The 54127-nt window shown below is 59.8% G+C and carries 60 protein-coding genes, 4 tRNA genes and 2 pseudogenes (2 of these 66 only partly in view); 25 read left to right on the forward strand and 41 right to left on the reverse strand.

The features are described from left to right. Window positions 1-612: the 5' portion of an RraA family protein gene (locus tag K3F44_RS09290; protein WP_101320390.1), read on the reverse strand. The gene continues 93 nt to the left of window position 1, outside the view; the window shows 612 of its 705 coding nt (coding positions 1-612); its start codon is at window positions 610-612; its stop codon lies beyond the left edge, outside the window. Window positions 613-624: 12 nt separating this feature from the next. Next, entirely contained in the window at window positions 625-1551 is a 927-nt protein-coding gene (locus K3F44_RS09295; protein WP_220633869.1) for an NAD(P)-dependent oxidoreductase, read from the reverse strand. A 170-nt stretch (window positions 1552-1721) separates the two neighbouring features. Between K3F44_RS09295 and K3F44_RS09300 the strand changes: the two genes are divergently transcribed. Continuing rightward, on the forward strand, window positions 1722-3680 hold the full coding sequence (locus K3F44_RS09300) for a sigma 54-interacting transcriptional regulator (protein WP_220633870.1): 1959 nt from the start codon (window positions 1722-1724) through the stop codon (window positions 3678-3680). Window positions 3681-4652: 972 nt separating this feature from the next. Continuing rightward, window positions 4653-4907, forward strand: a pseudogene (locus K3F44_RS09305) (site-specific integrase); the annotation flags it as partial. A gap of 83 nt (window positions 4908-4990) precedes the next feature. Here the strand turns inward: K3F44_RS09305 and K3F44_RS09310 are convergent. The 9 genes from K3F44_RS09310 to thrS all read right to left on the reverse strand — a co-directional run bounded on the left by K3F44_RS09310 (window position 4991) and on the right by thrS (window position 12461). Continuing rightward, window positions 4991-5067: transfer RNA gene (locus tag K3F44_RS09310), tRNA-Pro, on the reverse strand. 98 nt (window positions 5068-5165) lie between these two features. Further along, window positions 5166-5522 carry a MerR family transcriptional regulator gene (locus K3F44_RS09315; RefSeq protein WP_220633871.1) on the reverse strand — a complete coding sequence of 119 codons (357 nt, stop codon included), beginning with the start codon at window positions 5520-5522 and terminating at the stop codon, window positions 5166-5168. Continuing rightward, window positions 5503-5805, reverse strand: coding sequence for an integration host factor subunit alpha (gene ihfA, locus K3F44_RS09320; protein ID WP_002553164.1), 303 nt, complete (start codon window positions 5803-5805; stop codon window positions 5503-5505). The genes K3F44_RS09315 and ihfA overlap by 20 nt, the downstream gene beginning before the upstream one ends. Before the next feature lie 4 nt (window positions 5806-5809). Next, window positions 5810-8191 (reverse strand): phenylalanine--tRNA ligase subunit beta, encoded by a 2382-nt coding sequence (gene pheT / locus K3F44_RS09325; protein WP_220633872.1) that lies wholly within the window; start codon window positions 8189-8191, stop codon window positions 5810-5812. 31 nt (window positions 8192-8222) lie between these two features. Next, window positions 8223-9239: a phenylalanine--tRNA ligase subunit alpha gene (pheS, locus tag K3F44_RS09330; RefSeq protein WP_101320618.1), complete on the reverse strand. Its 1017-nt coding sequence runs from the start codon at window positions 9237-9239 to the stop codon at window positions 8223-8225. A 109-nt stretch (window positions 9240-9348) separates the two neighbouring features. Beyond that, entirely contained in the window at window positions 9349-9705 is a 357-nt protein-coding gene (gene rplT / locus K3F44_RS09335) for a 50S ribosomal protein L20 (RefSeq protein ID WP_043860801.1), read from the reverse strand. Window positions 9706-9732: 27 nt separating this feature from the next. After that, on the reverse strand, window positions 9733-9927 hold the full coding sequence (gene rpmI, locus K3F44_RS09340) for a 50S ribosomal protein L35 (protein WP_028696462.1): 195 nt from the start codon (window positions 9925-9927) through the stop codon (window positions 9733-9735). Between the two features lie 60 nt (window positions 9928-9987). Then, on the reverse strand, window positions 9988-10539 hold the full coding sequence (gene infC, locus K3F44_RS09345; protein WP_178080772.1) for a translation initiation factor IF-3: 552 nt from the start codon (window positions 10537-10539) through the stop codon (window positions 9988-9990). Further along, window positions 10539-12461: a threonine--tRNA ligase gene (gene thrS / locus K3F44_RS09350; protein ID WP_188036253.1), complete on the reverse strand. Its 1923-nt coding sequence runs from the start codon at window positions 12459-12461 to the stop codon at window positions 10539-10541. Before thrS ends, infC begins: the two co-directional genes overlap by 1 nt. A 336-nt stretch (window positions 12462-12797) precedes the next feature. Here thrS and K3F44_RS09355 point away from each other — a divergent pair, with 336 nt between their 5' ends. Both K3F44_RS09355 and K3F44_RS09360 read left to right on the forward strand, forming a co-directional pair. Continuing rightward, window positions 12798-13100: a hypothetical protein gene (locus K3F44_RS09355; protein WP_101320622.1), complete on the forward strand. Its 303-nt coding sequence runs from the start codon at window positions 12798-12800 to the stop codon at window positions 13098-13100. 160 nt (window positions 13101-13260) lie between these two features. Further along, entirely contained in the window at window positions 13261-13473 is a 213-nt protein-coding gene (locus K3F44_RS09360) for a cold-shock protein (protein ID WP_003179963.1), read from the forward strand. 105 nt (window positions 13474-13578) lie between these two features. Here K3F44_RS09360 and K3F44_RS09365 read toward each other — a convergent pair whose 3' ends face one another. Further along, window positions 13579-13902: an I78 family peptidase inhibitor gene (locus K3F44_RS09365; RefSeq protein WP_220633873.1), complete on the reverse strand. Its 324-nt coding sequence runs from the start codon at window positions 13900-13902 to the stop codon at window positions 13579-13581. Window positions 13903-14186: 284 nt separating this feature from the next. Between K3F44_RS09365 and K3F44_RS09370 the strand changes: the two genes are divergently transcribed. Then, window positions 14187-14402 (forward strand): hypothetical protein, encoded by a 216-nt coding sequence (locus K3F44_RS09370; protein WP_101320626.1) that lies wholly within the window; start codon window positions 14187-14189, stop codon window positions 14400-14402. On the opposite strand, the gene K3F44_RS09375 is transcribed toward K3F44_RS09370, so the two are convergent. The 7 genes from K3F44_RS09375 to K3F44_RS09405 all read right to left on the reverse strand — a co-directional run bounded on the left by K3F44_RS09375 (window position 14374) and on the right by K3F44_RS09405 (window position 21302). After that, window positions 14374-15381 carry a nucleoside hydrolase gene (locus K3F44_RS09375; protein ID WP_101320628.1) on the reverse strand — a complete coding sequence of 336 codons (1008 nt, stop codon included), beginning with the start codon at window positions 15379-15381 and terminating at the stop codon, window positions 14374-14376. The genes K3F44_RS09370 and K3F44_RS09375 overlap by 29 nt on opposite strands. A gap of 64 nt (window positions 15382-15445) precedes the next feature. Further along, the gene (rbsD, locus tag K3F44_RS09380) at window positions 15446-15850 is read right to left on the reverse strand and encodes a D-ribose pyranase (RefSeq protein WP_101320630.1); all 405 of its coding nucleotides are present in this window, start codon (window positions 15848-15850) and stop codon (window positions 15446-15448) included. Next, complete coding sequence (rbsK, locus tag K3F44_RS09385) at window positions 15847-16755, reverse strand: ribokinase (RefSeq protein ID WP_150568850.1); 909 nt, start codon at window positions 16753-16755, stop codon at window positions 15847-15849. Before rbsK ends, rbsD begins: the two co-directional genes overlap by 4 nt. Window positions 16756-16764: 9 nt before the next feature. Next, complete coding sequence (locus K3F44_RS09390) at window positions 16765-17790, reverse strand: LacI family DNA-binding transcriptional regulator (protein WP_220633874.1); 1026 nt, start codon at window positions 17788-17790, stop codon at window positions 16765-16767. A gap of 4 nt (window positions 17791-17794) precedes the next feature. Next, window positions 17795-18778 carry an ABC transporter permease gene (locus K3F44_RS09395; protein WP_220633875.1) on the reverse strand — a complete coding sequence of 328 codons (984 nt, stop codon included), beginning with the start codon at window positions 18776-18778 and terminating at the stop codon, window positions 17795-17797. Next, a complete protein-coding gene (locus K3F44_RS09400) occupies window positions 18775-20328 on the reverse strand; it encodes a sugar ABC transporter ATP-binding protein (protein WP_220633876.1) in 1554 nt (517 codons plus the stop codon). The genes K3F44_RS09395 and K3F44_RS09400 overlap by 4 nt, the downstream gene beginning before the upstream one ends. Window positions 20329-20348: 20 nt before the next feature. Next, window positions 20349-21302 (reverse strand): sugar ABC transporter substrate-binding protein, encoded by a 954-nt coding sequence (locus K3F44_RS09405; protein ID WP_220633877.1) that lies wholly within the window; start codon window positions 21300-21302, stop codon window positions 20349-20351. A gap of 335 nt (window positions 21303-21637) precedes the next feature. Here K3F44_RS09405 and K3F44_RS09410 point away from each other — a divergent pair, with 335 nt between their 5' ends. Together K3F44_RS09410 and K3F44_RS09415 are read left to right on the forward strand one after the other, a co-directional pair. After that, a complete protein-coding gene (locus K3F44_RS09410; RefSeq protein ID WP_101320642.1) occupies window positions 21638-22726 on the forward strand; it encodes an asparaginase in 1089 nt (362 codons plus the stop codon). 154 nt (window positions 22727-22880) lie between these two features. Next, window positions 22881-23123, forward strand: coding sequence for a DUF1654 domain-containing protein (locus K3F44_RS09415; RefSeq protein WP_101320644.1), 243 nt, complete (start codon window positions 22881-22883; stop codon window positions 23121-23123). Window positions 23124-23131: 8 nt separating this feature from the next. Here the strand turns inward: K3F44_RS09415 and K3F44_RS09420 are convergent, their stop codons facing one another. The 5 genes from K3F44_RS09420 to K3F44_RS09440 form a co-directional block, all read right to left on the reverse strand. Then, a complete protein-coding gene (locus K3F44_RS09420; protein WP_259407068.1) occupies window positions 23132-25183 on the reverse strand; it encodes a PAS domain-containing sensor histidine kinase in 2052 nt (683 codons plus the stop codon). A gap of 134 nt (window positions 25184-25317) precedes the next feature. Then, a complete protein-coding gene (locus K3F44_RS09425) occupies window positions 25318-25743 on the reverse strand; it encodes a GTP pyrophosphokinase (RefSeq protein WP_101320648.1) in 426 nt (141 codons plus the stop codon). A gap of 87 nt (window positions 25744-25830) precedes the next feature. Next, the gene (locus K3F44_RS09430) at window positions 25831-26400 is read right to left on the reverse strand and encodes an SPOR domain-containing protein (protein WP_220633879.1); all 570 of its coding nucleotides are present in this window, start codon (window positions 26398-26400) and stop codon (window positions 25831-25833) included. Between the two features lie 136 nt (window positions 26401-26536). Further along, window positions 26537-26613: transfer RNA gene (locus K3F44_RS09435), tRNA-Val, on the reverse strand. Between the two features lie 191 nt (window positions 26614-26804). Further along, a tRNA-Val gene (locus K3F44_RS09440) sits at window positions 26805-26881 on the reverse strand. A 200-nt stretch (window positions 26882-27081) separates the two neighbouring features. Here K3F44_RS09440 and K3F44_RS09445 point away from each other — a divergent pair. After that, window positions 27082-28365 (forward strand): FAD-binding oxidoreductase, encoded by a 1284-nt coding sequence (locus K3F44_RS09445; RefSeq protein ID WP_101320652.1) that lies wholly within the window; start codon window positions 27082-27084, stop codon window positions 28363-28365. Window positions 28366-28412: 47 nt separating this feature from the next. On the opposite strand, the gene K3F44_RS09450 is transcribed toward K3F44_RS09445, so the two are convergent. After that, window positions 28413-29102, reverse strand: a complete 690-nt coding sequence (locus K3F44_RS09450; protein ID WP_150568844.1) for a peptidase C39 family protein — start codon at window positions 29100-29102, stop codon at window positions 28413-28415. A 209-nt stretch (window positions 29103-29311) separates the two neighbouring features. On the opposite strand from K3F44_RS09450, the gene K3F44_RS09455 reads away from it, so the two are divergent. Continuing rightward, window positions 29312-29488, forward strand: a complete 177-nt coding sequence (locus tag K3F44_RS09455) for a hypothetical protein (RefSeq protein ID WP_178080773.1) — start codon at window positions 29312-29314, stop codon at window positions 29486-29488. Window positions 29489-29589: 101 nt separating this feature from the next. Here K3F44_RS09455 and K3F44_RS09460 read toward each other — a convergent pair whose 3' ends face one another. Beyond that, window positions 29590-30342, reverse strand: coding sequence for a TerC family protein (locus K3F44_RS09460; RefSeq protein WP_220633880.1), 753 nt, complete (start codon window positions 30340-30342; stop codon window positions 29590-29592). Between the two features lie 49 nt (window positions 30343-30391). After that, the gene (locus K3F44_RS09465; RefSeq protein WP_150568843.1) at window positions 30392-30634 is read right to left on the reverse strand and encodes a hypothetical protein; all 243 of its coding nucleotides are present in this window, start codon (window positions 30632-30634) and stop codon (window positions 30392-30394) included. A 129-nt stretch (window positions 30635-30763) separates the two neighbouring features. Here K3F44_RS09465 and nhaR point away from each other — a divergent pair, with 129 nt between their 5' ends. From nhaR to K3F44_RS09480, 3 genes are all read left to right on the forward strand, one after another. After that, entirely contained in the window at window positions 30764-31657 is an 894-nt protein-coding gene (gene nhaR / locus K3F44_RS09470; RefSeq protein ID WP_101320661.1) for a transcriptional activator NhaR, read from the forward strand. 66 nt (window positions 31658-31723) lie between these two features. Next, window positions 31724-32935, forward strand: a complete 1212-nt coding sequence (gene sstT, locus K3F44_RS09475) for a serine/threonine transporter SstT (protein ID WP_101320663.1) — start codon at window positions 31724-31726, stop codon at window positions 32933-32935. Window positions 32936-33018: 83 nt separating this feature from the next. Then, a complete protein-coding gene (locus K3F44_RS09480) occupies window positions 33019-33666 on the forward strand; it encodes a YceH family protein (protein ID WP_220633881.1) in 648 nt (215 codons plus the stop codon). Between the two features lie 27 nt (window positions 33667-33693). Here the strand turns inward: K3F44_RS09480 and ahpF are convergent, their stop codons facing one another. The 8 genes from ahpF to K3F44_RS09520 form a co-directional block, all read right to left on the reverse strand. Continuing rightward, window positions 33694-35256, reverse strand: coding sequence for an alkyl hydroperoxide reductase subunit F (gene ahpF / locus K3F44_RS09485; RefSeq protein ID WP_220633882.1), 1563 nt, complete (start codon window positions 35254-35256; stop codon window positions 33694-33696). A gap of 124 nt (window positions 35257-35380) precedes the next feature. Next, the gene (ahpC, locus tag K3F44_RS09490) at window positions 35381-35944 is read right to left on the reverse strand and encodes an alkyl hydroperoxide reductase subunit C (protein ID WP_101320669.1); all 564 of its coding nucleotides are present in this window, start codon (window positions 35942-35944) and stop codon (window positions 35381-35383) included. 135 nt (window positions 35945-36079) lie between these two features. After that, on the reverse strand, window positions 36080-36496 hold the full coding sequence (locus tag K3F44_RS09495; protein WP_259407069.1) for a fimbrial protein: 417 nt from the start codon (window positions 36494-36496) through the stop codon (window positions 36080-36082). 33 nt (window positions 36497-36529) lie between these two features. Then, window positions 36530-37885, reverse strand: coding sequence for a glutathione-disulfide reductase (gene gorA / locus K3F44_RS09500; protein WP_220633884.1), 1356 nt, complete (start codon window positions 37883-37885; stop codon window positions 36530-36532). 69 nt (window positions 37886-37954) lie between these two features. Further along, entirely contained in the window at window positions 37955-38794 is an 840-nt protein-coding gene (gene galU / locus K3F44_RS09505; RefSeq protein WP_101320675.1) for a UTP--glucose-1-phosphate uridylyltransferase GalU, read from the reverse strand. A gap of 271 nt (window positions 38795-39065) precedes the next feature. Continuing rightward, the gene (locus K3F44_RS09510; protein ID WP_150571748.1) at window positions 39066-39980 is read right to left on the reverse strand and encodes a c-type cytochrome; all 915 of its coding nucleotides are present in this window, start codon (window positions 39978-39980) and stop codon (window positions 39066-39068) included. Next, the gene (locus K3F44_RS09515; protein ID WP_101320679.1) at window positions 39977-40627 is read right to left on the reverse strand and encodes a cytochrome c; all 651 of its coding nucleotides are present in this window, start codon (window positions 40625-40627) and stop codon (window positions 39977-39979) included. The genes K3F44_RS09510 and K3F44_RS09515 overlap by 4 nt, the downstream gene beginning before the upstream one ends. Window positions 40628-40773: 146 nt before the next feature. Next, entirely contained in the window at window positions 40774-41133 is a 360-nt protein-coding gene (locus K3F44_RS09520) for a hypothetical protein (RefSeq protein ID WP_101320681.1), read from the reverse strand. A 163-nt stretch (window positions 41134-41296) separates the two neighbouring features. On the opposite strand from K3F44_RS09520, the gene K3F44_RS09525 reads away from it, so the two are divergent. The 8 genes from K3F44_RS09525 (at window position 41297) to csrA (ending at window position 47050) form a co-directional block, all read left to right on the forward strand. After that, window positions 41297-41599: a DUF1883 domain-containing protein gene (locus K3F44_RS09525; protein ID WP_101320683.1), complete on the forward strand. Its 303-nt coding sequence runs from the start codon at window positions 41297-41299 to the stop codon at window positions 41597-41599. A gap of 7 nt (window positions 41600-41606) precedes the next feature. Further along, a complete protein-coding gene (locus K3F44_RS09530; RefSeq protein ID WP_178080774.1) occupies window positions 41607-41777 on the forward strand; it encodes a hypothetical protein in 171 nt (56 codons plus the stop codon). Between the two features lie 50 nt (window positions 41778-41827). Further along, complete coding sequence (locus K3F44_RS09535) at window positions 41828-42901, forward strand: nitronate monooxygenase family protein (protein WP_220633885.1); 1074 nt, start codon at window positions 41828-41830, stop codon at window positions 42899-42901. 91 nt (window positions 42902-42992) lie between these two features. Further along, window positions 42993-43748, forward strand: a complete 756-nt coding sequence (gene modA / locus K3F44_RS09540; protein WP_220633886.1) for a molybdate ABC transporter substrate-binding protein — start codon at window positions 42993-42995, stop codon at window positions 43746-43748. Then, complete coding sequence (modB, locus tag K3F44_RS09545) at window positions 43748-44428, forward strand: molybdate ABC transporter permease subunit (RefSeq protein ID WP_101320689.1); 681 nt, start codon at window positions 43748-43750, stop codon at window positions 44426-44428. Before modA ends, modB begins: the two co-directional genes overlap by 1 nt. 1 nt (window position 44429) lies before the next feature. After that, the gene (modC, locus tag K3F44_RS09550) at window positions 44430-45521 is read left to right on the forward strand and encodes a molybdenum ABC transporter ATP-binding protein (RefSeq protein WP_101320691.1); all 1092 of its coding nucleotides are present in this window, start codon (window positions 44430-44432) and stop codon (window positions 45519-45521) included. A gap of 58 nt (window positions 45522-45579) precedes the next feature. Next, window positions 45580-46596, forward strand: coding sequence for a DNA topoisomerase IB (locus K3F44_RS09555; RefSeq protein ID WP_150568833.1), 1017 nt, complete (start codon window positions 45580-45582; stop codon window positions 46594-46596). A 253-nt stretch (window positions 46597-46849) separates the two neighbouring features. Further along, window positions 46850-47050 carry a carbon storage regulator CsrA gene (gene csrA / locus K3F44_RS09560; RefSeq protein ID WP_101320695.1) on the forward strand — a complete coding sequence of 67 codons (201 nt, stop codon included), beginning with the start codon at window positions 46850-46852 and terminating at the stop codon, window positions 47048-47050. Between the two features lie 72 nt (window positions 47051-47122). Here the strand turns inward: csrA and K3F44_RS09565 are convergent, their stop codons facing one another. From K3F44_RS09565 to K3F44_RS09575, 3 genes are read right to left on the reverse strand one after another with little or no spacing between them, the layout of a single operon-like run. After that, window positions 47123-47476, reverse strand: a complete 354-nt coding sequence (locus tag K3F44_RS09565) for a response regulator (protein ID WP_220633887.1) — start codon at window positions 47474-47476, stop codon at window positions 47123-47125. A gap of 10 nt (window positions 47477-47486) precedes the next feature. Then, window positions 47487-48932, reverse strand: a complete 1446-nt coding sequence (locus K3F44_RS09570) for an ATPase domain-containing protein (protein WP_220633888.1) — start codon at window positions 48930-48932, stop codon at window positions 47487-47489. Window positions 48933-48955: 23 nt separating this feature from the next. Continuing rightward, the gene (locus K3F44_RS09575) at window positions 48956-50098 is read right to left on the reverse strand and encodes a nitrogen regulation protein NR(II) (protein ID WP_220633889.1); all 1143 of its coding nucleotides are present in this window, start codon (window positions 50096-50098) and stop codon (window positions 48956-48958) included. Between the two features lie 335 nt (window positions 50099-50433). On the opposite strand from K3F44_RS09575, the gene K3F44_RS09580 reads away from it, so the two are divergent. Both K3F44_RS09580 and K3F44_RS09585 read left to right on the forward strand, forming a co-directional pair. After that, window positions 50434-50518, forward strand: a tRNA-Leu gene (locus K3F44_RS09580). 104 nt (window positions 50519-50622) lie between these two features. Further along, the gene (locus tag K3F44_RS09585) at window positions 50623-51036 is read left to right on the forward strand and encodes a DoxX family protein (RefSeq protein WP_101320703.1); all 414 of its coding nucleotides are present in this window, start codon (window positions 50623-50625) and stop codon (window positions 51034-51036) included. Between the two features lie 37 nt (window positions 51037-51073). Here the strand turns inward: K3F44_RS09585 and K3F44_RS09590 are convergent, their stop codons facing one another. Both K3F44_RS09590 and K3F44_RS09595 read right to left on the reverse strand, forming a co-directional pair. After that, window positions 51074-51244, reverse strand: coding sequence for a hypothetical protein (locus K3F44_RS09590; protein ID WP_220633890.1), 171 nt, complete (start codon window positions 51242-51244; stop codon window positions 51074-51076). Window positions 51245-51598: 354 nt separating this feature from the next. Continuing rightward, window positions 51599-51766, reverse strand: coding sequence for a hypothetical protein (locus K3F44_RS09595; protein ID WP_178080775.1), 168 nt, complete (start codon window positions 51764-51766; stop codon window positions 51599-51601). Between the two features lie 223 nt (window positions 51767-51989). On the opposite strand from K3F44_RS09595, the gene K3F44_RS09600 reads away from it, so the two are divergent. Then, window positions 51990-52244, forward strand: coding sequence for a Pathogenicity locus (locus K3F44_RS09600; protein WP_101320707.1), 255 nt, complete (start codon window positions 51990-51992; stop codon window positions 52242-52244). A gap of 151 nt (window positions 52245-52395) precedes the next feature. Here K3F44_RS09600 and K3F44_RS24815 read toward each other — a convergent pair. Next, window positions 52396-52536, reverse strand: a pseudogene (locus tag K3F44_RS24815) (chromate transporter); the annotation flags it as partial. A 239-nt stretch (window positions 52537-52775) separates the two neighbouring features. On the opposite strand from K3F44_RS24815, the gene K3F44_RS09605 reads away from it, so the two are divergent. Both K3F44_RS09605 and K3F44_RS09610 read left to right on the forward strand, forming a co-directional pair. Further along, window positions 52776-53582, forward strand: a complete 807-nt coding sequence (locus K3F44_RS09605; protein ID WP_220633891.1) for a shikimate dehydrogenase — start codon at window positions 52776-52778, stop codon at window positions 53580-53582. Between the two features lie 105 nt (window positions 53583-53687). Next, window positions 53688-54127, forward strand: the 5' portion of a protein-coding gene (locus tag K3F44_RS09610; RefSeq protein ID WP_101320711.1) for an IclR family transcriptional regulator. The gene runs 370 nt beyond the window's last position; the window shows 440 of its 810 coding nt (coding positions 1-440); it begins with the start codon at window positions 53688-53690; its stop codon lies beyond the right edge, outside the window.

Raw genomic sequence — 54127 nt, forward strand, 5'->3', positions numbered from 1 at the left:
CTCGCGCCGCTTGGCCTCATAAGCATCCTTTTTCTCCGAAGCCTGCAAGACTTCGAGCAGGCGTCCACGAGGAACGACAGTGACACCGTCGTAATCGCCGAAGACCAAGTCGCCTGGAGTGACCTCTATCCCGGCACAGTGCACTGGTGCGTTGATCTTGCCGGGGCCCTGCTTGGCCGGGCTACGTTGCATGAATCCCTTGGCGTAGACCGGAATGTCCAGCTCAGCCAGCGGCACTTTGTCACGTACGCAGCCATCGATCACCAGACCGCTGAGGCCAACTGCCTGGGCAGCGCCAGCCATCAGATCACCGATGTAGGCACGACCGCGATAGCCCTTGCCAGCCACCACCAGCACGTACCCTGGCCGGCCTTGGTAAATGGCAACATGGATAGGGAAATTGTCACCGTCTTCGGTATCCACCGTGTAGGCGGTGCCGAGCATGATCTTGCTTTCATCAAGCGGCATCAGATCGCTGTCCATGCAGCCATTACGTGCAATACCAAGGCTTTGCATGCCATCGCAAAGCTGGGCGGGGCTGAGTTTGCGAAAGCGCTCGAGGATGTCCTGCGGGATGGGTTCAGGCAGAGCAAAATACTGTTCAGTGTTCATGATCGACAATCCTCAAGAGTGGCGGGCGAGATGGGCAATGGCGTCGCGATAATTCATGTCGCTGCCACTCGGCCCTAGCAGGCTGGCCCAGTCGCTCAGAGCAAGCTTCTGTAGTTGACCGCGGGTGGCCGTGGACATGGTGGAATCGACACCGGCCGCTTCGAGCGTCGCCACTACATCGTCGAGTTCAGCACCGCGGCGCTTCGCATGGATCAAGGTCCGAGCGGTGAAGGTATTGGCGAGTTGCTCTACCGTTTTGCCGTTCAGTGAGTCAGCCAAGGATTCGACCAAGGTATCAAGCACGCCGAAACGCTCGGCCGCCAGGAAGGATTCCAGAAACAGTTGCGGCAAGCCTTTCATCACCACGCTTTTGAGCATCTTGATGGCCGAAGCAGAGCCGGGCTCGGCGTCCAGCACAGTCAGCCGCATACCGTGCGGCGTGAAAGCCTGCTCAAACGCCTGGGCGGCGCTCCCGGCCAGCAGCATCGGGACACGGTGGGCGTTACCCGGTACGGTACCCATCACCGCGACGTCGCAGAAGTCAACGCCGGCAGCCCGCGGTAATCGATCGATAGCCTGTTTGACAGTGGGGGCTGCCGAGTTCATATCGATGTAGTGCTGCCCGCTCTGGAGCAGCGGCATGATCCGCTCGGCCAGTGCAAGGGCGCTGCTGGCGCTGGTCAAACATGCGATGAAGCGCGCTTCTCGGCAGGCCTCTTCCAGGGTGTCATACAGCGTCACCTGCGCCTGCTCGGCACGTTGTTGAATCAGCGGGCCAGCCTTTGGGTCGTCTCTATAGGCGTCATATGCGCCTATACGCATTCCCCCTTGCTGCCCCAGGCCGCTGGCCAGGTGGAATGCGGCTTCGCCGAAACCGATAAAGATCAGGTCCATGAACACATTGCCTCTTATTGGATTTATTTTCTTGAGGTAGAGCAAGGCATGTGCCACGCGCGGCGACGTCGGCTTCACATAAAATAAAATCTTTTAAGATCAGTTAATTAGCGCATGCTCGATCACCTGACCTTTGCCAGGAGGCAACAGAGGGATAACCTTCTCATTGCAGTTAATTTCATTTCCTGAACAACAATGAAATATAAGGAAACCGCATGAAACACGAGGTCTACTTGGCTGAGCAGCGGATTCCTACAAACGGAATCGCCGTCATCACCCCGTCCACCACCATGACCCGGGTAATGAACAGCATCCTGCGAGCGCGCCAGCTTTCGCTGCCCGTTGTGGAGGCGGCCCAGACCGATGCGATCAAGACTGCTCGGCAGCTGATTGAGGAAGGTGCTGAGGTGCTGATCAGTCGAGGCAAGACCGCAAGCATGCTTCGCGAACACTTTCGCGTGCCGGTCGTGGAGGTCAGGCATACCTTTTTCGATTGCATCAATGCTTATGAAAAGGCTTCACGCCTGTCATCGAAAATTGCCTTTTTGGCCACCTCAGAGGGCTACGCAAGAATCCTGGAAAAGTCCCGTCCATTCTTGCCCGATGCTTCAATCTGCTTTATCGACCCTCTGAGCAGCTTGCAAAACACCGACTCGGTACTCGACAACCTGCAGACGCAGGGTATCGAAGTAGCCATAGGTGGACTGTCACTCGAGGAACCGGTGAAATCGCGGGGCATGCACTATGTCATGTCCGATACCGACAGTGACGCAGCAGCAGAAGCGATCGACGAGGCCTTGCACCTTTTGCAGGTGCAGGAGGAAAGAAGACAGCAGCGACAGGAACTGCAACACCGATACGAGATGATCCAGTCAATTCTGGATTGCGTGTCTGAAGGCATCTTCAGCGTCGATGGTTCGGGAGTGGTAACCAGGATGAATAATGTCGCCCGAACCTACTTGAGTGCAGTCAGCTGCGGAGACGCCGTTACCCAACTACCGCTAAGCAATTACTTCACTCAGGCGCTCCGCCATGGCAAACCAGTGCGTGGCGCGTTGATCGACATAGGCCGACTTTCGCTGACACTGAGCATTGCCCCCATCGTGCTTGAGGGAGAGATAATCGGCGCCGTCGCCACCCTGCAAAACCAGACGGATATCAAAGCGATCGAGCAAAAGATGCGTCGCGCGTTGGCAGGCCGCCACCTGGCCGAAAGCAGCTTCGACGACATCATCGGCAACAGCGCCGCCTTGCTGAAAGCCAAGGCCCTGGCTGCGACCTTTGCAGGAGTGGACAGCACCCTGATGATTGAAGGTGAAACCGGCACCGGCAAAGAGTTGTTCGCTCAGAGTATCCACAATGCCTCACCACGCCGCAGCGGTCCCTTCGTAGCCATCAACTGTGCAGCCTTCGCGCCCAGCGTCCTGGAGAGCGAGTTATTCGGCTACGTGAAGGGCGCATTCACTGGAGCGGCGGCGGAGGGCCGGGCAGGAGTGTTCGAGCTCGCCCATACCGGCACTCTGTTTCTAGACGAAATCAGCGAAACCTCTACGGACATTCAGTTAAAGCTACTTCGAACTCTGCAGGAGCGGAAAGTGATCCGTTTGGGGGACGACAAGGTCACGCCGGTGGATATCCGTATTATCACCGCGAGCAACAAACCGCTGCCGGCGTTGATTGCCCAAGGGCTGTTCCGTGAGGACTTCTACTACCGGATCTGCGTGTTGAGGCTCAGGTTGCCTCCTCTGCGCGAGCGTCGAGAGGACATCCCTGCCCTAGCCCGCCACATTCTCAAAGGTAGCGCCAGCGACCTACTGAAAACGACGCCGAAGCTTATCGCCAGGCTTTGCGATCACCACTGGCCAGGTAATGTACGACAGCTAGGCAACATCGTCGAACGCCTTAGCGTGATGAGTAAGTGCAGCACGTTGCTTCCGGACTGGCTGGACGAGGCGCTTGACGATCTTTCGCCGGCAGCCATCAATCCTGCTGGTGAAAGTGCGTCAAAGCTGCCGAACGAGCGAGACATTTTATTCGCCGCACTGACCAATGCTGGCGGCAATCGAAGAATCGCAGCCGAGCACCTGGGCATCAGCACCACCACGCTGTGGCGCAGGATGAAGAAATTCCTCGATCAGGATCCAGGCTGCTTCGATGCAGCCCGATACTCCTGATGCTTCCTGCATTGGGAGCGAATTCGGCGGATCAATCTAAATCACCCGCAGGACGTTAACCTTGAACACACTCCTGTAGCCACTGACAAACGCAAGCCATTCGGCGTCCGTCCAGTTGGACCTGCGCTTGACCTGCCGCAAGTCATGACGGCTTGCGGTCATTGCGGTGAAGCGTTTACCGCTGCGGCTGTGGAGCTGGCCAGCATGGAGTCAGCCCTCCTCCACCAGTATCGCTGACCATCAGTCTTTGAAATGCAAAAAGCCCAGCGCGGTGCTGGGCTCTGTCGACTTAATCCAAAGGATCAGATGATCACTTAAGCCCCAATACGGAGATTATTCCCAGGGATGCTTTTGATATATGTAACGTTTTACAGTGGGTGAACCTGACAAATCCGGCGGTCCTTGCCTATTCACGCTCCGAAAGGGCGGATTCTGTACGTAACGGGCGCGATCCTCTGAACGATTTTTATCGGCTTGATCTTGTTGATCACCTTGATAGTTATCTTTATCAGCCGGCATGCTTACCAGCCTATCACTATCGATCCCATATCTATCTCTGGACATACGCACCTCTCAACGCTCAGAAATTCTGAGCTAAATCGAGTATGCGCCTATTCAAAATATGGAATTTTTCTATTAGACCGCCGGGCCAACTGAAAGCGGAAGGTATGGTCTGTCGCACATCCAGCGTGGATGAAAGGCCAGTATCGCGCCACTACAACGCGGTCGTAGCGTTGTGCCTCGCAATGAACCGCCGCGGTCCGTTGCCGGAAAGGCCATGGACTGGGGCAATTCAGGGGATAAGGAATGCCTGCAAATCCCGACAAACAATTTGCCCCTACATCATCGTTCACCACCCTTTACGATGAGCTCAAGGCCATTGGCTCTGGATACGCACTGGTCCTGGAACTGGTGACCGGGAAGAAGCTGAGCAGTGCCTGATCCACAAGCTTGAGAAGCTGCGCAGCGAGGCAACACTTGCGCCCAGCTTGCCCTGGTTTCGCTTCAATCAGGATTCACGACCTGAAGCATACCTTCGGCATACGCCTGAAGGCAGCTGGCGTGACAGAGGAAGATCGGAAGTCGCTACTTGGCCACAAGAACGGGAGCGTGACCAGTCACTACTCAGGCGCTGAGCTTGGGCAGTTGATAGAGGCGGCAAACAAGGTTTCAGCAACGGACTCGCGTGGTCCAGTGCTGACGATTCTGAAAAGGAGGATTGGATGATAAAAAAGGCGAAGTCACTCGAAATGTCACTGGGCCTACAAATGAAAAAGCCACCCGAAGGTGGCTAAGTCATTGGGATTATTTGGTCGGGACGGAGTGATTCGAACACTCGACCCCTTGCACCCCATGCAAGTGCGCTACCGGGCTGCGCTACGCCCCGAACTGCTCTCAATACTGCTGAGAACGGTACAAAATCTACCCTAACCTTTTGATTAATGAAAGCTTTTTTTCGAAAAACTTTCCATTCGTCGGATCAGGTTATTTCTTCAACACCACCAGCACATCTTCCAACTCGACAATCATCTGCCGAACCATCTGCTTATACTGCGTCGTGTCGTCCTTGGCTTCATCACTGGACATGCGCAAGCGCGCACCGCCGATGGTGAAGCCTTGGTCGTACAGTAACGCGCGGATCTGGCGGATCATCAGTACGTCTTGGCGCTGATAATACCGGCGGTTGCCGCGGCGTTTGACGGGGTTGAGCTGGGGAAACTCCTGCTCCCAGTAGCGCAGCACGTGCGGTTTTACCGCACAGAGCTCGCTGACTTCACCAATGGTGAAGTAGCGTTTGCCCGGGATGGGGGGCAGCTCGTCGTTATGACTTGGTTCCAGCATAGGCCTCAACCCGGGCTTTCAATTTCTGCCCTGGACGAAAGGTGACGACGCGGCGTGCGGTGATCGGGATTTCTTCCCCAGTTTTAGGGTTGCGGCCCGGCCGTTGGCGTTTGTCGCGAAGGTCAAAGTTGCCGAATCCGGATAACTTGACCTGCTCGTTATCTTCAAGCGCGTGGCGGATCTCTTCGAAAAACAACTCGACGAGTTCCTTCGCCTCTCGCTTGTTAAGCCCAAGCTCCTCGTACAGCCTCTCGGCCATCTCAGCTTTCGTCAGAGCACCCATGCCGTTATTTCCTTAACGTGGTGTTCAACCTTTGTTCGAGCGAGGTGAGGATCAACTGCAGGGTGGCATTCACCTCATCGTCATTAAGAGTGCGCGATGGATGCTGCCAGGTCAAGCCGACCGCGAGGCTTTTTCTATCAGGATCAATGCCTTTACCCTGGTAGACGTCAAACAGCCTGAGGTCTGTGAGCCATTCGCCTGCATTGTCACGAATTGCTTCAAGGACGTCGCTGGCGGCCACATCACGGCCGGCAATCAGGGCCAGGTCGCGGCGGGTTTCAGGGAACTTGGACAGTTCGCTGAATTTCGGCAGGCAGCCTTCGACCACTTCTTCCAGGATCAGCTCGAAGACGAACACCGGGCGATCCAGGTCGAGGGTCTTGGCCAGCTCTGGGTGCAGAGCACCGAGGTAGCCGACTTCCTTGCCGTCGCGTTCGATACGGGCGGTCTGGCCTGGGTGCAGGGCTGGGTGCTTGCCCGCGACGAACTTGAACTCAGCGAGCGCGCCGGAGTAACCCAGCACCGCTTCAACGTCGGCTTTGACGTCGAAGAAGTCAATGCCATCGCGTGGGTTGGCCCAGCCTTCTGGCAAGCGGGTACCGGTGACGACGCCGGCGAGCATCGGCTGCTGCTTGAGGTCGCCGAGTTGGCCGACAAAGCGTTGGCCGCTCTCGAACAGGCGCACGCGGTCTTGCTGGCGGTTAAGGTTGTGCTGCAGCGCTTTGACCAGGCCAGGCCACAACGAGGCGCGCATGGCGGCCATGTCGTTGGAGATCGGGTTGGCCAGCAGCAGCGGCTCGACGCCAGGGCTGAACAGCTCGAACAGTTTCGGGTCGATGAAGCTGTAGGTGATTGCTTCCTGATAACCGCGAGCTACCAGCAGGCGGCGCAGGGTTGGCAGCTCACCGCGGGCTTCCGGCGCGCCTTTGGGGGCGAGACGGGCTTGCGGATAGCGCACTGGCAAGTGGTTGTAGCCAAACAGACGGGCCAGTTCTTCGATCAGGTCGACTTCAAGACTGATATCGAAGCGGTGGCTTGGCACTTGTACCGTCCACTGCCCTGCCCCATCGGCGCTGGTGGTCAGCTCGAGGGCGTTGAGCAGTTGCTCGACCTGGGCTGGATCCATGTCCAGGCCGAGCATCTGGCTGATGCGTTCGGCGCGCAGAGTGATCGGCGCAACTTTCGGCAGGTGCTGCTCGCTGACTGCTTCGACGATCGGGCCGGCTTCGCCACCGACGATTTCCAGCAACAGCGCGGTCGCGCGCTCCATGGCTTCGCGAGCCAATTGCGAGTCGACGCCGCGCTCGTAGCGGTGCGAGGCATCGGTGTGCAGACCGTAGGAACGGGCCTTGCCAGCGACGGAAATCGGCTCGAAGAAGGCGCTCTCAAGGAACAGATCGCGGGTCTTCTCAGTATTCACGCCGCTGTGCTCGCCACCCATGACGCCGGCAATGGCCAGGGCCCGGGTGTGGTCGGCGATGACCAGGGTGTCGCTACGCAGGGCGACTTCCTGACCGTCGAGTAGGACCAGCTTCTCGCCTTCCTCGGCCATCCGCACGCGGATGCCACCGTTGATTTCGGCGAGGTCGAAGGCGTGCATCGGCTGGCCGAGCTCGAGCATCACGTAGTTAGTGATGTCGACTGCAGCGTCGATGCTGCGCACGTCGCTGCGGCGCAGGCGTTCTACCAGCCACAGCGGGCTTGGCTTGGCCAGGTCGACGTTGCGGATCACGCGGCCGAGGTAGCGCGGGCACGCGGCCGGGGCCGAGACTTCAACCGAGCGCACTTCGTCGTGGCTGGCGGCAACGGCCGGCACGTCGATGCGGGTAACCGGCACGTCGTACAGGGCGCTGACATCGCGCGCCATACCGGCCACCGAGAGGCAATCGCCACGGTTCGGGGTCAGGCCGATTTCGATGCTGGCGTCGTCGAGATTGAGGTATTCACGGATGTCCTGACCAACCGGCGCATCGGCGGCCAGTTCAAGCAGGCCGTCGTTTTCTTCGCTGATCTGCAACTCGGCAGCCGAGCACAGCATGCCGTTGGATTCAACGCCACGCAGTTTGGCCTTTTTGATCTTGAAGTCGCCTGGCAGCTCGGCTCCGATCATGGCGAAGGGGATCTTCAGGCCCGGGCGCACGTTAGGCGCGCCGCAGACGACTTGGAAGGTCTCCTGGCCGTTGCTGACCTGGCACACACGCAGCTTGTCGGCATCCGGGTGCTGCTCGGTGCTGAGCACTTCGCCGACGATGATACCGCTGAACTGGCCAGCCGCCGGCGTGACGCTGTCGACTTCGAGGCCGGCCATGGACAGACGAGCAACCAGCTCGTCGCGGGAGACTTGCGGGTTTACCCAACCGCGCAGCCACTGTTCACTGAATTTCATGCTGTTCTCCTGAATATGGTCGAGGTGTGGCCTAGCGGAATTGCGCCAGGAACCGCAGGTCGTTGTCGAAGAACAGACGCAAATCGTTGACGCCATAACGCAGCATGGCCAGACGCTCGGCGCCCATGCCGAAGGCAAAGCCCTGGAACTCTTCCGGGTCAATGCCAGACATGCGCAGCACGTTCGGATGGACCATGCCGCAGCCCATCACTTCCAGCCAGCCGGTCTGCTTGCACACGCGGCAGCCTTTGCCGGAACACATCACGCACTGAATGTCGACTTCAGCGGACGGTTCGGTGAATGGGAAGAACGACGGACGGAAACGTACATCCAGCTGCTTCTCGAAGAACACCCGCAGGAATTCTTCGATGGTGCCCTTGAGGTCGGCGAAGTTGATGTCGCGATCGATCAACAAGCCTTCCACCTGGTGGAACATCGGCGAATGGGTGATATCCGAATCGCAGCGATAGACGCGGCCAGGGCAGACAATGCGAATCGGCGGCTGGGTCGATTCCATGGTACGTACCTGCACCGGCGAGGTGTGGGTGCGCAGCAGCATGTTGGCATTGAAGTAGAAGGTGTCGTGCATCGCCCGGGCCGGGTGGTGGCCAGGGATGTTGAGCGCCTCGAAGTTGTGATAGTCGTCTTCGACCTCAGGGCCTTCGGCGATGCCGTAGCCAATGTGGGTGAAGAACTGTTCGATGCGTTCGAGGGTACGGGTGATCGGGTGCAGGCCGCCAGTGGTCTGGCCACGGCCCGGCAGGGTCACGTCAATGCATTCGGCAGCCAGGCGAGCGCTGAGCTCGGCCTCTTCAAAGCCAGCCTTGCGCGCATTGAGCACTTCGGTGACGCGCTCCTTGGCGTCGTTGATCAGCGCTCCAACCTTGGGACGCTCTTCGGCTGGCAGGTTGCCCAGGGTCTTCATCACCTGGGTCAGCTCGCCTTTCTTGCCGAGAAATTGAACCCGGATCTGTTCCAGGGCATTGATGTCTTCAGCGCGCTCCACAGCTTCCAGGGCTTGGGAGACCAGCGCGTCCAGGTTTTCCATGTACAGACTCCAGATACAAAAATAGGGGAAGAGCTTTGAAGGCTCTTCCCCTATCGATGACGTTCAACACCCGACGGCGCATGCGCCGCCGGATGATTGTCGTGGGTACTTAAGCCAGAACGGCTTTAGCTTTCTCGACAATCGCAGCAAACGCCGCTTTTTCGTTCACTGCCAGGTCAGCCAGAACTTTACGGTCGATTTCGATCGACGCTTTTTTCAGGCCAGCAATCAGGCGGCTGTAAGACAGACCGTTGACGCGAGCACCAGCGTTGATACGAGCGATCCACAGAGCGCGGAACTGACGTTTTTTCTGGCGACGGTCACGGTAGGCGTATTGACCAGCCTTGATGACAGCCTGCTTGGCAACACGGAATACGCGCGAACGTGCACCGTAGTAACCTTTAGCCAGTTTCAGAATTTTTTTGTGACGCTTACGAGCAATTACGCCGCGCTTTACACGAGCCATGAGTAACTTCCTCTATCTAGACCAGAATTAACGAACGCGCAGCATGCGCGCGACTTTTGCCACGTCAGACGGGTGCAGCATGCTGCTACCACGCAGTTGACGCTTACGCTTGGTCGACATTTTGGTCAGGATGTGGCTCTTGAAAGCGTGCTTGTGCTTGAAGCCGGTCGCCGTTTTCAGGAAACGCTTCGCTGCACCGCTCTTGGTTTTCATTTTTGGCATGTTCGTAACTCCGCATTGGGGTGGATAAACATAACCGCAAGGCCTGCCGTGCCCTGGTGGTTATTTCTTTTTCTTGGGGGCGATGACCATCAAAAGTTGGCGTCCTTCCATCTTCGGATGCTGTTCGACGGTCCCGTATTCGGCGAGATCAGCTTCGATCCGCTTCAGCAGTTCCATACCCAGCTCCTGGTGGGCCATCTCACGACCACGGAATCTCAGAGAGATCTTGGTCTTGTCCCCATCACTTAGGAAACGTACCAGGTTGCGTAGTTTTACCTGGTAATCCCCTTCCTCCGTCCCTGGACGAAACTTGATTTCTTTGATCTGGATGATCTTCTGGTTTTTCTTGGCTGCAGCCTGTTGCTTCTTCTTCTCGAACAGGCTTTTGCCGTAGTCCATGACTTTACAGACAGGAGGTACGGCGTCAGCAGAAATCTCTACCAGATCCAGCTTCGCTTCTTCAGCGATACGAAGCGCTTCTTCGATCGAGACGATGCCCAACTGTTCACCGTCAGCACCAATTAACCGAACCTCGCGTGCAGAGATATTCTCGTTGATCGGGGCCTTCGGTGCAGCTCGTTTATCGTTTCTCATATCACGCTTAATAATCATTACTCCGATTCTTGGCGACCACGCCGGGAAACCGCATGCGCAAGGAACTCGGCGAATTGGGCGACGGGCATGGAGCCCAGGTCAGCGCCTTCGCGAGTACGCACAGCGACGGTTTGCGTTTCGACTTCACGGTCCCCTATAACCAAAAGGTACGGGACCTTGAGCAAAGTATGCTCGCGGATTTTAAAGCCGATCTTCTCATTTCTCAAGTCAGACTTGGCACGAAAACCGCTATCGGTCAGATTTTTTTCAACCTGAAGGGCAAAATCGGCCTGTTTGTCAGTGATGTTCATGATCACTGCCTGGGTTGGCGCCAGCCAAGCCGGGAATACGCCAGCGTAGTGCTCGATCAGCATACCGATGAAGCGTTCGAACGAACCGAGGATGGCGCGGTGCAGCATTACCGGGCGCTTGCGCGCGTTATCTTCGGCAATGTAGCTGGCGTCCAGACGCTCTGGCAGGTTCGGATCGTACTGCAGGGTACCACACTGCCAGTTACGACCGAGGCAGTCACGCAGGGTGAACTCGATTTTCGGGCCGTAGAAGGCGCCCTCGCCTGGCTGATATTCCCACTCCAGGCCGGATTCGTTAAGTGCATCAGCCAGGGCGCCTTCGGCGCGATCCCACAGCTCGTCCGAACCGACACGCTTGGCCGGACGGGTAGAAAGCTTCATGGCGACGTCGACGAAACCGAAGTCTTTATAGACATCGAGGGTCAGCTTGATGAAGTCGGCCGCTTCTTTCTTGACCTGATCTTCGGTGCAGAAGATGTGCGCATCATCCTGAACGAAACCACGCACACGCATGATGCCATGCAACGCACCAGATGGCTCGTTACGGTGGCACGCACCGAACTCGGCCAAACGCAGTGGCAGGTCGCGGTACGACTTCAGACCCTGATTGAACACCTGCACGTGGCACGGGCAGTTCATCGGCTTGACCGCGTAATCACGGCTTTCCGACGATGTGGTGAACATGTTTTCGGCGTAGTTGGACCAGTGACCGGAACGCTCCCAGAGGATTCGATCGACCACTTGCGGGGTCTTGATCTCAAGGTAGCCGTTCTGACGCTGCACAGTACGCATGTACTGCTCGAGCACCTGATAAACAGTCCAGCCGTTCGGATGCCAGAAGACCATGCCCGGCGCTTCTTCCTGCAGGTGGAACAGGTCGAGCTGCTTGCCGATCTTGCGGTGATCGCGTTTCTCGGCTTCTTCGATGCGCTGAATGTAGGCAGCCAGCTGCTTCTTGTCAGCCCAGGCGGTGCCGTACACGCGCTGCAGCTGCTCGTTCTTGGCGTCGCCGCGCCAGTAGGCGCCGGACAGCTTGGTCAGCTTGAACGATTTGAGGAAGCGGGTATTGGGCACGTGCGGACCGCGGCACATGTCGACGTATTCTTCGTGATGGTACAGACCCATGGTCTGCTCATCCGGCATGTCCTCAACAAGGCGCAGCTTGTAGTCTTCGCCACGGGCCTGGAACACGTCGATGACTTCGGCGCGCGGGGTGACCTTCTTGATGACGTCGTAGTCTTTCTCGATCAGCTGCTGCATGCGCTTTTCGATGGCAGCGAGGTCATCAGGGGTGAAGGGGCGCTCGTAGGCGATATCGTAATAGAAGCCGTCATCGATGACCGGGCCGATTACCATCTTGGCGGTCGGGTACAGCTGCTTGACTGCGTGGCCGACCAGGTGGGCGCACGAGTGACGGATGATTTCCAGCCCCTCTTCATCTTTGGGGGTGATGATCTGCAGGGTGGCGTCGTGTTCGATCAGGTCGCAGGCATCGACCAGCTTGCCGTCGACTTTACCGGCCAGGGTGGCCTTGGCCAGGCCAGCGCCAATCGAGGCGGCGACTTCGGCTACGGATACAGCGTGATCGAACGAACGTTGACTGCCATCGGGAAGAGTAATGGTGGGCATGGCGCCTCCTCTCCTAGTGGTGACCCCTACCAAAGGTCACGTGGGTTGGGATGAGCCAGTACAAGATCCGACCTGCCTTCCTTAATAGAGGAAGCCTGCCTCACAGTGGCAGAAGCCTTTCGGCTTGTCAGGGGCGAACCAGAGTGACTGGAAATAGAAAGATAGCTGCTGGCTGCCTCTGGGCAACTGCAAGCCGAGCATGCTAGCACGCAGGTTAGCGGCCAGGCACGAATATTTGGTAAATGCGTAAATCCGGTGAACTGTGAGTAAAAAAGCCTATCAGATTTGCTGATGCATCCGATTTTCATCAGACCTATATCAAGGGAGTGTCTGGTTATGCGACTTCAGTCTCTTCTGGCCCTGACCGCCGCGGGGGCACTGCTGCTGCCCATGGCGGCCCAAGCCGACTGGCCAGCCGGCAAGAAAGACGCCTACATGCAGCAATGCGTGCAGGTGGCCACCCAGCAAGGCGTCAGCGCCAAGGACGCCGACACCCACTGCAAGTGTGGTGCCCAGGCAATCGAGAAGAATTTCAGCAAGGCTGAGATCGAAGACCTCGACAGCAAGGACGGTGTTGACGCGAAATTGATGCAAAAGGCTCAAACTGTGGTAAAACAGGCGTGCACGACGAAAGGTTGACCGCCTAACAGCGGGCTTCCGAGCCTTTATTTGCGCTGTATCAGTTTTCTTCGCAGTTAAAAGGCGCGACACGCGCAGAATTAGACTATGATGTACCTGGCGCACGCAGCTTCGGCTACATCTGCACCGATAAAAAATTACGTTTCTGGAGATTCACCCCATGTCCAATCGCCAAACCGGCACCGTCAAGTGGTTCAACGATGAAAAAGGCTTCGGCTTCATCACTCCTCAAGGCGGCGGCGACGACCTGTTCGTACACTTCAAAGCCATCGAATCCGACGGCTTCAAGAGCCTGAAAGAAGGCCAGACTGTTTCCTTCGTTGCCGAAAAAGGCCAGAAGGGTATGCAGGCTGCACAGGTTCGTCCGGAGTAATTCGGATGCTGTAAAAAAACCCGCCCTCGTGGCGGGTTTTTTTATGCCTGAATTTTACAGATTGGTCGCCGCCGCCCATGGCGCCAGCGACCATTAAAGAGCAAATCAGCCGCAGTTGACGCGGACGACGTTACCCTGCTCGTCAACATTGAGGTTGAGTCGCTCGGAGCGGTACTCCAGGGTGACCATATCGTGCGGCTTGAGGATGCGGGCCATTTGCGAGCCGCTGGCTTTGCGCGCCTGCTCAAGCCGCTCGGGTGTGCCCGGTTTGCCTACGGTGAAGTCAGCGCCGCTGGCGTTACAGCGGCCATCGTTGCCAGCCGAGGCTGCCGGTGCGCTGCTGTCACCGCCCGGCGCGCTGCCAGTGCTGCAACCAGCCAGCGCAACAGCTACCAGTACGGTTGCCAGAGAAGCACGGGTACGGAACATGAATCCTCCTAATCATCATGGGAACTGCTGTATGCGACAGTAGTGCGCAATATTCGTTGCAAAACGCCCAAGTGTGCCTGACTCGCGCCCGCGAGGGGAAACAGCAATCGTCACCGGGTTTTGCACCGAATAAATAGTTTGTCGCGCACGGACTGTTATGCCTAAGTCGCAGGGCTCTTGACGCAAAGGCATGATTTACTGCAATAAGTGGAGTGCAGCATGCCTCCCTACGAACGCCAGGGCCCGGTGTTCGATCTATAGTCCGAACCAACGAGAAATTTCCAATGCGCAGCCTCAGCATCGATGCCGACATCCAGGTCCACTTACCCGCGGGCCATCGCTCGTACGCACCAGGCACCGCCGAGGAGCTAATGTTGATTGCCGTGGACCTGCTGGTACACGAACTCGGCAACGAAGGCTCCCGCAGCTTTATAGAGCAAGTGCTGGAGCGCTATGCGCCCCAGGCTGCAGCTATGGCAATCGAGCCAGCCGCTCGCTGAGCAGATCGAACAAGCCCTGGGCATCGCCCTCCTCTACCCACATGACGTTGGCGGGCTGCTTGAGCACGCCATACCAGTCGGCAACGGTCTGACCGAAGGTCGGGCCTTCGCGACTGTCGACACTCATGTGGATCTGCCGCCCGCTGAACATCTCTGGCTTGAGCAGATAAGCAATGACGCTCGCATCATGTACCGGCCCGCCGGGCATGCCGTAGAGCTGCATGTCATGCTGAATGTAGGCGTTGAGGATGTCCACGACCTGCTTGCTGGCGCGGTTGTTGACCGCGCTCAACTGCTTGAGCCGAGCATCGCTGGTCAGCAGCTTGTGGGTGACATCCAGAGGCAGATAGGTGAGCTTGACGCCACTGGCCAACACCACCTCAGCGGCATGCGGGTCCGCGTACAGATTAAATTCAGCGACTGGCGTGATGTTTCCGCCATTGAAGTGGGCGCCGCCCATGACCACGACTTCCTTGATGCCTTGGGCGATCCCTGGCTGCTGGATCAGCGCCAAGGCCAGGTTGGTCTGCGGGCCAAGCATGGCGATGGTGATGCTGTGTGGCTTGGCTGCGCTCAGGGTATCGACCAGATACTGCACCGCATTGCCCGCGGCCAAGCTTTGCTTTGGCTCATGCACCTGCACGCCGGTAATGCCCTCCTCGCCGTGAACCTCAGCGGCGTAGATGGGCGCGCGCACCAAAGGTCGCCCAGCACCGGCGTAGACCGGTATGTCTTCGCGCCCAGCCCACTCACGGGCCAGACGCGCGTTGCGGGCGGTTTTCTCCAGGCGCACGTTGCCGGCAACCGTGGTGATCGCGCGAATGTTCAGCTCCCCGGGTGATGCCATCGCCAAAAACAGCGCCACCAGGTCATCGGCACCAGGGTCGGTGTCGATGATCAACTCGCGCGGGGCGGCGTGCAGCGCCGAGGTGGTTACAGCGGCCATGAGGACGGCTCCTTGCAGCAGTTTCTTCAACATAAGGCACTCCTGCGCCAACAGTTTGCAAATTCAGGCCGCGCCACGGCGGATCGAAGCCAACAGGTCAAAACGTGACGCCAGCGACCAATGCGATATTGCTGAATGGCTTGCACTCCCCGGTGCGCACAATGACCTTGGCCTGACGACTCAGCAGCTTGAACTCACTGTGCGGCATCTGCTCGCGAACGCCGAGCAAGCCCAGCGCGCTGAGCTGCTGGATTTCAGCCAACGCCGGTGGCGCGACCTCGAACAGCTCGGCCGCCAAGACATGCCGTTCGACCTGCATTTCGCTCAGCACCACCCGCAGTACACTGGCAAAGTCCGGCAAGCCCGAGGTAATGGCCAGATCGATCAATTCCACGCCAACCGGCACCGGCAAGCCGGCATCACCGATCACCACGATGTCGCCATGACCCAGACCGGCAATCGTGCGCGACAGAGCAATATTGAGCAGAGCGGTCTTTTTCATGGCTGCAGCTCCGCCAGATAGGGAATCGAGGGCTGCGCACCCGCACGAGTGACCGATATGGCGGCCGCGCGCTGACCGAGGGTGATCGCCTCAGCCTCACTCAGCCCACGCGCCAAGCCAGCGGCAAAGCCACCGATAAAGGTGTCACCGGCCGCAGTGGTGTCGAGCGCTTTGACCGGCGTTGCCGGATAGTGCTGGCAGCCTTGCGCGCTCACCACCAAAGCACCCTCGCTACCGAGGGTCATGATCACCTTGCCGACCCCGAACGCGAGCAACTGCTCGGCAGCGCGGCGGGCGCTGTCCTGATCGCTCACCGCAATGCCGGTCAAGGCCTGGGCCTCGCTTTCGTTGGGCGCGAGGTAGTCGATGTTGGTAAACCAGTCTGCCGGCAGCGGGCCGGTAGCGGGGGCAGGATTGAGAATCACCGTCTTGCCCAACTCACGGGCTCGGACCAAGGTCCAGGCGACCGTTGCCTGGGGCACTTCCAGTTGGCAGATGACGATATCAGCAGCCTGCAACAAGCTGTCAGCGCGCTGCACCGACTCGGCGCTGAGCAGGCCGTTGGCACCGGGGATCACCACGATTGCGTTCTGGCTGGCAGCGTCCACCACGATCAGCGCCACTCCGCTGGAAACACCCGCGCAGCTAGCCACTGCCTGACAATCAACGCCTTCGACCTGCAGCGCTTGTAGCAGCTGCGGGCCATAGGCGTCATCACCGACATTGCCTATCATGGCCACGCTGGCGCCGAGGCGCGCCACGGCCACCGCCTGGTTGGCGCCCTTGCCGCCGGGCACCGTGAAAAAACCGTCACCGGTCAGCGTCTCGCCGGCTCGCGGCAAGCGCTCGGCGCGGGCCACCAGGTCCATGTTGAGGCTGCCGACCACTACTACCTTGGCATGCATGGGAAGTCCTTAGCGGTAATCATTGAACAGGTCCGGGCGTGGCCCGGTAGATTCGCGCATGATGATGCGCGGGGCGATGATGCGCTGCTCGGCCGGGGCTTCGTGCCGCGGCCTGGCGATGCGCGACAGCAGCAATTCGGCAGCACTCTCGCCCAGCTCGCGAATCGACTGGCCTACAGTGGTCAGCGGCGGGTATACGTAGCGACTGAGCTCGATGTCATCGAAACCGATCACCGACAGCTCGCCAGGCACGCTGATATTGCGCTCGGCGGCCGCGCGCAGGACGCCAAAGCCGATCATGTCGTTGCCGGCAAAAATCGCCGTGGGCCGCCGGCCGTCAAGCAACTGCGCCGCAGCAGCGTGGCCGCCTGGGCTGGTGAAATCACAGTGCAACACACGTGCTGCGCTGACCTCAGCCTGCGCCTCGGCCATAGCCCGATGAAAACCGGCCACGCGCAACTGGCTGACCCCGGTCTCGGCTGGCCCGCCAATACAGGCGATGTCGCGGTGGCCGAGCTCGAGCAGGTGACGGGTGGCGAGGTAAGCGCCTTGTTCGTGGTCGATCCGCACCAGGTCGGCATCTACGCCCTCCAGCGCGCGGTCGACGATGACCATCGGCGTGCGCACACAGGCCAGGCTCTGCAGCAAGTCACTGTCTTCACCGACTGACGCTACCACCAGGCCATCAATGCGCTTTTCCAGCAATACGCGCAGGTAGCTGCGCTGCTTTTGCGGATTGTCGTCGGAGTTGCACAGGATCACGCAGTAGCCATTACGCTCGCAGCCATCCTCGATGCCCCGGGCCAGCTCGGCAAAGTACGGGTTGACGCTGCTAGGCACCAACAGGCCGATAGTGGCGGTACTGCGCGCCTTGAGCGAGCGGGCTACGGCACTGGGCACGTAGTCGAGTTCGGCGATGGCCGCCTCGACCTTCAGGCGCACCTGTTCGCTGACCGGACGGGTCTTGTTCAGCACATGGGAAACGGTGGTGTAGGAAATCCCCGCCATTGCCGCGACATCTTTGATGGTTGCCATGGTTTCAGTTCCGCCGGCTCGCGCGCCGGCTGCGATAAGTGTCGAGCACCACGGCAATCACAATGACCGCCCCGGTGATAATGCGCTTGGTTGGTTCGGAAGCGCCGATCTGAGCCAGCCCGGCGGCCAGCACCGAAATGATCAGCACTCCGAAAAATGTACTGACCACTGAACCGCGCCCGCCCATCAGGCTGGTACCGCCGATCACCACAGCGGCAATCACCTGCAGTTCAAGGCCAGCACCGGCGTTCGGGTCGGCGGCCTCCAGACGAGAAATCTGGAACAGCGCGGCGAGGCCGGCGAGCAGGCCCATCAGGGTGAACACCATGATCTTGTAGGGCCGCGGGTCGATCCCGGCCAGGCGTACAGCTTCTTCATTGGTACCAATGCCGATCAGGTAACGGCCGAACACTGTGCGTGTCAGTACAAGGTGGGCAACGACGATGACCAGCAAGGCGATGATGAAGGCTGGCGAGATGCCAAATGCTACTGGATTGGAAAACCAGGCGTAGGCATCGCCGATATAGGCCGTGCGCGAATCAGTGAACTGATAGGCCAGGCCACGGGCCATTTCCAGCACACCGAGCGAGACGATAAAGGATGGAATACGCCAGGCCACGGTAATGCAGCCAGTGACGCTGCCAGCCAGGGCGGCGACTGCCATGCCCAGCAGCGCAGCGGGCAACACGCTCCAGCCCCACCCCAGAATTGCCACGCTGACTGCCGAGGCTGCCAAGGCCAGCACCGAGCCCACCGACAGGTCGATGCCACCGATGATCAACACCAGCGTCATGCCTACTGCCAGCACCATCAGATCGGGGATCTGGTTGGCCAGGGTACTGAAGGTTGCGTACGACCAGAAATGGCTGCTCATAAACGAGAACAGCACAATCATTGCCAGCAATGCGCCGGCCAGTCCCAGGTAAGTACCCAGGCCCAGATAGGCGCCGCTGCGGCGAGCGGGAGTGTCGACGGGAGAGCTGTTCATGGGTCCATCCTGGGAGCTGCTTCATGCAGCAGAGCATCACGTTGTTGATAACCGGCGAAAGCCGCGGCAAGCAGTTGATCCTGGCTCCAGGCATCGCGCTCGAAGGTGTCGATCAGGCGCCCCGCAGAGAGCACACCGATGCGATCGCAGATCAGCATCAGCTCGCGCAGGTCACTTGAAACAACCACCAGCGCCTTGCCCTGGCGCGCCAACTCGGCAAGCAGGCCATAAATGTCGAACTTGGCGCCAACGTCGATACCGCGGGTTGGCTCGTCGAACAGCAGTACCTGGCAGTCGCGCTCGAGCCAGCGGCCAATCACCACCTTTTGCTGATTGCCACCGGATAACTGACTGACAGCCTGCGCTGGGCTTGCGCTGCGAATGCGCATGGCGCTGATCTGGCGCTCGGCCAAGGCTGTTTCGGCAGCGCTGTTGATGACCCCAGCACGGGACACGGCGCCCAGGTTACCGAGGGCAATATTGGCGCTGATCGACTGCGTCAGCAGCAGCCCCTCACCTTTGCGATCCTCAGTAATCAATGCAATGCCAGCACGCACAGCGGCCTTGGGCGAGTCGACAGTGATCGGCTGCGGCGGCTGACCAAGGGCAACGCTGCCGCTGTCGGCGCGGTCGGCGCCGTAGATCAGCCGCAGCAGTTCGGTACGGCCGGCGCCGATCAGGCCGGAGATACCAAAGATCTCCCCTGCCCTCACCTCGAATGAAACCTCGCACACCTTGCCGGCACGGCTGAGCTTGTCGACCTTGAGCAGCGGCGCGCCGATCTGGCGCCTGCCCAGGTCGATATGCTCGCCCACGTCACGACCAACCATCAGGTTGACCAGCTCGGCACTGTTGTAACGTTGGATCGGCTCGGCGCACACCAGCTTGCCATCGCGCAGCACCGCGATGCGCTGGGCCACACGCTGCAGCTCTTCAAGGCGATGGGATATGTACACGATAGCCACGCCGCGCTGACGCAGGCGCTCGATCTGGACAAACAGCAGCTCGACCTCGCGGGCAGTGAGCATCGCCGTAGGCTCGTCGAAGATCAGCACCCGGCAATCACCAATCAGGTTGCGGGCGATCTCGACCATCTGTTGATGGCCAATACCCAACTCACCGACCAGGGTATCCGGGTCAATCGCGTCCAAGCCCACCTGCGCCATAGCGGCGACCGCCAACTGGCGCAGGCGCTTGTGATTGATCCAGCCGAGACGGCTGGGCAGGTTGTCGAGAAACAGGTTCTCGGCAACCGTCAGGGTGGGCAGCAGGTTCAGCTCCTGCATCACCATACGCACCCCAAGCCCCTCTGCCGCACTGCGGCTGGCAGGGCTGTAAGGTTGGCCGAGGTAGCTCATGTGCCCAACGGTGGGAATTTCCAGGCCGCTGATCAACTTCGATAGCGTGCTTTTGCCGGCGCCGTTCTCACCGGTCAGCGCCAGCACTTCGCCGGCGTACAGCTCCAGCTCGACGTCAGCCAGCACAGGCTGGGCGTAGCTCTTGCCCAGCCCGCTGACCGCGAGCACCGTTTGCGTGGCCGATGCAGACATGGCCGGGTCTCCTGCCTGGATCACGGCTTGGTGATCAATTCAACCGGGGTTTGGATGACATTGTCGGCATCGACAGCGGTTTTTTCGCCCTTGATCATCTGCAGCGCAGCCTGGATGCCATACACGGCTTGCTTCTTGGCATCCTGATCGAGCGTGGCGAGCACGCGGCCATCTTTGAGCATCGGCTTGATGGCGTTGATGTTGTCATAGCCGACTACCTGAACCTGATCTTTCTTGCCTGCGGCACGCACAGCCGAGACAGCCCCAAGCGCCATGCTGTCGTTGCCGGCCAACAGCGCTTTGATCTCTGGATACTCATTGAGCATGGCCGCCGCCACCGCGTTGCCCTTGTCGATTTCCCAGTTGCCAGACTGCACCGAAACGACCTTGATCTGTGCCGCCTGCATGGCGTCCTGGAAACCAGCCGTGCGCTGTTGGGCGTTGGTAGTGGTGGAGACGCCTTCGATAATACCCACCTGATCACCTGGCTTGAGCTTTTGCTGGGCCAGATAGTCGCCGACCAGCCTGGCACCCTTGCGGTTGTCAGGGCCAACGAAGGGCACGCTGAGATTTTTGCTCTTGAGCACTTCGGGGTCGAGGCGGTTATCGATGTTGATGACGGTGATGCCGGCATCCATGGCTTTCTTGATCACCGGCACCAGCGCCTTGGAGTCAGCCGGCGCGATCACCAGCGCGTTGGCGCCAGTGGCGATCATCTGTTCGACGATGCGGATCTGGTTGCTGGTGTCGGACTCGTCCTTGATGCCGTTGGCTACCAGGTCGAAGTCGTTAGGGTGCTCTTTTTGGTAGGCCTTGGCGCCGTCTTCCATGGTGCGGAAAAACTCATTGGCCAACGACTTCATGACCAGAGCGACCTTGGGTTTTTCTTCAGCCTGACCTGCCAGGGGCAGTGCGAGCGCCAACGAGGAGACGATAGCGAGGGACAGCAGACGACCGGGGAACGGCAGTTTCATGAGATGACTCCGAATCTTGTGTTTTTTATCGGATCGCAAACGTTTGCGTTAAGCCACTATGGAAACAAGCCATGATTTTGTCAATTGCCTGAGACGCTGTTTTGGCAAACCGGGGCCAGCAGCAGGTTACGCGGATTGGCCACGGAAAACCGAACAACTTTACCTGTATCCGTTCGGTAAGCCGAATACATCCCATCGCTGGATTTGTCTCGGCATATGAGCGAACTCCCGCCGGGAGTGGCTCAACCCAGACACGCCGCTGCGTTGGTATGAAACCTGCCTGCTAAGCTGTGCGACATATAAATCTCACCAGGAAGATCGAGAGAACAATAACGATGAAAACCGCACTGAAGACATTTGCCCCGGGCGCCCTCGCCCTGCTGCTGATCCTGCCGACTGCAGTTTCTGCCAAAGAAGCCGAGCAGCAACAAAAGCTCGCCAATGTGGTGATTCTCGCCACCGGCGGCACCATTGCCGGCGCCGGCGCCAGCGCCGCCAACAGCGCTACCTATCAGGCCGCCAAGGTAGGCATCGACAAATTGATCGCCGGCGTACCGGAGCTGGCTCAACTGGCCAATGTGCGCGGCGAGCAGGTCATGCAGATCGCATCCGAAAGCATCAGCAACGACGACCTGCTCAAGCTGGGCAAACGCGTCGCCGAGCTGGCTGACAGCAACGACGTCGACGGCATCGTTATCACCCACGGCACCGACACCCTGGAAGAAACCGCCTACTTCCTCAACCTGGTAGAAAAGACCGACAAACCAATCGTAGTGGTCGGTTCGATGCGCCCGGGCACCGCAATGTCGGCTGACGGCATGCTCAACCTTTACAACGCCGTAGCCGTCGCCAGCGACAAGCAATCGCGCGGCAAAGGCGTACTGGTGACCATGAACGACGAAATCCAATCCGGCCGTGATGTCAGCAAGTCGATCAACATCAAGACCGAAGCGTTCAAGAGCGCCTGGGGCCCGATGGGCATGGTCGTGGAAGGCAAATCGTACTGGTTCCGCCTGCCAGCCAAGCGTCACACCTCCAACTCCGAGTTCGACATCAAGCAAATCAGCAGCCTGCCTGCCGTAGACATCGCCTACGGCTACGGCAACGTTACCGACACCGCGTACAAGGCCCTTGCGCAAAACGGCGCCAAGGCGCTGATTCATGCCGGCACGGGCAACGGTTCGGTATCGTCACGTGTGGTACCGGCTCTGCAGGAGCTGCGTAAAAACGGCGTGCAGATCATTCGCTCTTCCCACGTCAACCAGGGCGGTTTCGTACTGCGCAACGCCGAGCAGCCGGATGACAAGAATGACTGGGTCGTCGCCCACGACCTGAACCCGCAAAAAGCACGGATTCTGGCGATGGTCGCAATGACCAAGACCCAAGACAGCAAAGAGCTGCAGCGGATCTTCTGGGAATATTGATCTGTTGATTGCCTGAGCCGAGCAACGCTTTGCTCACCGCTGTCGCGGGCTGCATGGCCCGCGACAGTCACTTGGGCCAAGGCTCACGAGGTTGTTGCGAAATTGCCTACAGTGAAATACTGTACGCACATACAGCACAACAAGGAACACCCCGATGGCCGCTGCCTCTCAAGCCACCCCCAGCCCATACCAACAACTGGGCGAGCGCATTCAGAAAATCATCAACAGCCCTACCGCCCAGCGCAGCAAGTCTGCGTTGATCTTTCGGCTGGAGCACGAGTTGCCGGATGACTGGGCAACGCTACTCGAAGAGATAGCTGAAAACGACAATGTCACCCTTGCCTACCGGGATGATGGCGGCGTGCAGATCTTCTGGACTGTACCCAAGGAAGACTGAGCAGGGACTCAAGCCTTGGCGGTAGCATCGCCCGCTTGCGGCCTGAGCAAGGCATTGACCTGCGAGGTCAGTGCCTCGAGGGCAAATGGCTTGGTCAGTATCGCCATGGTCGACTCCAGCGGCTGACGATCGAGCACTTCAGGCTGCGCATAGCCCGTCATCAGCAACACCGGCAGGTCAGGCCGCGATTGCCTGCCCGCCTCCGCCATCTGCCGCCCGTCAAGCCCGCCGGGTAAACCGATGTCGGTCACCAGCAGATCAATGCGGATGTCCGAACGCAGCAGTTGCAACCCTGCCAGGCTGTCCGCCGCCTCGATCACCACATAGCCGTAACTGCCCAGGGTTTCGCTGACAAACATGCGCACGGAGGACTCGTCATCGACCACCAAAACCGTTTCGCCAGCTGCGGCCGTGGGCTCGGCACGCTCGCCAGGTTGCGCCTGCGGGGCGTCCACCGCAGTGGTGTGGCCCGGCAACTGCAGCAGCACTCGCGTGCCTTTGCCCGGCTCTGACTCGATCCTCACCTGGCCACCGGATTGCTTGGCAAAGCCATAGATCATCGACAAGCCAAGCCCGGTACCGGCGCCAACCGGCTTGGTCGTGAAGAACGGCTCGAAGGCCTTGCCGAGCACTTCGGCGCTCATGCCGGTACCACTGTCCGCCACGCAAATGCTCAGGTAGTTGCCGGGGCTCAACTCTGGATCAAGCTCGGGCCCAGTCGTCAGCCGCTGGTCGCGAGTGCTTATCAGAATCCTGCCGCCACCCGGCATGGCATCGCGCGAATTGATACACAGATTGAGCAAGGCGTTTTCAACCTGCGCCGGGTCGACCAGACAAGCACTGGCCTGCGCTGCCAACTCCACCTTCAGGCTGATTGCCGGCCCGACCGTACGCCGGATCAGCTCCTCCATGCCGCCAATCAAGGCATGCACATCAGTCTCGACCGGCACCAGCGTCTGCCGACGGGAGAACGCGAGCAGGCGATGGGTAAGGGCAGCGGCGCGCTGGGCGGCACCATGAGCAACGCCCAGGTAACGCTCCAGATCGGCCGTGCGCCCCTGATTCAAACGCAGCCTGATCAAGTCGAGGCTACCGCTGATGCCGGCCAGGAGATTGTTGAAATCGTGAGCGATACCCCCGGTCAGCTGGCCCACAGCCTCCATCTTCTGTGCCTGACGCAGCGCAGCCTGAGCCGCCTCGCGCTCGGCAACGGCGACGCTGATGCGGGCTTCCAACGTACGATTTAGCTCAAGCAAGGCGGATTCGGCGTTCTTTCGCGCGGTGACATCCATCGAGGAGCCGATCAAACCGATCACTTCACCGGCGTCGCTCAGCAACGGCGCCTTCACCGACAGCCATACGGCTACAGAACCGTCCGGCATGTCGACCCGCTCTTCAATCTGCTCAGCCTGACCGCTGTCCATGATGCGCTGGTCGTTCGCCATGACCTGGCGCGCCTGCGCTTCGTCTTCAAGAAATTCCAGGTCGGTCTTGCCGAGGTAAACCTCGGGAGGCTTGCCGATCAGCTGCGTAGTGCCGTGGTTGGCGACCAGCATCCGTCCCTGGCGGTCCTTGGCGTACACCACGCCAGGCACTGCCGCCGTGAACGTGCGCAACAAGGCGTTTGCGCGATCGCGCTCAGCTTCGGCAACACGCCGCCCCTCAATGTCCATCAGCACGCCTGGAAAGCGCACAGCCATGCCCTGCTCATCGAGCTCGGCGCGACCATTGGCCTCTACCCAGCGATAGCAGCCGTCGTCCTGGCGAACACGATATTCACAGCGAAAGCGCCCACCGCGAGCCATGGCCTGTTCGATGTCGCGGCCAACCCGTTCGCGGTCTTGCTCGTGGATGGAGGCGAACGCCTCGGAGATCGGAATGCCGCTGGTGCAGCGTTCTGCAGACAGCCCGAATGAGCGGGCGAAGCGCTCGTCAGCCGTCACGCAGTCGTTGCGAATGTCCCACAGCCAGGTACCAATAATGGCGCCAGCGTCGAGAGCCAGTTGCAGACGCTCCGAGGCATCAGTCGGGAAAACCTGAAGACGGTCGGGCCTGACCATCGCTTCGACCCACTCCGCAGGGCCTTCTCGATCCATTGCTACCTCTTGAGTTACCCAGCTTCAAGGTCGGGCATATTACCGACCAAGCGGGTAAATGCGCCAGATAAAGTAGACAGCGCAACCGAGGCCAGCGTTCAAGTCAAGGTTTGCAGATAGGCACTGGCATGTTGATAGCGGCTGAGCCGGGCAAGGTCAGCGGGACCTGGGCAGGCGATGCGACTAAGGTCGCTGTTATCGGCCAGATCAGCCAGCTTGACCTCTCGTGCCAGAGGGTCAGCGCCTGCCCGAATCACAAACGCCTCATAGCTCTCGCCAGGACGTCGACTCAGCGAGAGCAAGGCGGCGAGGATTTTCAGCGGGAAACCCTCAAGAGCGAGGTCTGATACCGTCAGGGACGTGTCTTCGAGTACATCGTGGAGTACAGCGACAATACGCTGCTCAGGTGTGGACACCCGCATCATCACCCGCAGCGGATGAAGAATGTAGGCCGCCCCACCCTTGTCGTACTGCCCCTCGTGGGCTTTGGCGGCTACAGCGATGGCCCGTTCCAATGTAGACATGCGACCCCTCCCTGTTCAGCGCCCGCTTAGCCAAGCATAGCCAACGATCGCGTTCAGGCACACCCCGCCTGCCTCATCAGTCACTTATCAGCGCTGGGCGCCATGCTGGATCACCACAGAGTCAGTGCCTTGACGCGTCATCACATCCGCCTTGCGCGCCTGCGCCTCTTCTTTGGTCGCGAATGGACCCAGCAGCACCACCGGCTTGCCATCACGGTACTCGACCGAAGAGGGAATACCCTTCTCTATGAGGCGCGCAGTCATGTCGCTCAGAGCCCCCATGTTCGGCCCCTGCACCACCTCGACATCCCAGCCCTCTGGCGCCGGCTGATCGGCCAGGGCTTCGGCGCGACGCTGCAGCTCGGCACCACCACAGATCTCGCGGATGCGCAGGTCGTCGCCGGTTTCGTCGACGATGATCTGGTACTGGCCATCCCGCTTGATTGCAACGTAGCTGCGGTAAGCCTCGAATTTGCCGTCAGCGTCCTTGCCACGGAATTGACCGCAGATCGAGCCATCGGTATCGAAGCGCACGTTGGCGAATTTGGCGGTCTTGGGATTACTCAGGTGTTCGGCCACCTGTTTGTGCACGCCATCCACTTCATTGTTGCAGCCCGCCAAGGCCAGCATTGCTGTTACCACCGCAAGTTTACGCACGCGTCTAACTCCAGAATCGAAGGCGCGGATTCTACCATGATGGCTGGCTAGCGCCGATGGGCAGGCTGCCGCAGGGTGTTTCAGGCGCGAAGCAAATGCAAAAAGGGCGACCCTTTCGGATCGCCCTCTTCAAGTTTGGTAGGCACAATTGGACTCGAACCAACGACCCCCACCATGTCAAGGTGGTGCTCTAACCAACTGAGCTATGTGCCTGTCGTGGGGCGCATATTACGAGTGAAGCGCAGCCCTGTAAAGCTTTTTTTTGAAGAAAATCAAAACCTTTGCGCCACCGAGCGGCGAACTCTGGCGCACGCCCCTGAGACTCTGGTTGACCACCAGTATCAGCAACCAACGGCAGCGCAAATGAAAAAAGGGTGACCCTTACGGATCACCCCTCTTCGATTTGGTAGGCACAATTGGACTCGAACCAACGACCCCCACCATGTCAAGGTGGTGCTCTAACCAACTGAGCTATGTGCCTGTCGTGGGGCGCATTCTACGGAATCCAAAAACCCTGTCAACTGTTTTTTCCACGCTAAGCCACTGAATCATAAAAATATTTACTAATAGTCACGCGCCACCGCTGCGTAAAGGATTTTCACCGTACGACTAGCGGGTGTTTATTATTATTGATAGCATCGGTACATTCGTTAAAAATATAAAACACGAGGTCTCTCGAGCATGGCTAATACCCCCTACCCACAGTCCTACTACGCCGCCTCGGCCAACCCGGTGCCGCCACGTCCGGCGCTGCTGGGTGAGGTGGAAACCGACATCTGCGTAATCGGTGCGGGCTATACCGGCCTGTCCAGCGCACTGTTCCTGCTGGAGAACGGCTTCAAGGTTACCGTCGTCGAAGCTGCCAAGGTTGGCTTTGGTGCATCCGGCCGCAACGGTGGCCAGATCGTCAACAGCTACAGCCGTGACATCGACGTGATCGAACGCACTGTTGGCCCGCGCGAAGCAAAATTGCTGGGCGCGATGGCCTTCGAAGGCGGGCGTATCATCCGCGAGCGCGTAGCCAAGTACAACATCCAGTGCGACCTCAAGGACGGCGGCGTATTCGCGGCCATCACGCCCAAGCAGATGGCCCACCTGGAATCGCAAAAACGCCTGTGGGAACGCTATGGCCACACCCAACTGGAGCTGATGGACCAGAAGCGCATCCGTGAAGTGGTCGCGTGCGAAAGCTATATAGGCGGCATGCTCGACATGAGCGGCGGCCATATTCACCCGCTCAACCTGGCCTTGGGCGAAGCGGCTGCGGTCGAGTCGCTGGGCGGCGTGATCTATGAACAAACCCCAGCCATACGCATCGAGCGCGGCGCCAACCCTGTCGTGCACACCCCGCAGGGTAAGATCCGCGCCAAGTACATCATCGTTGCCGGCAACGCTTATCTGGGTAACCTGGTGCCGGAGCTGGCCTCGAAGTCGATGCCATGCGGTACTCAGGTGATCACCACCGAGCCACTCAGCGATGAGTTGGCACGTACCCTGCTGCCGCAGGACTACTGCGTCGAGGACTGCAACTACCTGCTCGACTACTACCGCCTGACCGGCGACAAGCGCCTGATCTTCGGCGGCGGCGTGGTCTACGGCGCACGCGACCCGGCCAACATCGAAGCGATCATCCGGCCGAAGATGCTCAAGGCATTCCCGCAGCTCAAGGACGTCAAGATCGACTACGCCTGGACCGGCAACTTCCTGCTGACGCTGTCGCGTCTGCCTCAGGTCGGCCGGATAGGCGACAACATCTACTACTCGCAAGGCTGCTCCGGCCACGGCGTTACCTACACCCACCTGGCGGGCAAGGTCCTGGCCGAAGCGCTGCGCGGCCAGGCCGAACGCTTTGACGCATTCGCCGGCCTGCCGCACTACCCGTTCCCGGGTGGCCAACTGCTGCGGGTACCATTCAGCGCCATGGGTGCGTGGTATTACAGCCTGCGCGATCGTCTGGGCTTCTGATCCATAGCGGATGAAGACGGCCGGCCATCAGCGCCGGCCGTTTGCGTTCAGGGCTGGCCGAGGCTGCTGACGGCTTGTCTGGCCGCCATTTCCTGCCCTGCCCGGGCCAGTTCATCGGCGCCTTGCAACCAGCGCTGGCGATCAACCTGTGCAGGCAGTTGCTGCGGTGGCTGTATCAACACTGCCCAACTACCCTGCTCCGCCCACGCCTTGGCAAAAGCGTCGAACGACATCATCTGCCGCCGCTGCATCCCTGCACGCAGCAGCACCCGCTGCTTGTAGCTGTCATAGCCGACCAGTACCGCATAGCGCGGCTCACTCCACCACGCCGAACCCTCTTGATAACGCAGCAGCACCGGGTTGCCCGCCGCCACCTGGGCGAGCAATGCATCCAGACGCTTGTCCAGCGGATACACCAGCATGCCGTAATCACGCGCCACAGGCGGGATCGATGTTTCCAGCGCTTCGGCTGCTTCAGGCAGCTTCAGCGGCTTGTCGAGCAAGCCCGGGGTGATCCGAATGCCTTGCTGCGAGAGCATGACCGCCAGCGCCATGGCGCCGCTGTGATTGGCGTTGCCGCGGAAGAACGGCACGCTGCTGATTTCGACCCGCTGCGGCAAGCCTTTTACATCCGCTGGAGGCGCGCCGGCGCAGCCAACCAGATTGGCCGCCAGCAGGCATGCAGCGAGCAGGCGCTGTGAAGGGTTGAGCAACGACTTGCGGGAAGCTTGCAACATGGACACTCACTTGTCTGAAGCCGGTCTGGCATCCGGCGATGGTCTCTGATCATAGGGCGGACGCGCGCGCAGGAATAGCCCGACGCAGGCTAGTAACAAATCGGACCAAGGGTTCGACCTAAGCTCAATTGAACGTCATGAGGGTAGCGCTAGACTAAGTAAGTATCTGGAAGGTAAGCCTGGGGCAAGCCCGAGAGAAGGAGGCACACATGAGCCTGACTATGGGAATTCTGCTGTTGGTAGGTATGTGGCTGAGTGTGGCCGCTGCCATGTTATGGGGCGTTCTGCGCATTGTCCGCAGGCATTCGCATCATCCACTGCCGGTTCAGGCCAAGGCCAAGCCCTTGCCCGTGCAACGCGCCCGTCAGCCCGCTGCAGCGCACTGACATCGCGTCAGCGCAAAACAAAAAACCGCGCAGCTTGAAAGCATACGCGGTCGCTTGATGAAACTGCCATTGCGAATGGGGCGCCAAGCGCCCCGCGCACCTTACTCCTGTGCAGCCTCACGCTTGAGGCGAGCGCGGCGAGCAAAGATGTTGAGCATCTCGATCGCAGTCGAGAACGCCATCGCTGCATATACATAACCTTTAGGCACATGGGCACCGAAACCTTCGGCGATCAGGGTCATGCCGATCATGATCAGGAAGCCCAAGGCCAGCATCACGACGGTCGGGTTGTCGTTGATGAAGTTGGCAAGCGGATCGGCGGCCACCATCATCACGATAACAGCTGCCACCACAGCGATGATCATGATCGGCAAGTGCTCGGTCATACCAACTGCGGTGATGATGCTGTCGACCGAGAACACGATATCCAGCAGCAGAATCTGGAAGATAGCTGCGGCGAAGCCCAGGGTCACGGTGGACGAGACCGTGGCCTCATGCTTGGCACCGTGCGGATCGACACTCTCGTGGATCTCTTTGGTTGCCTTCCACAGCAGGAACAGGCCACCGGCGATCAGGATCATGTCCTTCCAGGAGAAGGTATTGCCGAAGATCTCGATTACCGGATCGGTCAACTGAACGATCCAGGCCACGGTGCTGAGCAACGCCAGGCGCATGATCAACGCCATGCTGATACCAATCCGGCGCGCCTTGGAGCGGTACTCGACAGGCAGCTTGTTGGTCAGGATCGAGATGAAGATCAGGTTGTCGATACCGAGCACGACTTCCATTGCCACCAATGTGGCCAAAGCTACCCAGGCGGTCGGGCTTGCGGCGAGTTCCAGCAAATATTCCATGAATCAATCCTGTTTCTGGCTATGTTAGGGCTATGTTCGCAGTTGTGGGTCAGATGTCCTGGGTCTTGCCTTCGCCATCGGCGGGCTTGGCCGATTTCTCACCCTCGCCGCCAATGACGTCATTCAACGCTTGCTGAGCGGCCTCATTGGTCTTGTCGATGGCCTGCTTGGCAGACTGCGCCGCCTGATCGAGCACCTGCTGGGCAGATTTCTCAGCCTGATCGCACCCGGCCAGGCTGAACAGCGCCAGCGCAAGCACCAACGGGGTACCGATGGATTTCAGTTGTAGCATGGGATCCTCACTTGTCATGTCCGGGCAGCACGTGGCGCCTGATGAAAGGCATTCTAATGAAGCGGAAACATCCGGAAAATTCGTTTTTTTAGCGGCTATACTTCGTTTTTTACGAATCCGGAAACAACCATGCTCAATTACCGGCAGCTGCATTATTTTTGGGTAGTCGCACGCACCGGCAGTATTGCCCGCGCCAGTGAGCAGCTGAATCTGACGCCGCAAACCATCAGTGGGCAGATCAGCCTGTTCGAGCAGACCCATGGTCTGGAATTGTTCCAGCGCGTCGGGCGTCAGCTTGAGCTGACCGAGAGCGGCAGGCAGACGCTGGTCTACGCCGAACAGATGTTCCAGATCGGCAGCGAGCTCGAGACCATGCTGCGCGCCGGGCCGCAGGAGCAGATCCTGTTCCGCGTCGGCGTTGCCGATGTGGTCCCCAAGTCCATCGTTTATCGCTTGCTGGCGCCGACCATGGAGCTGGACGGCGCCCTGCGCATCAATTGCCGGGAGGACAAGCTCGAGCGGCTGCTGGCCGACCTGGCCATCCAGCGTCTGGACCTGGTGATTTCCGACAGCCCCATGCCCAGCCATCTGGATATCAAAGGCTACAGCCAGAAACTCGGCGAATGCGGCTTGAGCTTTTTTGCCACCCCAGCTCTGGCGGCAGAATACTCGGGTGCATTTCCGGCCTGTCTGAATGATGCGCCGTTGCTGATCCCAGGTCAGGAGACAGTGGTACGCAGCCGCTTACTGCGCTGGCTGTCCGAGCAGCAGGTGCAGCCGCGGATCGTCGGTGAGTTCGATGACAGTGCCTTGATGCAGGCCTTCGGTCAGTCCGGCAGCGGCATTTTCGTTGCGCCCAGCGTGATTGCCGATGAGGTGTGCCGCCAATATGCAGTGGTGCTGATCGGCCATACCGAGGCGGTCAACGAGTCGTTCTATGCGATCTCGGTAGAGCGCAAGGTCAAACACCCGGGGATCGTCGCGATTACCGAGGGTGCGCGCAAAGAGTTGTTCCACTGGTAGGTAGCGGCCGGGAGCGCTGGTCTATGGTACAGTCGCGCCCGTCCAAATCCCTGAGATTCGCTGCACATGCTGCCTGTTCTTCGCCTGTTCACCCGCACCAGCCTGGTTACCCAGATCGTCATCGGCCTGATCGCCGGCATCGCCCTGGCCTTGCTCGCGCCTGCCGTGGCGCTGGACCTGGCGTTTCTCGGCAAGGTTTTTGTCAGTGCGCTCAAAGCGGTAGCGCCCGTGCTGGTGTTCGTGTTGGTGATGGCCTCGATCGCCAACCACAAGCACGGCCAGCAAACCCATATCCGGCCGATCCTGTGGCTGTACCTGCTGGGCACCTTTGGCGCAGCCGTGGTCGCCGTGATCGCCAGCATGCTGTTCCCCTCGACCCTGCTGCTCAGCGCCAGTGAGGCGTCGCTGAGCGCTCCGGGCGGTATCACCGAAGTGCTGCAGAACCTGCTGCTCAGCGCTGTCGATAATCCGGTAGCGGCGCTGCTCAATGCCAACTTCATCGGCGTACTGACCTGGGCCATCGGCTTGGGGATCGCCCTGCGCCATGCCAGCGAGGCCACCCGCACTGTAGTCGACGACCTGTCCAATGCGGTGACTTATATCGTGCGCGTGGTCATTCGTTTTGCGCCGCTGGGGATCTTCGGCCTGGTCGCAGCGACCCTGGCCCAGTCGGGGCTGAGCGCCCTGCTTGGCTACCTGCACCTGCTGGCGGTATTGATCGGCTGCATGCTGTTTGTCGCGCTGGTGATGAACCCGCTGATCGTGTTCTGGAAGATCCGCCGCAACCCCTACCCGCTGGTGCTGATGTGCCTGCGCGAGAGCGGCATCACGGCGTTCTTCACCCGCAGCTCGGCCGCCAACATCCCGGTCAACCTGGCACTGTCGGAAAAACTCGGCCTGCATGAAGATACTTACTCGGTCTCGATCCCGCTTGGCGCAACCATCAACATGGCCGGCGCGGCGATCACCATCACCGTGCTGACCCTGGCGGCCGTGCATACCTTGGGCATCAGTATCGATCTGCCCACTGCCGTGCTCCTCAGCGTAGTGGCTGCGGTGTGTGCCTGCGGCGCATCGGGCGTAGCCGGTGGTTCTCTGTTGCTGATCCCACTGGCCTGCAGCCTGTTCGGCATTCCCAGTGAAATCGCCATGCAGGTGGTCGCCGTCGGTTTCATCATCGGTGTGCTGCAGGACTCGGCTGAAACGGCGCTGAATTCTTCGACCGATGTGATCTTCACCGCCGCCGCCTGTGAGGCCCAGGAGCGACGCGCAGCCTGAGTGATAAGGCGGCGCCGCTGGCAATTGCTTAACGGCGCCGCTTTACCTAGGCTAGTGGCCTTTCCTCGCAACGAGACAGGGCCATGTCAGAACAACACAACGCCAGTGAAGGCCGCTTCAACAGCACCGAGATCCGCATCCTCGGCTCGCTGATCGAAAAGCAGGCCACCAGCCCTGAGACCTACCCCCTGACCCTCAACGCGCTGGTGGTCGCCTGTAACCAGAAGACCAGCCGCGAACCGGTGATGAACCTCTCTCAAGGCCAGGTCGGCCAGGCGCTGCGGGCGCTCGAAGGGCGTGGTTTTACCAAACTGCAGATGGGCAGCCGCGCTGACCGCTGGGAGCAACGCGTAGACAAGGCGCTGGAACTGGTGCCCGCGCAGCTGGTGCTGATGGGTTTGATGTTTTTGCGCGGGCCGCAGACGATCAACGAGTTGTTGACCCGCAGCAACCGCTTGCATGAGTTCGAGGATGACCAACAGATCCAGCATCAGCTCGAGCGCTTGATTTCACGTGAGCTAGCGGTTCACCTGCCGCGTCAGGCTGGCCAGCGGGAAGACCGCTATACCCACGCGCTGGGTGATCCGGCAGAGATCGAGGCTATTCTTGCGGCGCGCCAGCAAGGCGGCGCTGAACGCAATTCGGCCCCTAGCATCGCTGAAGAACGTATCAGCGCGCTGGAGGCACGAATTGCAGCACTGGAAGAACGCCTGGCCCTGCTGGAAGGCTGAACCCAGCCAGCGCAGCAGGCGTCTACGTCAGGCCGGCGCCGAGCTGCGGATCAGGTGATCGAAGGCGGACAGCGAGGCCTTGGCACCCTCGCCCACCGCAATCACGATCTGCTTGTACGGCACGGTGGTGACGTCCCCGGCAGCGAACACACCAGGGATGTTGGTCTGGCCCTTGGCGTCGACGATGATCTCGCCACGCGGCGACAGCTCGACCGTGCCTTTGAGCCAATCGGTGTTGGGCAGCAGGCCGATCTGTACAAAGATCCCTTCCAGCGCGATGTCATGCACCTCATCGCTGTTGCGGTCCTTGTAACGAAGGCCGTTGACCTTTTCGCCATCCCCCAACACTTCGGTGGTCAGCGCACTGGTGATCACCTTGACGTTGGCCAGGCTGTGCAGTTTGCGCTGCAACACCGCATCTGCACGCAGCTGGCTGTCGAACTCAATCAATGTCACCTGAGCGACGATACCGGCGAGGTCGATGGCCGCTTCCACCCCTGAGTTGCCGCCACCGATCACCGCCACGCGCTTGCCCTTGAACAGCGGGCCATCGCAGTGCGGGCAGTAGGCAACACCGCGGGCGCGGTACTGCTGCTCGCCAGGCACGTTCATCTCGCGCCAGCGTGCACCGGTGGCAAGGATCACGGTCTTGGCCTTCAGCGAAGCGCCGCTGGCCAGCCGCACTTCGTGCAGGCCGCCAGCAGCAGCCGGGATCAATGCCTCACCGCGCTGCAGGTTCATGATGTCGACGTCGTACTGTTTGACGTGCTCTTCCAGCGCCGAGGCCAGTTTTGGCCCTTCGGTTTCCTGCACCGAGATGAAGTTCTCGATCGCCATGGTGTCGAGCACCTGGCCGCCGAAACGCTCGGCGGCAACGCCGGTACGGATGCCTTTGCGCGCAGCATAGATTGCAGCTGCGGCGCCGGCTGGGCCACCGCCCACCACCAGCACATCGAAAGCGTCTTTGGCGTTGATCTTCTCGGCCTGGCGTGTGCCGGAGCTGGTGTCGATCTTGCCAAGAATTTCTTCCAGGCCCATGCGGCCCTGGCCAAACACTTCGCCATTGAGGTAGATGCTCGGCACGGCCATGACCTTGCGTGCTTCAACTTCGTCCTGGAACAACGCACCGTCGATGGCCACGTGTTTCACATTCGGGTTGAGCACCGCCATCAGGTTCAACGCCTGGACTACGTCCGGGCAGTTCTGGCACGACAGCGAGAAGTAGGTTTCAAAAGTGAAGTCGCCTTGCAGCGCCTGGATCTGCTCGATCACTTCGGCACTGGCCTTGGACGGATGGCCGCCGACTTGCAGCAGTGCCAGCACCAGTGAGGTAAATTCGTGGCCCATGGGGATGCCGGCAAAGCGCAGGCTGATATCAGCACTTGGGCGGTTCAGCGAGAACGAGGGCCGGCGCGTGTCGCTGCCGTCCTTGTTCAAGGTAATCAGGTCCGACAGGCCGGCAATTTCCACCAGCAGGTCGTGCATTTCACGGGACTTCGCACCGTCGTCGAGGGAGGCTACGATCTCGATCGGCTGGGTGACCCGCTCCAGGTAGGTTTTCAGTTGCGATTTAAGCGTGGCGTCCAACATACGGGCGATTCCTTGAGCAATCAGGGTGAACAAAAACGCCCAGGCAAAAGTGCCCGGGCGTTTGGCGGGGCGGTGATGACTTCAGCTGTGGCGGCTGTTCACCGCCCGCGACTGGCGCACGATCTTAGATCTTGCCAACCAGGTCCAGCGAAGGGGCCAGGGTGGCTTCGCCTTCTTTCCACTTGGCCGGGCAGACTTCGCCTGGGTGAGCGGCAACGTACTGGGCAGCTTTGACCTTGCGCAGCAGCTCGCTGGCGTCGCGGCCTACACCACCGTCGTTGATTTCGACGATCTTGATCTGGCCTTCTGGGTTGATCACGAAGGTACCGCGATCAGCCATGCCAGCTTCTTCGATCAGCACGTCGAAGTTGCGCGAGATGACGTGGGTCGGGTCACCGATCAGCGGGTATTTAATCTTGCCGATGGTTTCCGAAGTGTCATGCCAGGCTTTGTGGGTGAAGTGGGTGTCGGTCGACACACCGTAGATTTCCACGCCCAGCTTCTGGAACTCGGCGTAGTTGTCGGCCAGGTCGCCCAGTTCGGTCGGGCAGACGAAGGTGAAGTCAGCTGGGTAGAAGAACACGACAGCCCACTTGCCTTTCAGGTCGGCTTCGCTGACCTGAACGAATTCGCCGTTGTGGAAGGCAGTAGCGTTGAACGGTTTGACCTGGCTGTTGATGATAGGCATGAGAGAAGCTCCGTCATGGGATTAAGAAGTGGTTGACGGGGAGAATACTAACCACCTGAACCGGCGATGGCTCATTGGCAAAGCTCATGCTGCTGATTGGTTTTGGCTATAAGCAGCTTATTCCGATAGATCTTTTCATCCATAGGAAAGCAGCACAGTGGCACGCGCCCTAGCCACTCCGGGCCGAACGCTCTGCGCAATCTGCACATACGCCGCACGCAGGCCTATCCGCACAAAGTCGTCCCCAAGTCGCACTCTGGCCAAGTTATGCCGAGTGGTGCCCAACTGCAGCAAGCCACCATCACTGCGCATCAGACGCACCACCAGGCCCGTAGCACTTGATTCGCCGGCAAGTTGCAGGTTGTCAGTTGCGCCACCACCGCTGGCATCTTCGAGCTGCGCTAGCACCTGCACTGACCGTCGTTTTGTGCTCGGCTGGCAGCGCAACCGCAACTCGAAGTCGACCGCCGCCGACTGGCTGCCAAGGCCGCGGAAACCGCTCCAGGACTGCACGCTGAGGTCCACCTGAGCGTGCCGGCTTGACCCCTCCAGATGGCAGGTCGGCCCCTGACCCCACCAGCAGGATCAGCGCATTGCCGTGCGCATGGTTACAAACTCTTCGGCCGCTGTAGGGTGCACGCCAATAGTGTCGTCGAATTGCGCCTTGGTCGCGCCTGCCTTGAGCGCAATACCCAGGCCTTGAATGATCTCTCCCGCGTCTGGCCCGACCATGTGACAACCCAGCACCTTGTCGGTATCGGCGTCCACCACCAACTTCATCAGGGTCTTCTCCTGAATCTCGGTGAGGGTCAGCTTCATTGCTCGGAAGCGGCTTTCGAAAATTTGCACCTTGTGACCCGCCTCAATGGCCTGTTCCTCGGTCAGGCCAACCGTACCAATCGGCGGTTGACTGAACACCGCGGTGGGGATGTTCCGGTAATCCACCGGTCGGTACTGCTCCGGTTTGAACAGACGCCGCGCAACGGCCATGCCTTCAGCCAGCGCCACAGGGGTGAGCTGGACTCGACCGATGACATCACCAATTGCCAGAATAGAAGGCTCAGTGGTCTGGTACTGATCATCGACATGCACGAAGCCACGCTCGTCGAGTTCCACACCCGTGTGTTCCAGGCCAAGGTTGTCCAGCATCGGCCGGCGGCCTGTCGCGTAGAACACGCAGTCGGTGAGCAGCTCACGGCCATCTTTGAGGGTGGCCTTGAGGCTGCCATCTGCCTGCTGATCGATCCGTTGAATGTCGCTATTGAACTGCAGGTCAACGCCGCGCTTGTCCAATTCGTCCTTGAGATGAGTGCGCACCGAGCCGTCGAAGCCGCGCAGGAACAAGTCGCCGCGATAAAGCAGGCTGGTGGCGCTGCCAAGCCCTTGGAAAATGCCGGCAAACTCGACCGCGATGTAGCCGCCGCCGACAACCAGAATGCGCTTGGGCAGCTGCTTGAGGAAGAACGCCTCGTTGGATGTGATCGCCAGCTCTTTGCCAGGGATGTCCGGCACCTGCGGCCAACCGCCGGTAGCGATGAGGATATGCTTGGCTGAGTAGCGCTGACCGTCTATTTCGACTTCATTGGCGCCCGTCAGTCGCGCATGGCCTTCAAGCAAGGTCACCCCACTGTTGACCAGCAAGTTGCGGTAAATGCCATTGAGCCGCTCGATTTCGCGATTCTTGTTGGCAATCAGCGTGCCCCAGTCGAAGTTCCCCTCTTCCAGCGTCCAGCCGAAGCCGGCAGCCTGCTCCATTTCGTCAGCGACGTGGGCGGCATACACCATCAGCTTTTTCGGCACGCAGCCCACGTTGACACAGGTACCGCCCAGGTAGCGGCTCTCGGCCACAGCGACCCTGGCGCCAAAACCCGCCGCGAATCGCGCGGCACGCACACCGCCGGAACCGGCACCAATCACGAACAGATCAAAATCGTAAGTCACAATCCAGACTCCACAAAAAAGCCACCCAAGAGGGTGGCTGTTTTTCATACGGGCTGCAAGCCTGCAGGCTTAGTAAGCCTTGCCAGCCTTGTAGAAGTTCTCGAAGCAGAAGTTGGTCGCCTCGATGTAACCTTCGGCGCCACCGCAGTCAAAGCGCTTGCCCTTGAACTTGTAGGCGATCACACAGCCTTCCTGCGCCTGCTTCATCAGCGCGTCGGTGATCTGAATCTCGCCGCCTTTGCCTGGCTCGGTTTCACGGATCTTCTGGAAGATGTCCGGGGTCAGGATGTAGCGGCCGATGATGGCCAGGTTCGACGGGGCATCTTCCGGTGCTGGTTTCTCGACCATGCTGTTAACACGGTAGATGTCGTCGCGGATCATCTCGCCAGAGATAACGCCGTACTTGTTGGTTTCCTGCGGATCGACTTCCTGAATGGCAACGATCGAGCAGCGGAACTGGTTGTACAGCTTGACCATCTGCTGCAGCACGCCATCGCCGTCGAGGTTGACACACAGGTCGTCCGCCAGCACGACCGCAAACGGCTCGTCGCCGATCAGCGGTTGGCCGGTCAGGATGGCATGGCCCAGGCCTTTCATTTCGGTCTGACGGGTGTACGAGAACGAGCACTCGTCGAGCAGACGGCGAATACCGACCAGGTATTTTTCCTTGTCGGTGCCTTTGATCTGGTTTTCCAGCTCATAGCTGATGTCGAAGTGGTCTTCAAGCGCGCGCTTGCCACGACCGGTCACGATGGAGATCTCGCTCAGGCCGGCATCCAGTGCCTCCTCGACGCCATACTGGATCAGTGGCTTGTTTACCACTGGCAGCATTTCCTTGGGCATGGCCTTGGTAGCTGGCAGGAAGCGGGTGCCATAGCCGGCTGCCGGGAACAAGCATTTCTTGATCATATACGTCCTTAACAAGGGCTTAGCGTACGAAATTCGGCGCAGTCTAATCAGGCGGCGCGCACCTTACAATGCCCAGCCTGAAGCGACCGCTGCCATGATAGAGATACCCCAGTGTAGTTAGTTCCAACGGATCGCAAATATTCAGCTTGTTGCCGGCAGGTTTGGCCCGCTGACAGCGGGCTCTGGTAACCCTGAACCCGCTTCGAAGCGCGTCATTTTCACGCCAGTGCATACGCAAAAAGACGCGCATCAGAAGTGTCTACCGCAAGCGTTACCGGGTTATCCCCTGCCCGATCAGCATGCCTTCGACCTTTTGCCCATACAGGTTGACGCCATCATTGGCATGAAACTTCAATCGGGTTTTTTCAACTGAGCCTTCCACCAGGCGCGGGTCCTGCGGCCGTTCGTGGCGATTGATCCATGCAGCGACATCCCATGCCTGCTGATCACTGAGGCTGCCGGGCTTGCCAAGTGGCATGTTGTACTTGATGAACGACGCCGCCGTATTGATCCGGTGCATGCCAGCGCCCCAGTTGTAGGAGTCCTTGCCCCATAGCGGTGGCATCACGTATTCACCTGCCACCTGCTGGCCTTCGCCTTGATCGCCGTGGCAGATCGCACATTGCTCGCGATACACCTGCTTGCCGCGTTTGAAGTCATACCCACCCTTGGGCTGAGGCACTTCGGGATAACCACGGCCAGGTGTCTCGACCGCGGTCGGCGCATTGGTCGACAGCCAGTATGAGTAAACGCTCAGTGCGGTCATCTGCGGGCTATCCGCCGCAGGCGGCTTGCCGTTCATGCTGAACTGGAAGCAGCCCTGGATGCGTTCGGCGAAGGTGTTGACCTTGTCATTTTTCTTGCGATATGCCGGGTACATCGGATAAGCGCCCCACAGCGGCGCAGAAAACGCCATACGGCCCTGATCAAGGTGGCAGTTGCTGCAGTTCATGCCGTTGCCCACAGCCTCGGGCATCAGCCGGCGGGTATCGACAAACAAGGCATGGCCCTCGCGGACCATCTGGCCAAAGGCGTTGTCCGGGATCTGGGTTTCAGCGGGCGGCGCGAACTGCACTGTGGCCTGCGTGCCGGGCACCTTGAGCTGGGATTGATCTTCCATGGCAATCGGCGTGGCAGCCTGGGCGCTACCCATGGCCAACAACAGGGTGGCAATGATCGGCTTCATGGCTTGACCTCCTGGGCCAGTGGATGGGCGAAGAACTCGGCAACTGCCGTGATCTCGGCATCGGTCATGGCCTTGGCCACGCCGACCATCAACTGATTGGGGTCATTGCTACGGCTGCCGTCGCGCCAGGCATTGAGCTGCGCCACCAGGTACGCCGCAGGCTGCCCCGCCAGTGGCGGGAAGTGCTCACCGACACCGCTGCCGCCTGGCCCGTGGCACTGCACACAACCCGGGATTTGCCGGTCCCAGTCGCCGTACAGGGCCAAGCGCGACACCGGGTCGGTGGCAATCTGCTGGCGACGCAGATCAGGTGCCGGGTCACTCGGCAGGCTGGCCAGGTACTCGCTGACAGCTTTGGCTTCCTGCGCGCTCAAGGCCTTGGCCAGCGGCTCCATTACCGGCTGTTTGCGGCTGCCACTGCGAAAGTCCTGCAGCTGCTTGTTCAGATACCCGGCCGACAAGCCGGCCAGCCGCGGAAACCCTGCAGCGGCGATGCCCTTGGCATCGGGACCATGACAGCCCAGGCAGGCCATCGCAGCGGGGTTGGCCCCACCCTGGGTGAAGATTTTCTGGCCTTCGGCGGCATGCGCCGCGGGCCAGGCCAGGATCAGCGCAGTGCTGATCGCAAAACGACTCAACGGATTCATCACGGGACGCTCCATTTCCTTGTTATAAGCTTAGGCTTAAAAGGTATAAGCACAAAAATAGTAGGCTTATCCTCCGGCAGGCAACAACGCCTACCGGACAAGAACATGACAATTGGCCCGCTAAATGGCCGTTTAGCTGAGCTGGATCAAGATCCGGAGATGCATTTGGTCGTGGCTGCGCGCACATCACCCAAGCGCAGCGGGAAGTTGTTCAGCCGCTCGCGCAGCTTGATGCTGCTGCCGCTACCACGCTTGTCGATGTCAATCAACGCAGCAGGACCCGCACCCGCGGTCAGCTTCTGCGGCACGATCAAACGCAGGCCGTCGCCGCGCTTTTCCTGCACCAGTGCGTCGCGGCTACTCGCCAACTCGGCCTTGATACAGTCGGCGTACACCTGAGGCGCCTTGCCAGACATCACATCCATGGTTTCTCGCGATTGCTCCAGCTCAGCGACACTTACACAGCCGCCCAGAGTCAAGGTCATCGCCGCCACCGCCCACTTCATTGGAATACCTCTGCCTGCTTTAAAGAATGTGTATGACAACAACCGGGCGGGTTTGCTCCCTGCTTTGGCGGATTTATCCCTACCCCGGCCATCAGGGGCGGGAGTGTACCGCTACATCGTGATATCTTGCGCATTTGCACGAATAAACTTTGCGGAGCATCACATGAAATTCGTACACCAGCGCGAGCACCTCAACGAGGACGACATTGTCGTGATCGAGTGCTCCCAGCGCTGCAACATTCGCCTGATGAACGACGCCAATTTCCGCAGTTTCAAGAATGGCGGGCGTCACACCTACCATGGCGGCGCGTTCGACCAGTTCCCGGCGAAGATCGTCGTGCCGAGCACCGGTTTTTGGAACATCACCCTCGACACGACCACGCCCCGGCCGATCTCGGTCACGCGCAAGCCAACCTTCACGCACAAGATCAAAATCGTGCGTCGCTCGTCGTCGCAACTGAGATAAGCCCGCCATGACCCAGAACATCAAGTACGTGATCAAATACAAGCTCGATGGCGAGCAACGCTTCGACTTCGCCGTGATGCCGGACAACTCCGAAGAGCAGGCGCGCCTGGCGCTGCAACAGATCCATGGCGATGACGTCGCCAAGATCAGCGACATCAAAGTCAGCAAGGCCCTGTAAACCTGGCCCTGGCTGGGCGCCGAGTTGAAACAGAGTTGACAGGAGTGCACATGAGCAACTGGCCAGACCGCCGTATCCTGGATCTGCTCGGCATCGATGTGCCGATCCTGCAAGCACCGATGGCCGGAGCCACCGGCTCACCCATGGCCATCGCTGTGGGCACGGCTGGTGGCCTGGCCGCTCTGCCCTGCGCCATGCTCAGCCTGGATCAGGTGCGCAGTGAAGTGGCAGCGTTCCGCGCCGCCTGCGCAGGGCCTTTGAACCTGAACTTCTTCTGCCATCAACCGCCGCCCGCTGATGCAGCCCGCGCACTGCGCTGGAAGCAGGTCCTGCAGCCGTATTATCAGGAGCTGGGCGCTGATTTCGCCGCGCCGACGCCGGTATCCAACCGTGCGCCATTCGATGAGCACAGCTGCCAACTGGTTGAAGAACTGCGCCCGCAGGTGGTCAGCTTTCACTTCGGCCTGCCCACTGCCAGCCTGCTGCAGCGGGTCAAGGCCACCGGCGCCAAAGTGCTGTCGAGTGCGACCACGGTGCAGGAGGCGCTCTGGCTGGAACAGCACGGTTGCGATGCGATCATCGCCATGGGCTATGAAGCCGGCGGCCATCGCGGCATGTTCCTCAGCGATGACATCACCAGCCAGATCGGCACCTTCGCCTTGATCCCGCAAATTGTCGACGCAGTGCGACTGCCGGTGATCGGCGCCGGTGGCATTGCCGATCACCGCGGCCTGGTGGCCGCACTGGCTCTTGGCGCCTCGGCGGTGCAGATCGGCACTGCCTACCTGTTCTGCCCGGAGGCGAAGGTATCTGCAGCCCACCGCCAGGCGCTGGATACCGCCCCCGCCAGTGACACAGCGCTGACCAACCTGTTCACCGGGCGGCCCGCGCGTGGCATCAACAACCGCATCATGCGCGACCTTGGCCCGATGAGCGATCTGGCCCCCGCCTTCCCCCTGGCAGGCGGCGCGTTGATGCCGCTGCGGGCGATCAGCGATAGCGCGGGCAGCAGTGACTTCAGCAATCTGTGGGCCGGCCAGGCTTTGCGCCTTGGCCGACACCTGCCTGCGACAGAGCTGACCAGAGACATTGCCGAGCGCGCGCTGGAGCAATTAGGGCGCTGATTCGATCCCGCGATTATGGCCCTTCCCGTAGAGTCGACTCTCGCTATATAGTCCCGTATATAACGACAACCTGCTCTCGGAGAGTTGCCTCATGCGTATGCGTTTGCCCTACCTGGCTGCAACGGCGGCCACCCTGCTCGCCTGCACCAATGCCTGGGCCGATGAAGTTCAAGTTGCCGTCGCAGCCAATTTCACCGCGCCGATCCAGGCGATTGCCAAAGACTTCGAGAAGGACACCGGGCACAAGCTTGTGGCCTCCTTCGGCGCGACGGGCCAGTTCTATGCGCAGATCAACAACGGCGCACCTTTCGAAGTATTCCTGGCGGCCGATGACAGCACTCCGGCCAAGCTTGAGCAAGAAAAGCAGACCGTTGAAGGCTCGCGCTTCACCTACGCCATCGGCACCTTGGCACTCTGGTCTGCCAAGCCAGGCTACGTCGACGCGCAAGGCGAAGTGCTGAAAACAAATGACTACAAGCACCTGTCAATCGCCAACCCCAAGACCGCTCCCTACGGCCTGGCAGCGACTCAGGTGCTGGCTAAGCTGAACCTGACTGAAGCCACCAAAGGCAAGCTCGTCGAAGGCCAGAACATCACCCAGGCGTTCCAGTTCGTTTCCACCGGCAACGCTGAGCTGGGCTTTGTCGCCCTGTCGCAGATCTACAAAGATGGCAAAGTCGAAAACGGCTCGGCCTGGATCGTCCCGTCCAGCCTGCATGACCCGATCCGCCAGGATGCGGTAATCCTCAACAAGGGCAAGGACAACCCCGCTGCCAAGGCGTTTATCGACTACCTCAAAGGCCCCAAGGCCACAGCCGTGATCAAATCCTATGGTTATGAGATCTGATGCCGCTTGATGCTGCAGACTTCGGAGCGATCTGGCTGACCTTCAAACTGGCCAGCCTGACTACTCTGATTCTGCTCGTCATAGGCACACCGATTGCCTGGTGGCTGGCGCGGACCCGCTCGTGGTTGCGCGGCCCGGTCGGCGCGGTGGTCGCTCTGCCATTGGTGCTGCCGCCGACGGTGATCGGCTTTTACCTGCTGATCGCCCTCGGCCCGCACGGCTGGCTGGGCCAAGCCACTCAGGCACTGGGCCTGGGCAGCGTGGTATTCAGCTTCACCGGCCTGGTAATTGGTTCGGTGGTGTACTCCATGCCGTTTGTGGTGCAACCCCTGCAAAACGCCTTCAGCGCGATTGGATCAAGGCCTTTGGAAGTCGCTGCCACGCTGCGTGCAAGCCCTTGGGACACTTTCATTCATGTCGTGCTGCCGCTGGCTCGGCCGGGGTTCGTCACCGCCAGCATCCTTGGCTTTGCCCACACCGTTGGCGAGTTCGGTGTGGTGTTGATGATCGGCGGCAATATCCCTGACAAGACCCGCGTGGTGTCGGTGCAGATCTTTGACCATGTCGAGTCGATGGCCTACGCACAAGCACACTGGCTGGCCGCAGCCATGCTGGTGTTCTCGTTCCTGGTGTTGCTCCTGCTGTACGCGGGGCGCCGTGGCAAGCCCGGCTGGAGTTGAGATGAGTGCTTCAATACTGGCGCGGCTGACCCTGGCGCGCGACGATTTCACCCTGGATGTCGACCTGCAACTGCCAGGTTCAGGGATCAGCGCCTTGTTCGGCCATTCCGGGTCGGGCAAGACATCGTGCCTGCGTTGCCTGGCGGGTCTGGAGCGTGCGGCGAGCGCCTACATCGAGGTCAACGGTGAAGTGTGGCAAGACAGTGCCAGCGGGTTTTTCCTCCCGCCACATCGGCGCCCGATCGGCTATGTATTCCAGGAAGCCAGCCTGTTTCCCCACCTGTCAGTGCGCGCCAACCTGGAGTTCGGCTGGCGCCGGGTGCCGGCGGCACAGCGCAAGGTCAGCCTTGAACAGGCGTGTGCGCTACTGGGCATCGGTCATTTGCTTGAGCGCCGTCCAGCCACCTTGTCTGGCGGCGAAGCGCAGCGGGTCGGCATCGCTCGCGCCCTGCTCAGCAGCCCGCGCTTGCTGCTGCTGGACGAGCCCCTGGCAGCGCTGGATGGACCACGCAAACGCGAGATTCTGCCGTATCTGGAGCACCTGCATGAAGAGCTGCAGATTCCACTGGTCTACGTCAGCCATGCCCAGGATGAAGTGGCGCGACTAGCCGACTACCTGGTGTTGCTGGAGCAGGGCAAGGTGCTTGCAAGCGGCCCCATCAGCGAGACACTGGCGCGGCTGGACCTGCCGTTGGCTCAGGGCGACGATGCCGGGGTGGTGCTGGAAGGGCTGGTGGTCGGCCATGATCCGCACTATCAATTGTTCGACCTGCGCTTGCCCGGCAATGATGCCCAACCGCTGCGTATCGCCCATCCTTCGCTGCAAGTTGGCAGCACGCACCGGCTGAAGATCCAGGCCCGCGATGTCAGCCTGGCCTTGGCGGCAGACAGCCAGTCGAGCATTCTCAACCGCTTGCCCGTGCGCGTGCGTGAGCTGCGCGCCGCCGATAACCCGGCCCATCTGCTGGTCAGTCTGGATGCGGCCGGCACCACGCTGTTGGCGCGCATCACCCGTTACTCCGCCGACCAGCTCGGCGTGCACCCGGGCCAGGCGCTATGGGCGCAAATCAAATCGGTCGCTGTTTTACTCTGAGCATCCACGCCAACGGCGTTGTCCATTGAGCAGACACCTGGTCGCTGGATGCCGCCCCATGCTCGATTGCCCGCTGCCCCGTTCCCTGCACTATGTCGACGACAGCCAGCCTGGCCTGAGCCGACGCCGATGGCGTGATCGCTTTATCTACCTGGACGCGGACGGTGAACGGGTGCGCGATGAGGCGACGCTTGCGCGCATCGCGGCGCTGGTCATCCCACCGGCCTACACCGACGTGTGGATCTGCGCCGACCCGCAGGGCCATCTGCAAGCCACCGGCCGCGACGCTCGCGGACGCAAACAATATCGCTATCACGCGCAATGGCGCGAAGTGCGCGATCAGCATAAATACGGACGCATGCTGGCCTTTGCTCAGGTGCTGCCCAAATTGCGCAAGCAGCTCGACGCCCACCTGCGCCGCCCAGGGCTGGGCCGGGAAAAGGTCATGGCGCTGGTGGTCAGCCTGCTCGACTCGACCCTGATCCGCGTCGGCAATCGCCAGTACATGCGCGACAACAACTCCTATGGATTGACCACCCTCAACTCCGATCATGTCGAGGTCAAGGGCAGTACCATTCGCTTCCAGTTCAGGGGCAAGCGCGGCGTGGAGCACAACGTTACCTTGCGCGACCGGCGGCTGGCCGGCTTGGTCAAACGCTGCATGGAACTGCCCGGGCAGACGTTATTCCAGTATCTGGATGACAACGGCGAGCGGCACAGCATCGGCTCGAGCGATATCAACCTGTTTCTGCAACAGCTGACCGGCGCTGACTTTACCGCCAAGGACTACCGCACCTGGGCCGGCAGCAGCCTGGCCCTGCATCTGTTACGGCCATTGGCCTGGGAGCCGGAAACCGAAGCCAAGCGCCAGGTCACGGCGATTGTGCGTCAGGTTGCCGCACGCTTGGGCAACACGCCGGCAGTGTGCCGGCGCTGCTACATCCACCCGGCAGTGCTTGAGCACTTCCAGCTGGGGCGCCTCGGTGCTCTGCCGCGAGCCCGCATTCGCCAGGGGCTTGAGCCCGAAGAAGTGACCTTGATGCACTTTTTGCGGGCGCTGCAGGAGTCCGATTGAGCGGGTCTATATGCACTATCAAGCAGAGAAATTTCCAATCTGCGCGTAAGCCCCCTATTCTTGCCCCCGAGCACCTCCGCCGGGGCACTTCAACCCGCAAAACCGGCACCTGCAGCTAGAGACATGAAACAGATTTTATTTACGGGGGAATTACTATCCTCCGAAAGCGTCTTTAATGAGAAGGAAGAGGGACACGCTCCCGCCGCAGCGGTAACTGACCGCACGGTTTTCGTTATTACCCAAGGAGAACTACATGCTGATACTCACCCGCAAGGTCGGCGAAAGCATCGTCATCGACGATAATATCAAAGTGACCATTCTGGGCGTCAAAGGGATGCAAGTGAGGATCGGCATCGATGCGCCAAAAGATGTTCAGGTTCATCGCGAGGAGATTTTCAAACGCATTCAGGCAGGCAGCCCCGCACCGGAAAAGCCCCACGACGAGCAACACTGAAACCTGCATCGCTTGAAGCCGCACGGATGCGCTTGACCGATCGGCCCGCCGATGCGGGATCTTGCCAGGCCCTCAGCCGCCCAGCAGCTCCCGCACTTTGGCTACCATTTCATTGGCATGAAATGGTTTCTGAAATACTGCACCGAACAAATTGCAATCTGCTTGCGCGGCTTGCGCGCCGCTCATCAAGATCAGCGGTAAATGTGCCAGCGCAGGATCCTCTCGAATCGCCTTGGCCAATTCCTGGCCATTCATCTTCGGCATCATGTAATCGGTAATCACCAGATCAATAGGCTTCTGGCGTAGCAGATCCAACGCCTTTTCGCCATTGTTGGCCTTTTCCACCAGAAAACCCTCGTCCTCCAGGGCATAACCCAGGATCTCGGCAATCAGGTATTCGTCATCGACGATCAAAATGGTCTTCATCGCTGGACTGTCAGCCGCCCTCCGACTGAGTAGGCGTGCCGCTAAGCACTGCGCTGGCACCTTCGAAAGCCTTGCGCACAACCACCCCATTCGGTCCCATGCACAGCTCATGGAGCGCAGGGTCGTAGTCACTGTCGCGCACCTTGAGCAGTGACAGCATGCGCCGCAGCCGGCTATCGAGTTCGACGAATCGGGTCAGGATCAGGTTATCGACGATGCTCGACAGGTCGGGTGACGGCGCACTGACTTCGGCACCAAACAGATCACGCATTTCCCAGGTCATCAACATCGTCACATCGCGGGCACGCAGCTCGCCGATCAGGGCGCGGAAGAAGCCATTGATGCGTGCCGGATCGAATGCCAGCCGGCTGAATGCACCGAGGCTGTCGATCACCACGCGCTTGGCACCGAGGCTATCAACCTGTTTCAGCAAGCGCGCACCGACCTGATCGAGCAGGCCCTCGGTGGTTGGCTGCCAGCTCAACAGCAAAGCCCCTGAGCGCTCCAGCTCAGCGAAGTCGTAACCAAAGGCACTGGCCTTCTGGCGCAATCGGGTAGGCGATTCGTAGAAGCCAAAATGCACCGCCGGCTGCACAGGTGACGCAGCCGCTACGAATGCCAGGCCCAGAGAGGTTTTGCCGATCCCCGAAGGCCCCATTACCAATGTGGTCGAGCCGATACTGACGCCACCGCCAAGCATGTCGTCCAGCGCTTGCGAGCCGGTGCTGATAGATTCCATTGTCTCCGAGCCAGATTGGCTGGGATGACTGTAGAGCGCCTCCAGACGCGGGAACACCGTCAGCCCGGCGCTATCGATCTGGCACTCGTGCAAGCCAGACAACGCAGCGCTGCCGCGGGTCTTGCGCAGCTGAATAGTACGCACGGCACGGCTGCCAACCAACGTCTCGCCCAAGTCGATGACGCCATCGACCATGGTGTGCTCTGGGCTGCCCTCCTGCAGACGCGAACTGGTCAGCAGCAGCACAGTGCAGCCCGCGAAGGCGGCATGCCCTTGCAGCTCGGAGATGAATTTTTTGGTATCGAGCGTGGTTCCGGCACGTATGCGGGCATTGAGCAGGCCATCGACGATCAGCAGGCTGGCCTGCTGCCGGCCAATTTCCTGACGCATCAGCCGCACCACGGCATCCAGGCCCTCCTGTTCGAGGGTGTCGAACGCGCTGACAAACTGGATCTGATCGCCTACCAGCGCCGGGTCGAAGAACTCCAGCGTCGACAGGCACTGGAACAACCGCTCATGGGATTCGCTAAGCAAAGTGGCCACCAGCACCCGCCCGCCATTGCGCACGTGGCCAAACGCCAACTGGTTGGCGAGAATGGTCTTGCCGGCCCCGGGCGGGCCTTGAACGACGTAGGACGCGCCAGCGACCAGGCCGCCACGCAGTAAAGCATCCAGCCCTTCGATACCTGTCTCGACTCGCTTGAGTACTTCAACCATGGCCGCTGCCTGTCGGGTTCGCGTTAAGGGGGGCTCAGCACCGCCGGCAGGTACAGGCACATACTGGTGCCCTCCCCGACCTTGCTGGACACACAGATGGCACCATTGCTCTGCTTGGCAAACCCATACACCTGGCTAAGACCCAGCCCGGTGCCCTTGCCAAACGGCTTGGTGGTGAAAAACGGCTCGAAGATACGCGGCAGCACATGCGCCTCGATACCCACGCCGGAGTCTTGCACATTAAACCGCACGAACGGCCCGTGCAGGCCCTCGACCTCACCTGCCAGTTGCACGCAATCGACCTCGAGGCGAATCCGCCCCGCACCTTCGATCGCATCGCGCGCATTGAACAGCAGATTGAGCAGAACCATCTGCAATTGGCCAGGGTCGGCCTGGATCAACGGCAGCTCTGCCGCCAGCTGCTGCTCGAATTCGATGCTGCCGGGTAGCGCGTGCTCGATCAAACCACGGGTCGAGTCAATCAGTGCGAGCGGAGCAATGCTCGCCGAACTCAACTGGCGATGGCGGGCAAAACTGAGCAGTTGCTGAGTCAGTTGAGTGCCGCGCTGCCCTGCATCGATGATGTGTTCCAGCAGGCGCTGAACCCGCTGCGGATCCTGGCTGTTGCTGGCCATCCGCGCCGAGCTGAGGATAATCGTCAGCAGGTTGTTGAAGTCATGCGCCAGCCCGCCGGTCAACTGCCCCAGGGCTTCGAGCTTTTGCGCCTGGAACAACTGCGCGCGTACCGCGTCGAGCTGCAGCGCAGACTCGCGCCGGTCGGTGATATCGCGCGTAACCTTGGCCAAGCCGATGATCTGGCCCTGCTCATCACGCACCACGTCCAACGCAGCCAACGCCCAGAACTGCGTGCCATCCTGACGCACGCGCCAGCCTTCCTCCTGGGCAACGCCATGCTCCAGGGCCTTGCGCAGGATCTGCTCGGGGCGATCCAGGGCACAGTCTTCAGGCGTGAAAAACACGGAGAAATGCTGGCCGATGATCTCGGCGGCCTTATAGCCCTTGATACGCTCTGCTCCAGCGTTCCACGACACTACGTAGCCAGAGGGATCAAGCATATAGATAGCGTAATCAACCACCGACTGAACGAGCTGCTCGTAGCGGTTGGCGGTCATATCGGATTGGTCCGGGGGGTCGGTTGAAACCATGAAAACTCCACAGGCACCACAAGCTGAGGCATAAACATAATGTTGAGTCTACTCGCCCTTTACAGGCTAAGCGAAGCTCTTGACGAGTAGCCAGCTGACGGAGCCGCTTCAGGCTGGTGATTTCGCTCGCAGTGAGCAGCATGGTCGCTTGAAACGTCGTGAACAGCGGCTTGATGGCACTATCAATTGCTTTGAGTACAGCCCTCAGGGATCAGCCAGGAATGCCTGCATGGAGGGTGTTTTGTTGACGCATCTATAACGATGGGTTATAAAGCGCGCTTGATTGCAGAGCACCTGTATTACAGCGTGCCGGTCGCGCAGACCCTTTCAAGCGTGCGAGTGTGGTGGAATTGGTATACACAGCAGACTTAAAATCTGCCGGCGTGAGCCTTGCGGGTTCGAGTCCCGCCACTCGCACCACTTATTGCGTAAAGGGCGCCCCATGGGGCGCCTTTTGTTTGCGCGCAAGAATTGCCCGCAACTCCTGCTACAGTGAAATCATCCAACTTCACTGGTACCCCGCCATGCGCTATACCCTGTTCGCTGGTCAACGCGATGCCATCATCCTGCTCGCACGCATCCTGCTGATGATCCTGTTCGTGCTCTCGGGCTGGAGCAAACTGACAGGCTTTGAAGGCACCGTCAGCTACTTCACCTCGATAGGTGCACCTGCGCCGACACTGGCAGCAGCCATCGCAGTGATCATGGAGTTCTTCGTTGCAATCGTGCTGATTCTCGGGTTCTACACGCGACCATTGGCGATGCTGTTCGCGCTGTTCGTGGTCGGCACCGCGTTGATCGGCCACCCGTTCTGGAACATGGTCGAGCCTGAACGCAGCGCCAACATGACGCAGTTCTTCAAGAACATGAGCATTGTCGGTGGCCTGCTGCTGCTCGCTGTAACGGGCGCTGGCAGATTCTCGCTGGATCGGCGCTGAGTGCGTGCCCTCGGCTTGATCTGCGTGCTGGCGTGAGTCAGTCGTCTACGTCATCGTGCCAGGCAGGATGGTCGTAGTCGTCGTCGCTGTCATCGACCTCATCCAGTAAACCCTGGGCATCGGCCTCGGGCGCAAAGTCTTCATAGAGGAATTCGTGATCAAGCAGGTGATCGTGTTCGGGTTCGTGGAGGTCGTGTTCGTCGCTCATGCCAGGCTCCTTGAATAGCTCGCCTGTATAAAGCGATCATCGGTGCAGGTCAACGGCTGAACTGTTAATCCCGACTTAACCAGGGCATTGCACCCTGCCTGAGCTCCCTTCAAGAATCCTTGCCTGCCTTACGGCGGGCTTTTTTTTGCCTGCAGATTACCTGAATGATCTTGCTACATCGTCTTCACGTTTTACTGACAAGCCCGGCCAGATACTACACAGGCTCCGTACGATCTTTAGACCCGCCCACCGTTGGCGGGTTTTCTTTGCCTGTGATTCGGCAATCGCGCAACTCGGCATCCAGCCAGCGCAGCGCAAACGCGCACGCGCCGAAGGACACCTGTTACAGCAGACTCACGGCGTCTTGGCAGCCTGAGCCTTGGTCCAGTGCACCTTGGGCGCGGCAGGGTTGAAACCGCTGACGCCTCTTGGCACTTCCTTAATCTCGCCGCCTTTGGACAAGAACTGCTCAATTTGCTCATTCAAGCGCAGTTGAGCGTGATGGGTCGCAGACTGGGACATGCTGATACCTCACTGATGAGCCACCCAGAGAGAGGACTCGCCCGCCACTATACACCGCAAAGCACGTAAGCAGGACTTTAAAGCCAGATAAAGAGAGATCCCTGCCAAATTTGCGCAGATATCAGCAAGATTACCAAGCGTAAAACCTCGCGCTCTTGCCTCGGTTGTGGTGGCCTCGAATATGAGTGAAGCTTGGCAAAACTCACGGAGAGAGGATGTACCCATGCCGTTTTCAGCGGACGAACGCGCAGCCCTGCTGGCGCTCAAGGGCGTAGGCCCGACGGTTATCAGCAGGCTTGAGCAGATGGGCATCGAGTCACTGCAGATGTTGGGCGATTCGAGCGTCGACGACATTCTGGCGCAGGCTTCGGCAGCGCTGGGGTCAACTTGCTGGAAGAACAGCCCACAGGCGCGAGCGGCGATAACGGCGGCAGTGATGCTTGGCAAGCAGTCGAGCGTTAGCCTGTCACTGCGCTAGCGCGCTCATCTATCAAACCCACAGCATATGGACTGCCAAACCTGCACCGGCGCAAGCGAATAGAACCAGGATCACTGTTAGCTTGAAGCAGAACAGGGCAATAGCGACAGCAACCGAGACTACCGCTGCAGGCCGGTCAAATGCACCGCTAAATCGAAATCTGCCCGGCGGGCCCACCAAAACTGATGAAGCCTAGCTTGAGCCAGAACAGGAACGCCTGGTAAAGGCCGACCGGCCGCACAACCGGCTTGGATGGGGGCTGCTTGTTCACCGCGCTGGCGCTCTCAACCACCTTGAGCCTGCTCGTCAGCCAAGGCGGTCAGTTGCGAAAGTCGAAACTGGCTCAAAAAAGCCGGACAAGATCGGAATCAGCTTATCAACTGGAATTCGATTCCTTTTTCTATATCATAGCCCCTGACTCAATCGAGTGGCTCGGTCGCAGCAATGGGCTGACACCCTCGCGAGCCATACCCTGCTGCTTCGCTTAGGTGCGGGATACGCAGCCTGGGACAGCCCCCTAGGAGAGAATAGATGTCACAGTTGTTGATACCCAGCCCAACTGGCAAGACCCGGATTTTTGCGGTTATCGGTGATCCAGTGAAGCAGGTCAAGGCTCCAGAGCTTCTCAACAGAGTATTCGCTGATGAAGCTGTAGACGCAGTGATGATCGCGGTGCATGCCAGGCCTGAGCAACTCGCGACCGTGATACGTGGCCTCCAGGCGATGGATAATTTTTCCGGCATGCTGATCACCATTCCGCACAAGTTTGCTGCTCGAGATTTCGCGGAGTCGGTGAGCGTTGCCGTGCAGGTTTCTGGCAGCACCAATGCAATGCGCCGCAACGAACAGGGCGGGTGGGAAGCGGATAACTTCGATGGCGCGGGATTTACCTTGAGCCTTCAGCGCAAAGGGTATGACCTGATCGGGAAACGCGTCGTACTGGCCGGTGGTGGGGGTGCGGGTAGTTCGATCGCTGTCGCATTATTGCAAGCAGAGGTGGGCCGATTGTATCTACAGGAACCGGATGCCCTGAAAGCCGATGCACTGCTCGCCAGACTAAGCCAGCACTGGCCTGGCCGATGCGAGCTTGCTCAGCCACACCACCTTGAGGTGGCCGATATCGCTATCAACGCAACGCCGCTAGGCCTCTCGGAGGATGATCCACTTCCGCTAGAGCTTGCCGCCGTGCCTGCCGGGGCCTTGGTTGCAGATATCATCATGCAACCTGCAGAGACTCGTCTGTTACGCACTGCAAAGGCCGCCGGGCACCCCGTGCACCCTGGTAGCCACATGCTTAGTGAGCAATTAGGCTGCTACAGACAGTTCTTCAGGATCTGAGCCAAAAAACCGGATGAATCGGCAATTCAACGTGGATAACATTTGTCCGGAGGTGGCTGCCACTATCCATGGGCCGCTGATCTATCGCAAACCTAAGGAAACAACATGAGCAATGCGCTTGAACGCGGCCTGCATGCCATCGAGTTGCTCGCCGGCAAAAGCTCCGGGCTGGCACTTCAACAAGTAGCGGAAGCCTTGGACATTCCGCCGAGCGCGACCCACCGCATGCTCAATTGCCTTGTCGAACAGGGTTTCGTGCGCCAGGAGCATCAGCACGGCAATTACGTGCTTGCCCTGAAGCTGGTTTCACTGGCGCTCAAGCATCTGTCCAAGAGCGACATGGTCGACCTAGCCCGGCCGATACTCGAGCGCCTGGCGCAAGCGTCCGGCGAGCTTGTGCGCTTGAGCATTGTAGATGGCGATAACCTGATCTGGATCTCCAAGGCCCAGGGCAGCCGCTCCGGTCTGCGCTACGATCCCGATGCGGGTGCCGAGGCCAAGCTCTGCTGCACGGCGTCTGGCCTGGCCTGGTTGAGCTGCCTCAG

It is taken from the genome of Pseudomonas sp. S07E 245 (assembly GCF_019599025.1).
Lineage (GTDB): Bacteria > Pseudomonadota > Gammaproteobacteria > Pseudomonadales > Pseudomonadaceae > Aquipseudomonas > Aquipseudomonas shirazensis.

Excerpts from the sequence above, each read along its gene's own strand:
- K3F44_RS09370 (WP_101320626.1), top strand. The coding sequence starts at position 14,187 with ATGCGCAGCCTCAGCATCGATGCCGACATCCAGGTCCACTTACCCGCG.
- K3F44_RS09365 (WP_220633873.1), bottom strand. The coding sequence starts at position 13,902 with ATGTTCCGTACCCGTGCTTCTCTGGCAACCGTACTGGTAGCTGTTGCG.
- K3F44_RS09605 (WP_220633891.1), top strand. The coding sequence starts at position 52,776 with ATGTCACAGTTGTTGATACCCAGCCCAACTGGCAAGACCCGGATTTTT.
- K3F44_RS09555 (WP_150568833.1), top strand. The coding sequence starts at position 45,580 with ATGCTCGATTGCCCGCTGCCCCGTTCCCTGCACTATGTCGACGACAGC.
- K3F44_RS09590 (WP_220633890.1), bottom strand. The coding sequence starts at position 51,244 with ATGAGCGACGAACACGACCTCCACGAACCCGAACACGATCACCTGCTT.
- pheS (WP_101320618.1), bottom strand. The coding sequence starts at position 9,239 with ATGGAAAACCTGGACGCGCTGGTCTCCCAAGCCCTGGAAGCTGTGGAG.
- K3F44_RS09405 (WP_220633877.1), bottom strand. The coding sequence starts at position 21,302 with ATGAAACTGCCGTTCCCCGGTCGTCTGCTGTCCCTCGCTATCGTCTCC.
- K3F44_RS09460 (WP_220633880.1), bottom strand. The coding sequence starts at position 30,342 with ATGGAATATTTGCTGGAACTCGCCGCAAGCCCGACCGCCTGGGTAGCT.
- K3F44_RS09575 (WP_220633889.1), bottom strand. The coding sequence starts at position 50,098 with ATGGTTTCAACCGACCCCCCGGACCAATCCGATATGACCGCCAACCGC.
- K3F44_RS09570 (WP_220633888.1), bottom strand. The coding sequence starts at position 48,932 with ATGGTTGAAGTACTCAAGCGAGTCGAGACAGGTATCGAAGGGCTGGAT.
- K3F44_RS09595 (WP_178080775.1), bottom strand. The coding sequence starts at position 51,766 with ATGTCCCAGTCTGCGACCCATCACGCTCAACTGCGCTTGAATGAGCAA.
- K3F44_RS09420 (WP_259407068.1), bottom strand. The coding sequence starts at position 25,183 with ATGGTCAGGCCCGACCGTCTTCAGGTTTTCCCGACTGATGCCTCGGAG.
- K3F44_RS09480 (WP_220633881.1), top strand. The coding sequence starts at position 33,019 with ATGTCAGAACAACACAACGCCAGTGAAGGCCGCTTCAACAGCACCGAG.
- modB (WP_101320689.1), top strand. The coding sequence starts at position 43,748 with ATGCCGCTTGATGCTGCAGACTTCGGAGCGATCTGGCTGACCTTCAAA.
- K3F44_RS09515 (WP_101320679.1), bottom strand. The coding sequence starts at position 40,627 with ATGAATCCGTTGAGTCGTTTTGCGATCAGCACTGCGCTGATCCTGGCC.
- ihfA (WP_002553164.1), bottom strand. The coding sequence starts at position 5,805 with ATGGGTGCTCTGACGAAAGCTGAGATGGCCGAGAGGCTGTACGAGGAG.
- K3F44_RS09415 (WP_101320644.1), top strand. The coding sequence starts at position 22,881 with ATGGCCGCTGCCTCTCAAGCCACCCCCAGCCCATACCAACAACTGGGC.
- nhaR (WP_101320661.1), top strand. The coding sequence starts at position 30,764 with ATGCTCAATTACCGGCAGCTGCATTATTTTTGGGTAGTCGCACGCACC.
- K3F44_RS09395 (WP_220633875.1), bottom strand. The coding sequence starts at position 18,778 with ATGAACAGCTCTCCCGTCGACACTCCCGCTCGCCGCAGCGGCGCCTAT.
- K3F44_RS09450 (WP_150568844.1), bottom strand. The coding sequence starts at position 29,102 with ATGTTGCAAGCTTCCCGCAAGTCGTTGCTCAACCCTTCACAGCGCCTG.
- K3F44_RS09565 (WP_220633887.1), bottom strand. The coding sequence starts at position 47,476 with ATGAAGACCATTTTGATCGTCGATGACGAATACCTGATTGCCGAGATC.
- K3F44_RS09410 (WP_101320642.1), top strand. The coding sequence starts at position 21,638 with ATGAAAACCGCACTGAAGACATTTGCCCCGGGCGCCCTCGCCCTGCTG.
- K3F44_RS09520 (WP_101320681.1), bottom strand. The coding sequence starts at position 41,133 with ATGAAGTGGGCGGTGGCGGCGATGACCTTGACTCTGGGCGGCTGTGTA.
- ahpF (WP_220633882.1), bottom strand. The coding sequence starts at position 35,256 with ATGTTGGACGCCACGCTTAAATCGCAACTGAAAACCTACCTGGAGCGG.
- K3F44_RS09530 (WP_178080774.1), top strand. The coding sequence starts at position 41,607 with ATGACCCAGAACATCAAGTACGTGATCAAATACAAGCTCGATGGCGAG.
- pheT (WP_220633872.1), bottom strand. The coding sequence starts at position 8,191 with ATGAAATTCAGTGAACAGTGGCTGCGCGGTTGGGTAAACCCGCAAGTC.
- K3F44_RS09300 (WP_220633870.1), top strand. The coding sequence starts at position 1,722 with ATGAAACACGAGGTCTACTTGGCTGAGCAGCGGATTCCTACAAACGGA.
- K3F44_RS09600 (WP_101320707.1), top strand. The coding sequence starts at position 51,990 with ATGCCGTTTTCAGCGGACGAACGCGCAGCCCTGCTGGCGCTCAAGGGC.
- K3F44_RS09535 (WP_220633885.1), top strand. The coding sequence starts at position 41,828 with ATGAGCAACTGGCCAGACCGCCGTATCCTGGATCTGCTCGGCATCGAT.
- rplT (WP_043860801.1), bottom strand. The coding sequence starts at position 9,705 with ATGGCTCGTGTAAAGCGCGGCGTAATTGCTCGTAAGCGTCACAAAAAA.
- K3F44_RS09455 (WP_178080773.1), top strand. The coding sequence starts at position 29,312 with ATGAGCCTGACTATGGGAATTCTGCTGTTGGTAGGTATGTGGCTGAGT.
- K3F44_RS09465 (WP_150568843.1), bottom strand. The coding sequence starts at position 30,634 with ATGCTACAACTGAAATCCATCGGTACCCCGTTGGTGCTTGCGCTGGCG.
- infC (WP_178080772.1), bottom strand. The coding sequence starts at position 10,539 with ATGATTATTAAGCGTGATATGAGAAACGATAAACGAGCTGCACCGAAG.
- rbsK (WP_150568850.1), bottom strand. The coding sequence starts at position 16,755 with ATGCATGCCAAGGTAGTAGTGGTCGGCAGCCTCAACATGGACCTGGTG.
- K3F44_RS09355 (WP_101320622.1), top strand. The coding sequence starts at position 12,798 with ATGCGACTTCAGTCTCTTCTGGCCCTGACCGCCGCGGGGGCACTGCTG.
- galU (WP_101320675.1), bottom strand. The coding sequence starts at position 38,794 with ATGATCAAGAAATGCTTGTTCCCGGCAGCCGGCTATGGCACCCGCTTC.
- rbsD (WP_101320630.1), bottom strand. The coding sequence starts at position 15,850 with ATGAAAAAGACCGCTCTGCTCAATATTGCTCTGTCGCGCACGATTGCC.
- K3F44_RS09400 (WP_220633876.1), bottom strand. The coding sequence starts at position 20,328 with ATGTCTGCATCGGCCACGCAAACGGTGCTCGCGGTCAGCGGGCTGGGC.
- ahpC (WP_101320669.1), bottom strand. The coding sequence starts at position 35,944 with ATGCCTATCATCAACAGCCAGGTCAAACCGTTCAACGCTACTGCCTTC.
- thrS (WP_188036253.1), bottom strand. The coding sequence starts at position 12,461 with ATGCCCACCATTACTCTTCCCGATGGCAGTCAACGTTCGTTCGATCAC.
- K3F44_RS09375 (WP_101320628.1), bottom strand. The coding sequence starts at position 15,381 with ATGTTGAAGAAACTGCTGCAAGGAGCCGTCCTCATGGCCGCTGTAACC.
- K3F44_RS09390 (WP_220633874.1), bottom strand. The coding sequence starts at position 17,790 with ATGGCAACCATCAAAGATGTCGCGGCAATGGCGGGGATTTCCTACACC.
- K3F44_RS09360 (WP_003179963.1), top strand. The coding sequence starts at position 13,261 with ATGTCCAATCGCCAAACCGGCACCGTCAAGTGGTTCAACGATGAAAAA.
- K3F44_RS09315 (WP_220633871.1), bottom strand. The coding sequence starts at position 5,522 with ATGCTGGAACCAAGTCATAACGACGAGCTGCCCCCCATCCCGGGCAAA.
- K3F44_RS09525 (WP_101320683.1), top strand. The coding sequence starts at position 41,297 with ATGAAATTCGTACACCAGCGCGAGCACCTCAACGAGGACGACATTGTC.
- sstT (WP_101320663.1), top strand. The coding sequence starts at position 31,724 with ATGCTGCCTGTTCTTCGCCTGTTCACCCGCACCAGCCTGGTTACCCAG.
- K3F44_RS09585 (WP_101320703.1), top strand. The coding sequence starts at position 50,623 with ATGCGCTATACCCTGTTCGCTGGTCAACGCGATGCCATCATCCTGCTC.
- modA (WP_220633886.1), top strand. The coding sequence starts at position 42,993 with ATGCGTATGCGTTTGCCCTACCTGGCTGCAACGGCGGCCACCCTGCTC.
- rpmI (WP_028696462.1), bottom strand. The coding sequence starts at position 9,927 with ATGCCAAAAATGAAAACCAAGAGCGGTGCAGCGAAGCGTTTCCTGAAA.
- K3F44_RS09425 (WP_101320648.1), bottom strand. The coding sequence starts at position 25,743 with ATGTCTACATTGGAACGGGCCATCGCTGTAGCCGCCAAAGCCCACGAG.
- modC (WP_101320691.1), top strand. The coding sequence starts at position 44,430 with ATGAGTGCTTCAATACTGGCGCGGCTGACCCTGGCGCGCGACGATTTC.
- csrA (WP_101320695.1), top strand. The coding sequence starts at position 46,850 with ATGCTGATACTCACCCGCAAGGTCGGCGAAAGCATCGTCATCGACGAT.
- K3F44_RS09510 (WP_150571748.1), bottom strand. The coding sequence starts at position 39,980 with ATGAAGCCGATCATTGCCACCCTGTTGTTGGCCATGGGTAGCGCCCAG.
- K3F44_RS09445 (WP_101320652.1), top strand. The coding sequence starts at position 27,082 with ATGGCTAATACCCCCTACCCACAGTCCTACTACGCCGCCTCGGCCAAC.